Source organism: Pseudomonas sp. M1 (assembly GCF_022760135.1).
In the GTDB taxonomy this organism is placed as follows: domain Bacteria; phylum Pseudomonadota; class Gammaproteobacteria; order Pseudomonadales; family Pseudomonadaceae; genus Pseudomonas; species Pseudomonas citronellolis.
Genome location: NZ_CP094343.1, coordinates 4937371 through 4994732 on the forward strand (window position 1 = coordinate 4937371; position 57362 = coordinate 4994732).

Annotated in this window: 51 protein-coding genes and 5 tRNA genes (2 of these 56 only partly in view); 6 read left to right on the top strand and 50 right to left on the bottom strand. The window is 65.0% G+C overall.

Annotated elements, in window-relative coordinates:
* The 3 genes in view from PM1_RS21635 to leuC are tightly spaced (at most 34 nt apart) and all read right to left on the bottom strand, a layout consistent with a single transcriptional unit that may run on beyond the window.
* Positions 1-219, bottom strand: the beginning of a protein-coding gene (locus tag PM1_RS21635; protein WP_009621044.1) for a class I SAM-dependent methyltransferase. It extends 546 nt beyond the left edge of the window; only the first 219 of its 765 coding nucleotides appear in the window; the start codon lies at positions 217-219; its stop codon lies off the left edge, out of view.
* 34 nt (positions 220-253) lie between these two features.
* Entirely contained in the window at positions 254-898 is a 645-nt protein-coding gene (gene leuD, locus PM1_RS21640; RefSeq protein WP_009621043.1) for a 3-isopropylmalate dehydratase small subunit, read from the bottom strand.
* An 11-nt stretch (positions 899-909) separates the two neighbouring features.
* Positions 910-2337, bottom strand: coding sequence for a 3-isopropylmalate dehydratase large subunit (gene leuC, locus PM1_RS21645; RefSeq protein WP_009621042.1), 1428 nt, complete (start codon positions 2335-2337; stop codon positions 910-912).
* Positions 2338-2544: 207 nt separating this feature from the next.
* Here leuC and PM1_RS21650 point away from each other — a divergent pair, with 207 nt between their 5' ends.
* A complete protein-coding gene (locus PM1_RS21650) occupies positions 2545-3438 on the top strand; it encodes a LysR family transcriptional regulator (RefSeq protein WP_009621041.1) in 894 nt (297 codons plus the stop codon).
* 52 nt (positions 3439-3490) lie between these two features.
* Here the strand turns inward: PM1_RS21650 and PM1_RS21655 are convergent, their stop codons facing one another.
* Positions 3491-3937 (bottom strand): Hsp20 family protein, encoded by a 447-nt coding sequence (locus PM1_RS21655; protein ID WP_009621040.1) that lies wholly within the window; start codon positions 3935-3937, stop codon positions 3491-3493.
* Positions 3938-4082: 145 nt separating this feature from the next.
* On the opposite strand from PM1_RS21655, the gene PM1_RS21660 reads away from it, so the two are divergent.
* A complete protein-coding gene (locus PM1_RS21660; protein ID WP_009621039.1) occupies positions 4083-4820 on the top strand; it encodes an SDR family oxidoreductase in 738 nt (245 codons plus the stop codon).
* A gap of 622 nt (positions 4821-5442) precedes the next feature.
* Here PM1_RS21660 and PM1_RS21665 read toward each other — a convergent pair.
* The 10 genes from PM1_RS21665 to PM1_RS21710 form a co-directional block, all read right to left on the bottom strand.
* Positions 5443-6402 carry a tRNA dihydrouridine synthase gene (locus PM1_RS21665; protein WP_009621038.1) on the bottom strand — a complete coding sequence of 320 codons (960 nt, stop codon included), beginning with the start codon at positions 6400-6402 and terminating at the stop codon, positions 5443-5445.
* A gap of 66 nt (positions 6403-6468) precedes the next feature.
* Positions 6469-6912: an acyl-CoA thioesterase gene (locus tag PM1_RS21670; RefSeq protein WP_009621037.1), complete on the bottom strand. Its 444-nt coding sequence runs from the start codon at positions 6910-6912 to the stop codon at positions 6469-6471.
* Between the two features lie 98 nt (positions 6913-7010).
* Complete coding sequence (locus PM1_RS21675) at positions 7011-7856, bottom strand: alpha/beta fold hydrolase (RefSeq protein ID WP_009621036.1); 846 nt, start codon at positions 7854-7856, stop codon at positions 7011-7013.
* Positions 7857-7878: 22 nt separating this feature from the next.
* Positions 7879-8418: a TetR/AcrR family transcriptional regulator gene (locus PM1_RS21680; protein WP_024128265.1), complete on the bottom strand. Its 540-nt coding sequence runs from the start codon at positions 8416-8418 to the stop codon at positions 7879-7881.
* 194 nt (positions 8419-8612) lie between these two features.
* Positions 8613-8688: transfer RNA gene (locus PM1_RS21685), tRNA-Glu, on the bottom strand.
* A 42-nt stretch (positions 8689-8730) separates the two neighbouring features.
* Positions 8731-8806: transfer RNA gene (locus PM1_RS21690), tRNA-Ala, on the bottom strand.
* 45 nt (positions 8807-8851) lie between these two features.
* Positions 8852-8927: transfer RNA gene (locus PM1_RS21695), tRNA-Glu, on the bottom strand.
* Positions 8928-8980: 53 nt separating this feature from the next.
* A tRNA-Ala gene (locus PM1_RS21700) sits at positions 8981-9056 on the bottom strand.
* A gap of 276 nt (positions 9057-9332) precedes the next feature.
* A complete protein-coding gene (gene gltX, locus PM1_RS21705) occupies positions 9333-10817 on the bottom strand; it encodes a glutamate--tRNA ligase (protein WP_009621034.1) in 1485 nt (494 codons plus the stop codon).
* Between the two features lie 49 nt (positions 10818-10866).
* Positions 10867-11787 carry a LysR family transcriptional regulator gene (locus PM1_RS21710; protein ID WP_009621033.1) on the bottom strand — a complete coding sequence of 307 codons (921 nt, stop codon included), beginning with the start codon at positions 11785-11787 and terminating at the stop codon, positions 10867-10869.
* Positions 11788-11895: 108 nt separating this feature from the next.
* On the opposite strand from PM1_RS21710, the gene PM1_RS21715 reads away from it, so the two are divergent.
* Both PM1_RS21715 and PM1_RS21720 read left to right on the top strand, forming a co-directional pair.
* Positions 11896-12930 carry an HlyD family secretion protein gene (locus PM1_RS21715; RefSeq protein WP_009621032.1) on the top strand — a complete coding sequence of 345 codons (1035 nt, stop codon included), beginning with the start codon at positions 11896-11898 and terminating at the stop codon, positions 12928-12930.
* 49 nt (positions 12931-12979) lie between these two features.
* Entirely contained in the window at positions 12980-14485 is a 1506-nt protein-coding gene (locus PM1_RS21720; RefSeq protein WP_152604499.1) for an MDR family MFS transporter, read from the top strand.
* A gap of 15 nt (positions 14486-14500) precedes the next feature.
* Here PM1_RS21720 and uvrB read toward each other — a convergent pair whose 3' ends face one another.
* Positions 14501-16516, bottom strand: coding sequence for an excinuclease ABC subunit UvrB (uvrB, locus tag PM1_RS21725; RefSeq protein WP_009621030.1), 2016 nt, complete (start codon positions 16514-16516; stop codon positions 14501-14503).
* Between the two features lie 184 nt (positions 16517-16700).
* Between uvrB and PM1_RS21730 the strand changes: the two genes are divergently transcribed.
* Together PM1_RS21730 and PM1_RS21735 are read left to right on the top strand one after the other, a co-directional pair.
* Positions 16701-17897, top strand: coding sequence for an amino acid aminotransferase (locus tag PM1_RS21730; protein WP_009621029.1), 1197 nt, complete (start codon positions 16701-16703; stop codon positions 17895-17897).
* A gap of 69 nt (positions 17898-17966) precedes the next feature.
* A tRNA-Asn gene (locus tag PM1_RS21735) sits at positions 17967-18042 on the top strand.
* 582 nt (positions 18043-18624) lie between these two features.
* Here the strand turns inward: PM1_RS21735 and PM1_RS21740 are convergent.
* The 35 genes from PM1_RS21740 to hisC form a co-directional block, all read right to left on the bottom strand.
* Positions 18625-18984 (bottom strand): helix-turn-helix domain-containing protein, encoded by a 360-nt coding sequence (locus PM1_RS21740; protein WP_009621028.1) that lies wholly within the window; start codon positions 18982-18984, stop codon positions 18625-18627.
* Entirely contained in the window at positions 18974-19282 is a 309-nt protein-coding gene (locus tag PM1_RS21745) for a type II toxin-antitoxin system HigB family toxin (RefSeq protein WP_009621025.1), read from the bottom strand. The genes PM1_RS21740 and PM1_RS21745 overlap by 11 nt, the downstream gene beginning before the upstream one ends.
* Positions 19283-19585: 303 nt before the next feature.
* On the bottom strand, positions 19586-19909 hold the full coding sequence (locus tag PM1_RS21750; RefSeq protein ID WP_009621023.1) for a ComEA family DNA-binding protein: 324 nt from the start codon (positions 19907-19909) through the stop codon (positions 19586-19588).
* Positions 19910-20098: 189 nt separating this feature from the next.
* Complete coding sequence (locus tag PM1_RS21755) at positions 20099-22087, bottom strand: polysaccharide biosynthesis protein (RefSeq protein ID WP_009621021.1); 1989 nt, start codon at positions 22085-22087, stop codon at positions 20099-20101.
* 67 nt (positions 22088-22154) lie between these two features.
* Complete coding sequence (locus tag PM1_RS21760; RefSeq protein WP_009621019.1) at positions 22155-23177, bottom strand: MraY family glycosyltransferase; 1023 nt, start codon at positions 23175-23177, stop codon at positions 22155-22157.
* Positions 23174-24133, bottom strand: a complete 960-nt coding sequence (locus PM1_RS21765) for a UDP-glucose 4-epimerase family protein (RefSeq protein ID WP_009621017.1) — start codon at positions 24131-24133, stop codon at positions 23174-23176. The genes PM1_RS21760 and PM1_RS21765 overlap by 4 nt, the downstream gene beginning before the upstream one ends.
* A gap of 57 nt (positions 24134-24190) precedes the next feature.
* Positions 24191-25327, bottom strand: coding sequence for a tetratricopeptide repeat protein (locus PM1_RS21770; protein ID WP_242935534.1), 1137 nt, complete (start codon positions 25325-25327; stop codon positions 24191-24193).
* 25 nt (positions 25328-25352) lie between these two features.
* Positions 25353-25655: a LapA family protein gene (locus PM1_RS21775; RefSeq protein WP_009621013.1), complete on the bottom strand. Its 303-nt coding sequence runs from the start codon at positions 25653-25655 to the stop codon at positions 25353-25355.
* Positions 25656-25683: 28 nt separating this feature from the next.
* Positions 25684-25968 carry an integration host factor subunit beta gene (gene ihfB / locus PM1_RS21780; RefSeq protein WP_009621012.1) on the bottom strand — a complete coding sequence of 95 codons (285 nt, stop codon included), beginning with the start codon at positions 25966-25968 and terminating at the stop codon, positions 25684-25686.
* Between the two features lie 135 nt (positions 25969-26103).
* Complete coding sequence (gene rpsA / locus PM1_RS21785; protein WP_009621010.1) at positions 26104-27786, bottom strand: 30S ribosomal protein S1; 1683 nt, start codon at positions 27784-27786, stop codon at positions 26104-26106.
* 229 nt (positions 27787-28015) lie between these two features.
* Positions 28016-29275: a sulfotransferase gene (locus PM1_RS21790; RefSeq protein WP_024128262.1), complete on the bottom strand. Its 1260-nt coding sequence runs from the start codon at positions 29273-29275 to the stop codon at positions 28016-28018.
* Positions 29272-31089 (bottom strand): glycosyltransferase family 4 protein, encoded by a 1818-nt coding sequence (locus PM1_RS21795; protein ID WP_009621006.1) that lies wholly within the window; start codon positions 31087-31089, stop codon positions 29272-29274. Before PM1_RS21795 ends, PM1_RS21790 begins: the two co-directional genes overlap by 4 nt.
* Positions 31086-32303: a glycosyltransferase family 2 protein gene (locus tag PM1_RS21800; RefSeq protein ID WP_009621004.1), complete on the bottom strand. Its 1218-nt coding sequence runs from the start codon at positions 32301-32303 to the stop codon at positions 31086-31088. The genes PM1_RS21795 and PM1_RS21800 overlap by 4 nt, the downstream gene beginning before the upstream one ends.
* A 4-nt stretch (positions 32304-32307) precedes the next feature.
* A complete protein-coding gene (locus tag PM1_RS21805) occupies positions 32308-33774 on the bottom strand; it encodes a glycosyltransferase family 4 protein (protein WP_009621002.1) in 1467 nt (488 codons plus the stop codon).
* A gap of 87 nt (positions 33775-33861) precedes the next feature.
* A complete protein-coding gene (locus tag PM1_RS21810; RefSeq protein WP_009621000.1) occupies positions 33862-34590 on the bottom strand; it encodes a glycosyltransferase family 2 protein in 729 nt (242 codons plus the stop codon).
* 78 nt (positions 34591-34668) lie between these two features.
* Positions 34669-36336, bottom strand: a complete 1668-nt coding sequence (locus PM1_RS21815; protein ID WP_009620998.1) for a sulfotransferase — start codon at positions 36334-36336, stop codon at positions 34669-34671.
* Between the two features lie 25 nt (positions 36337-36361).
* The gene (locus tag PM1_RS21820) at positions 36362-37588 is read right to left on the bottom strand and encodes an ABC transporter ATP-binding protein (protein ID WP_009620996.1); all 1227 of its coding nucleotides are present in this window, start codon (positions 37586-37588) and stop codon (positions 36362-36364) included.
* 42 nt (positions 37589-37630) lie between these two features.
* Positions 37631-38788 carry a glycosyltransferase family 4 protein gene (locus PM1_RS21825; RefSeq protein ID WP_238603217.1) on the bottom strand — a complete coding sequence of 386 codons (1158 nt, stop codon included), beginning with the start codon at positions 38786-38788 and terminating at the stop codon, positions 37631-37633.
* Positions 38785-39792: a UDP-glucose 4-epimerase GalE gene (gene galE, locus PM1_RS21830; RefSeq protein ID WP_009620991.1), complete on the bottom strand. Its 1008-nt coding sequence runs from the start codon at positions 39790-39792 to the stop codon at positions 38785-38787. Before galE ends, PM1_RS21825 begins: the two co-directional genes overlap by 4 nt.
* A 92-nt stretch (positions 39793-39884) precedes the next feature.
* Complete coding sequence (locus PM1_RS21835; protein WP_009620990.1) at positions 39885-41702, bottom strand: hypothetical protein; 1818 nt, start codon at positions 41700-41702, stop codon at positions 39885-39887.
* A gap of 703 nt (positions 41703-42405) precedes the next feature.
* On the bottom strand, positions 42406-44718 hold the full coding sequence (locus PM1_RS21840; protein WP_009620989.1) for a type II secretion system protein GspD: 2313 nt from the start codon (positions 44716-44718) through the stop codon (positions 42406-42408).
* A complete protein-coding gene (locus tag PM1_RS21845) occupies positions 44702-45190 on the bottom strand; it encodes a hypothetical protein (protein WP_009620988.1) in 489 nt (162 codons plus the stop codon). The genes PM1_RS21840 and PM1_RS21845 overlap by 17 nt, the downstream gene beginning before the upstream one ends.
* 193 nt (positions 45191-45383) lie before the next feature.
* A complete protein-coding gene (locus PM1_RS21850; RefSeq protein WP_009620987.1) occupies positions 45384-45977 on the bottom strand; it encodes a hypothetical protein in 594 nt (197 codons plus the stop codon).
* Positions 45978-46940 (bottom strand): hypothetical protein, encoded by a 963-nt coding sequence (locus tag PM1_RS21855; protein WP_024128255.1) that lies wholly within the window; start codon positions 46938-46940, stop codon positions 45978-45980.
* 55 nt (positions 46941-46995) lie between these two features.
* Positions 46996-47985: a hypothetical protein gene (locus PM1_RS21860; RefSeq protein ID WP_009620984.1), complete on the bottom strand. Its 990-nt coding sequence runs from the start codon at positions 47983-47985 to the stop codon at positions 46996-46998.
* Positions 47975-48577, bottom strand: a complete 603-nt coding sequence (locus PM1_RS21865; RefSeq protein ID WP_009620982.1) for a prepilin-type N-terminal cleavage/methylation domain-containing protein — start codon at positions 48575-48577, stop codon at positions 47975-47977. The genes PM1_RS21860 and PM1_RS21865 overlap by 11 nt, the downstream gene beginning before the upstream one ends.
* Positions 48574-49005, bottom strand: coding sequence for a PulJ/GspJ family protein (locus PM1_RS21870; protein ID WP_009620979.1), 432 nt, complete (start codon positions 49003-49005; stop codon positions 48574-48576). The genes PM1_RS21865 and PM1_RS21870 overlap by 4 nt, the downstream gene beginning before the upstream one ends.
* On the bottom strand, positions 49002-49415 hold the full coding sequence (locus PM1_RS21875; protein ID WP_009620977.1) for a prepilin-type N-terminal cleavage/methylation domain-containing protein: 414 nt from the start codon (positions 49413-49415) through the stop codon (positions 49002-49004). The genes PM1_RS21870 and PM1_RS21875 overlap by 4 nt, the downstream gene beginning before the upstream one ends.
* A complete protein-coding gene (gene gspG, locus PM1_RS21880; protein ID WP_009620975.1) occupies positions 49384-49869 on the bottom strand; it encodes a type II secretion system major pseudopilin GspG in 486 nt (161 codons plus the stop codon). Before gspG ends, PM1_RS21875 begins: the two co-directional genes overlap by 32 nt.
* Before the next feature lie 14 nt (positions 49870-49883).
* Positions 49884-51074: a type II secretion system F family protein gene (locus tag PM1_RS21885; protein ID WP_009620972.1), complete on the bottom strand. Its 1191-nt coding sequence runs from the start codon at positions 51072-51074 to the stop codon at positions 49884-49886.
* A gap of 4 nt (positions 51075-51078) precedes the next feature.
* Positions 51079-52815 carry a GspE/PulE family protein gene (locus PM1_RS21890; RefSeq protein ID WP_009620970.1) on the bottom strand — a complete coding sequence of 579 codons (1737 nt, stop codon included), beginning with the start codon at positions 52813-52815 and terminating at the stop codon, positions 51079-51081.
* Complete coding sequence (locus PM1_RS21895; RefSeq protein WP_009620968.1) at positions 52805-53617, bottom strand: ABC transporter permease; 813 nt, start codon at positions 53615-53617, stop codon at positions 52805-52807. The genes PM1_RS21890 and PM1_RS21895 overlap by 11 nt, the downstream gene beginning before the upstream one ends.
* A 183-nt stretch (positions 53618-53800) precedes the next feature.
* A complete protein-coding gene (cmk, locus tag PM1_RS21900; RefSeq protein ID WP_009620966.1) occupies positions 53801-54505 on the bottom strand; it encodes a (d)CMP kinase in 705 nt (234 codons plus the stop codon).
* Positions 54505-56730 carry a bifunctional prephenate dehydrogenase/3-phosphoshikimate 1-carboxyvinyltransferase gene (locus tag PM1_RS21905; protein WP_009620964.1) on the bottom strand — a complete coding sequence of 742 codons (2226 nt, stop codon included), beginning with the start codon at positions 56728-56730 and terminating at the stop codon, positions 54505-54507. The genes cmk and PM1_RS21905 overlap by 1 nt, the downstream gene beginning before the upstream one ends.
* Positions 56723-57362: the 3' portion of a histidinol-phosphate transaminase gene (hisC, locus tag PM1_RS21910; protein WP_009620962.1), read on the bottom strand. Its footprint extends 473 nt past the window's final position; only the last 640 of its 1113 coding nucleotides appear in the window; its start codon lies off the right edge, out of view — the gene reads right to left on this strand; it ends in the stop codon at positions 56723-56725. The genes PM1_RS21905 and hisC overlap by 8 nt, the downstream gene beginning before the upstream one ends.

The window sequence follows — 57362 nt, forward strand, 5'->3', positions numbered from 1 at the left end:
GTCGTAGGCCACCACTTCGCCGGCCAGCGGCGCGACCTGGAAGCTGACGTGCCCCGCCCCGCAACCCAGGTCCAGCACGCGGGCGCCGCTGCTCGCCGACAGTCGCTCGCGCAGCTGGGCGAACTCTTCGCCCTGGGCATGCACGGTGCTGTTCAGGTAAGCGTTGGCCTGGGCGCCGAACTGGCGCTCGACCACGGCTTCGTGGCGACTCTGGGTCATGACTTTCTCCTCGCGGGGTGATGATGCGACACCGTCAGGCGTCGCGGAACAACCAGGGCTGGCGCTGCCTGTAGCCGGCCTCGAAGTCGCGGATGGCGTCCGCGTCCTGCAGCGTCAGGCCGATGTCGTCCAGGCCGTTGAGCAGGCAGTGCTTGCGGAAGGCGTCCACTTCGAAGCTGTACTGCTTGCCGTCCGGGCGGGTCACGGTCTGCGCGGCGAGGTCGACGGTCAGTTGGTAACCCTCGGTGGCCTCGCACTGCTGGAAGAGTTCGTCGACTTCCTCGTCCTTCAGGATGATCGGCAGCAGGCCGTTCTTGAAGCTGTTGTTGAAGAAGATGTCGGCGAAGCTCGGCGCGATCACCGTGCGGAAGCCATACTCGTCCAGCGCCCAGGGCGCGTGCTCGCGAGACGAACCGCAACCGAAGTTCTCGCGGGCCAGGAGCACGCTGGCGCCCTGGTAGCGCGGGAAGTTGAGGACGAAGTCCTTGTTGATCGGGCGCTTGGAGTTGTCCTGGTTCGGCTGGCCGACGTCCAGGTAGCGCCACTCGTCGAACAGGTTGGGGCCGAAGCCGGTGCGCTTGATCGACTTGAGGAATTGCTTGGGAATGATCTGGTCGGTGTCGACGTTGGCGCGATCGAGCGGCGCGACGAGACCGGTGTGCTGGGTAAAGGCTTTCATGTTCGGTCTCCTCAGGCCTGCATCAATTCACGGACGTCGATGAAGCGGCCGGTCACCGCGGCGGCGGCGGCCATGGCCGGGCTCACCAGGTGGGTGCGGCCACCGGCGCCCTGGCGGCCCTCGAAGTTGCGGTTGGAGGTGGACGCACAGTGCTCGCCGCTCTCCAGGCGGTCCGGGTTCATCGCCAGGCACATGGAGCAGCCCGGTTCACGCCACTCGAAGCCGGCCTCGATGAAAATCTTGTCCAGCCCTTCCCGCTCGGCCTGCGCCTTGACCAGGCCCGAGCCCGGCACCACCAGCGCCTGCTTGACGCTGGAGGCGACCTTGCGGCCCTTGGCCACGGCGGCGGCGGCGCGCAGGTCTTCGATCCGCGAGTTGGTGCAGGAGCCGATGAACACGCGGTCCAGCTGGATGTCGGTGATCGCCTGGTTGGCGTTCAGGCCCATGTACTTGAGGGCGCGGACGATGGAGTCGCGCTTGACCGGGTCGGCCTCGACGGCCGGGTCCGGCACGTTCTGGTCGACGGCCAGGACCATTTCCGGCGAGGTGCCCCAGCTGACCTGCGGCTTGATGTCCTCGGCGCGCAGCTCGACGATGGTGTCGAAGTGGGCGTCTTCATCGGAAACCAGGTCGCTCCAGGCTTCCACGGCCTTGGCCCAGTCGGCGCCCTGCGGGGCGAACGGACGGCCCTTGACGTACTCGATGGTCTTCTCGTCCACCGCCACCATGCCCACGCGGGCACCGGCCTCGATGGACATGTTGCAGATGGTCATGCGGCCTTCCATGGACAGGTCGCGGATGGCGCTGCCGGCGAACTCCAGGGCATGGCCGTTGCCGCCGGCGGTGCCGATCTTGCCGATCACCGCGAGGACGATGTCCTTGGCGGTCACGCCAAAGGGCAGCTTGCCCTCCACGCGCACCTGCATGTTCTTCATCTTCTTGGCCACCAGGCACTGGGTGGCGAGCACGTGCTCGACCTCGGAGGTGCCGATGCCGTGGGCCAGCGCGCCGAAGGCGCCGTGGGTGGAGGTGTGCGAGTCGCCGCAGACCACGGTCATGCCCGGCAGGGTCGCGCCCTGCTCCGGGCCGACCACGTGGACGATGCCCTGGCGCACGTCGTTCATCTTGAATTCGAGGATGCCGAAGTCGTCGCAGTTCTCGTCCAGGGTCTTGACCTGGATGCGCGAGACTTCGTCGGCGATGGCTTCGAGGCCGCCCTGGCGTTCGGCGCGGGTGGTCGGCACGTTGTGGTCCGGGGTGGCGATGTTGGCGTCGATGCGCCACGGCTTGCGGCCGGCCAGGCGCAGGCCTTCGAAGGCTTGCGGCGAGGTCACTTCGTGGAGGATGTGGCGGTCGATGTAGATCAGCGACGAGCCATCATCGCGGCGCTTCACCTCGTGCAGTTCCCAGAGTTTGTCGTAGAGCGTCTTGCCGGCCATCAGAGATTCCTCATCAGCGTATTTCTATGCCCCTTGGGCTTGTGGGGATGATGCTATGGTCTGTCGACGAATAACTCAAATTCATATTTTTTATTCAAAGGATTCCCAAATGGAATCCACCAGCTATAAGCTTCAAGCCACAAGCTGCAAGCGAACGCCGCAGCTTTTTTCTTGAAGCTTGCGGCTTGCCGCTTGGAGCTCCAAAAAATGGACCTGACCAGCCTCAATACCTTCCTCGCCATCGCCGAGTCCGGCAGCTTTTCCGAAGCCGGCGAGCGCCTGCACCTGACCCAGCCGGCGGTGAGCAAGCGCATCGCCGCCCTGGAAAGCCAGCTCGGCGTGCGCCTGTTCGACCGCGTCGGCCGCGAAGTGAGCCTGACCGAAGCCGGCCGCGCCCTGCTGCCGCGCGCCTACCAGATCCTCAATGTGCTGGACGATACGCGCCGCGCGCTGACCAACCTCAGCGGCGAGGTCAGCGGCCGCCTGGTGCTCGCCACCAGCCACCACATCGGTCTGCACCGCCTGCCGCCGCTGCTGCGCGCCTTCACCCGGGCGCACCCGCAGGTGGCGCTGGACATCCAGTTCTGTGACTCGGAAGTGGCCTACGAGGAAATCCTCCACGGCCGCGCCGAACTGGCGGTCATCACCCTGGCCCCGGAAACCGCCGAGCCGGTGCGCGCGGTGCCGGTGTGGGACGACCCGCTGGACTTCGTCGCCGCCCCCGAGCACCCGCTGGCCATGCAGGGCCCGGTGTTCCTCGCCGACGTGGCGCGGCACCCGGCGGTGTTCCCCGGCGGCAATACCTTCACCCATCACATCGTGCGGCGCATGTTCGAGGCCGAGGGGCTGACGCCGAACATCGGCATGAGCACCAACTATATGGAGACCATCAAGATGATGGTCTCCATCGGCCTGGCCTGGAGCGTGCTGCCGCGCACCATGCTCGACGAGACCGTCGTGCGCCTGCCGCTGCAGGACATCCAGCTCAGCCGCCAACTGGGCTACATCCTGCACACCGAGCGCACCCTGTCCAACGCCGCGCGGGCCTTCATGGCCCTGCTCGACGCCCAGGCGGTGGCGCCCATGGCCTGCGTGGTCTGAAACGGCGGGAAAGAAAAAGGCGCCTTTCGGCGCCTTTTTCATGGCTGGGTCATCAACCCTCCAGCGCCGGGCGCTGGCCGTTGATGGCGATCCGCTTGGGCTTGGCCTCTTCCGGAACGATGCGCACCAGTTCGATGCTCAGCAGGCCGTTCTTCAGCGATGCGCCGCGGACCTCGATGTGGTCGGCGAGGCGGAAGGACAGCTTGAAGGCGCGCTGGGCGATGCCCTGGTGCAGGTAGGTGACGTCGCTGGCAGCCTTCTCGCGCTTGCCGCCGCTAACGGTCAGCACATCGCGCTCCACTTGCAGCTCCAGGTCTTCTTCCTGCAGGCCGGCGGCGGCGACGACGATGCGGTACTGGTCGTCACCGTGCTTCTCGACGTTGTAGGGCGGGTAGGAACTGCCGTTCTCACTGCGCAACGCCGATTCGAAGAGGTCGTTGAAACGATCGAAGCCGATCGACTGGCGGAACAGCGGGGCAAGAGAAAGTACGTTGCTCATGGCGAATCTCCTGAATAATCAGCAAGGTCATTGGTGGAGCCTGTCTGCAGGACTCCGGAAGCGGGACCCGGTTTCGGCCTCCCGCACGGATACAGATAGGGTCGCCTCGCAGCCTTTCAAGACCACTCGTCGAAGGAACAGCCACATGCGCAAAGTCACCGGCGCCAGCCGCGGCATAGGGGCCGCCACCGCGCTGCTCGCCGCCGAACGCGGCTATGCCGTCGCCATTAACTACCACCGCCAGCGCGAAGCCGCCGACGGGCTGGTACGGCGCATCCGCGACGCCGGTGGCCAGGCCGAGACCTTCGCCGCGGACGTCGCCTGCGAAGAGGAAGTGGTGAAGCTGTTCCGGGAACTGGACCGGGCCTTCGGCCGCCTCGACGTGCTGGTGAACAACGCCGGCATGCTGGAGCGCCAGATGCGCCTGGAAGACATGGACGCGGCGCGCCTGCAGCGGGTGTTCGCGGTCAACGTCACTGGCAGCTTCCTCTGCGCCCGCGAGGCGGTGCGGCGCATGGCGAAATCCCATGGCGGCGCGGGCGGCAGCATCGTCAATGTGTCGTCCATGGCCTCGCGCCTGGGTTCGCCCAACGAATACATCGACTACGCCGCGGCCAAGGGCGCCATCGACAGCATGACCATCGGCCTGGCCAAGGAAGTCGCCGCCGAAGGCATCCGCGTCAACGCCGTGCGGCCGGGGCTGATCGACACGGAAATCCACGCCAGCGGCGGCGAGCCGGGGCGCGTGGAGCGGCTGAAGAGCGCCATTCCGCTGGGCCGCGGCGGGGAACCGGAGGAAGTGGCGCGGGCGATCCTGTTCCTGGCCGGGGAGGAGTCGAGCTACAGCACCGGGACATTCATCGATGTCAGTGGCGGGCGGTAGGGCGGGGAAACGTCATGCCTCACGGCGAACTGTGCGGGCCCTGCCCGCGATTCGCGCGCAGGGCGCGCTCCTACAGGGGGGATGACATCGGCGCTCGGGCTTTCCCCTCACCCCAGCCCTCTCCCGGAGGGAGAGGGGGCTAGTCCGTGCCGAGAGGAGGCCTGGTTTCAGCCGGCGATCCCTGTGCTAGCCAGCCAATGCCGAAACACCAATGCACTCCGAACACTCCCACTCCCCCGGGAGAGAGAGACAGTCCGTGCCGAGAGAAGCCCTGGTTTCAGCCGGCGGTCCCTGTGCTAGCCGGCTAACGCTGAAACACCAACGTACTCCGAACGGCCCCCTCTCCCTCCGGGAGAGGGCTGGGGTGAGGGGGCCGCAGGCCTGCTCGCTCGATTCCGTGCCCCTACGCGCTCCGTGAGACACCGCATTTCCCCCGCACCTACATGGGAATGACGTGGACGGGGCGGCGTAGCGGACCTTGTCCGCGATAGCCGGAACCACCGGCACGATTCGCGGATAGGATCTCCTACGCCGCCCCACCCGCACCATTCCATGTAGGAGCGCGCCCTGCGCGCGAAATCGCGGGCAGGGCCCGCTACGAAGAGCACCGGCGCAATCCATCCTACGCGGCTTCTTCCACCTCGACCTGCAGCAACCGGTCGATCAGCTCGCAGTCGCTCTCGCGGCGGATCTGCGCGAACAGCTCTACCGCCTCGGGGTAGCTGCGGGTGAGCATGCCCAGCCACTGCTTCAGGCGCCCCGGCGCGTAGCGCGGCGCCAGCTTGCGCCGGGCCTGGCGCCAGAAGTCGTCGAGCAGCACGCGCACTTCGTGCCAGGGCATCGGCTGCACTTCCCGGCCCTCGCGCCAGGCGGCTATCTGCCGGGCCAGATCGGGGCGCGAGACCAGGCCGCGGCCCAGCATGATGTCTTCGACGCCGCTGATGGCGCGGCAGCGCAGGTAGTCGTCGAGGGTCCAGACTTCGCCATTGGCGAACACCGGCACCTTCACTGCGTCCGCCACCTTCGCCACCCACTCCCAGTGCACCGGCGGCTTGTAGCCGTCGGTCTTGGTCCGCGCGTGGACCACCACGTGGGCGGAACCGCCGTCGGCCAGGGCTCGGGCGCAGTCCAGCGCGCCATCCGGGGACTCGTAGCCCAGGCGCATCTTCGAGGTCACCGGGATCTGCGCCGGCACCGCACGACGCACGGCTTCGACGATGGCGAACATCAGCTCCGGCTCCTTGAGCAGCACGGCCCCGCCGCGGGACTTGTTCACCGTCTTCGCCGGGCAGCCGAAGTTCAGGTCGATCACCGGGGCGCCCAGTTCGCAGGCGTAGGCGGCGTTTTCCGCCAGGCACTGCGGGTCGGAACCGAGGAACTGCACGCGCATCGGCGTGCCGGCGCGGGTGCGGCTGCCGTGCAGCAGCTCCGGCGCCAGCTTCTCGTAGGTGGCCAGTGGATGCAGGCGGTCGGTGACGCGGATGAACTCGGTGACGCACCAGTCGATGCCGCCGACGCGGGTCAGTACGTCGCGGAGGATTTCGTCGACCAGCCCCTCCATCGGGGCCAGGGCAATTTGCACGGCGGGGAACCTTTACTGTCGAAGGCGGCGAATTCTAGGGGGACTCGCCGCCCGCGCAAAGTGCCGTCAGGCCGGCGCGGCGCCAAGCAGCGCGCGGCCGTAGCCTTCGATGAACTCCACCGGCATGCGCCTGGGCCGGCCGCTGGACAGTTCGATGCAGACGAAGGTGGTGCGGGCGCGCAGCAGGGTCACGCCGTCGGCCGGGCGCACCAGCTGGAAGCGGCGGTCCATGCGCAGCTTCTGGTCGGACTCGACGATCCAGGTGGCCATCTGCAGTTCCTCGCCCTCGTAGGCGGCGGCGAGGTAGTCGATTTCGTGGCGCACCACCGCCATGGCACGGTCGAGCCGGCGGTATTCGGCCAGGTCCAGGCCCAGGCGCTGCGAATGGCGCCAGGCGCAGCGCTCCAGCCAGCTCACGTAGACGGCGTTGTTGGCGTGGCCGAGGCCGTCGATGTCCTCGGCGTTCACGCTGATGTCGATGACGAAGGGGTCGGGCAGGTCCCAGGCCATGCGCTTGCTCCAGTCCGGGGCCGGGTCCGGAGGACCCGGCCGCATGATCGAAGCCGGCAGTTTACAGGGCTCGGCGGCGTCCCGCCCCTCCCCTGTCGTCAGGAGGCCAGCGCCATGGGCAGCAGATACCGCTCTTCCTGGCCTTCCAGCAGCGCCAGCACGGCGTCGCTCAGGCGCGGATCGGCCAGCACGCGCTGGTGGCCGCCGCCTTCCAGGCGCAACAGGCGGCTGCGCGGCCAGGCCGCATGGATGTCCTGCGCATCCGCCACGGGCACTTGCGGGTCGTCCTCGGCGTGCACCACCAGCCCGGGCATACCCAGCGTGTAGCGGCTGACGTCCAGTTGCGCCGCCGGCATGCCGGTGTAGGCCTCGACCTGACGGATGAAGCGGTGCCTCGCCTCGGCCGGCAGCCCCATGAAGCCGGCGAAGCGGCGCAGCACGGAGAGGACCCGGCTCGGCGCGGCAATGCTGACCAGCGCCTCGGTGCGCAGCCCCATCTGCGTCGCCAGCAGGGCGCTGGCGCCGCCCATGGAATGGCCGATCACCGCGCGCAGCGGCGGCAACTCGCTGGCCGCTTCCAGCAAGGCACGGGCGAACAACAGCGGATGGGCCTCGCGCCCCGGCGAACGGCCATGGGCCGGGCCATCCAGCGCCACCACGGCGTAGCCGGCGCCGACCAGTTCGCGGATCAGGTGGGCGAACTGCGTCGGCCGCCCTTCCCAACCGTGCATCAGCAGTACCGCCGGCCCTTCGCCCCAGCGCAGCGCGGAGAGACCGAAGCGCAGGGTGATGCGCTCGGAACTGGCCAGCAGCGGCAACTCCCAGTCGCGCGGCTGCAGCGCCCGAGGCGTCATGAAGACTTCACGCGTGCGGCGCGCCGCCCATTCCGGCGCCACACGCCCCAGGGTGGCGTTGACGCCACGGATCCAGGTCAAGCTGCTCATTGCCAGGCCCTCCTTCGAGGTCTCAATCCACCGCTTTCTTGGCGGCACGCAGGACACGGTCGGACAGGTCGCTCGGGCCCAGGGCCCGCGCCAATGCCAGTCCGCCCACCATCAGGGCGATGTCGGCGAGCACGGTGTCGGCGTCCTCGGGACGCTCGGCCAGCTCGGCGACCATGAGTTCGAGGTGTTCGGCCAGGGCTTCGTGGAAGCTCTCCGGCAGTTGCGCCATGTCGCCCAGGGAACTGGGGATGGGGCAGCCTGGCTCCTCGCTGTCGCGGTGCCTGCGCGACAGGTAGAAGGCCGCGACCAGTTGCCGGCGCTCGCTGAACGGCATGTCCGCATCGAAGTGCTTGAGCTTGGCCCGGCGCGAAGACAGCAGGTGGCGGAAGGCTTCCAGCATCAGCGCATCCTTGCTCTGGAAATGCGCGTAGAAGCCGCCGACGGTCAGCCCGGCGGCGCCCATCACCTCGGCCACGCTCGGCTCCAGCGGCCCGCGGCGGACCAGGGCATCGGCGGCCGCGCAAAGAATGCGCTCACGGGTCTGGGCCTTCTTCTCACCCAGGCCTTTTTCGTTGCTGCCGGTCTTCGGATTCATGGCGCGCTCCAAAATATTATGAGTGAAATATTATGCTCATAATAAAAATCGGCAAGCGACGATGGCGACCGCTGGTCGGGCGAGAAGATTTTCGAAAGGGGAAAAAACAAAAGGCCACTCGAAAAGTGAGTGGCCCTATAGGCCCCGCAGAGCGGGAAAATTGGCGTCCCCTAGGGGACTCGAACCCCTGTTACCGCCGTGAAAGGGCGGTGTCCTAGGCCACTAGACGAAGGGGACGTATCCTTCGAGGAAATCCGCGCCTGGCGGACTCTGGCGATTTGGTGGAGCTAGACGGGATCGAACCGTCGACCTCTTGCATGCCATGCAAGCGCTCTCCCAGCTGAGCTATAGCCCCATATGACTCTGGCGGACGACGCGAACGCATCGTCGCTGGAATAAGTGGCGTCCCCTAGGGGACTCGAACCCCTGTTACCGCCGTGAAAGGGCGGTGTCCTAGGCCACTAGACGAAGGGGACGCAAACCTTCGATTTTCGGCTCCGCCCCGAAGCGGCGAAACCTACTGGTAATTTGGTGGAGCTAGACGGGATCGAACCGTCGACCTCTTGCATGCCATGCAAGCGCTCTCCCAGCTGAGCTATAGCCCCAAAGTACCGCTACATCTACCGTTCCGCTTCGCTCTGTCGTTCAGTTCGTCGCTGGAACGGGGCGCATCTTAGGGGCGGGAGGTAACCCTGTCAACAAGAATTTTCGACTTTTTTAAATTTTTTCTCCCAAAGAACAATCACTTAGCAAAGGAGCCCAGCTTCCCCTCCCCTGCGCCGCACCTTCGGCCCCTTAAGCCGCGGCCCGGCCCCAGGGATTATGGACATGAAAAAGGCCGGGCGCCCGGAGGCGGCCGGCCTTTTGTCAGGCGGGATCCGTCAGCCGGCGATGGCGTCGCGGATCTTCTCCCACTCCTTGGCTTCCTTCTTCGACGCCCCGCCCAGCAGTTCCAGGGCCTGGCGCAGGCGATAGCGCGACAGGTCGGCGCCGAGGATTTCCATGGCGTCGAGCACCGACACCGAGCTGGCGTGGCCGGTGATGGCCGGGAACATCAGCGGCATGACGTCGCGCAGCTTCAGGCCCAGGTGTTCGGCGACGGCCTGGATGGTCGCGGTGATGCGCTCCTTCTCCCACTGGCGCAACGCTTCCAGCTTCCACAGCACCAGTTGCAGGACCTGGCGCACCTGGGTGGCGTCGAGCTTCTTGTGCTCGAACAGCTTGGCGTCCAGCGGTACGCCGCCGCTGAAGAAGAAGCCGGCCAGCGGGGCGATCTGGCTGAAGTTCTCCACCCGGCCCTGCACGTGGGGGGCGATCTTCATCAGGTACTCGGGGTTGAGCGCCCACTTCTGTACTTCGCGGGCGAACTCCTCCACCGACTGCTCGCGGATCCACTGGCCGTTCAGCCAGGACAGCTTCTCCATGTCGAAGATCGGCCCGCCGAGGGACACGCGGGACAGATCGAAGTTGTCGATCATCTCCTGCAGGCTGAACTTCTCGCGCTCGTCGGGCATCGACCAGCCCATGCGGCCCAGGTAGTTCAGCAGCGCCTGGGGCAGGAAGCCCATGCGCTCGTAGAAGGTGATGGAGGTGGGGTTCTTGCGCTTGGACAGCTTGCTCTTGTCCGGGTTGCGCAGCAGCGGCATGTAGCACAGCACCGGCTGCTCCCAGCCGAAGTACTCGTACAGCTTGATCAGCTTGGGCGCCGAGGGCAGCCACTCTTCGCCGCGCAGCACATGGGTGATGCCCATCAGGTGGTCGTCGACCACGTTGGCCAGGAAGTAGGTGGGCAGGCCGTCGGCCTTCATCAGCACCTGCATGTCCATGCGGTCCCACGGGATCTCGACGTCGCCGCGGAGCATGTCCGGGACCACGCAGACGCCCTCGGTCGGCACCTTCATGCGCACCACGTGGGATTCGCCGGCGGCGATGCGGCGCTGCGACTCCTCTTTGGGCAGGTGCATGCAGTGGCCGTCGTAGCGCGGGGTTTCCTTGCGCGCCTGCTGTTCGGCGCGGATGGCGTCCAGGCGCTCGGCGGAGCAGAAGCAGGGGAAGGCATGGCCCTTCTCCACCAGCTCGTCGCTGTACCGCTTGTAGATGGCGCCGCGCTCGCTCTGCCGGTACGGGCCGTGCGGGCCGCCGACGTCCGGGCCTTCGTCCCACTCGATGCCCAGCCAGCGCAGGGCGTCGAAGATCTGCTGTTCCGACTCGCGGGTGGACCGCACCTGGTCGGTGTCCTCGATGCGCAGGATGAACTTGCCGCCGTGCTGGCGGGCGAAGCACAGGTTGAACAGCGCGATGTAGGCGGTGCCGACGTGCGGGTCGCCGGTGGGGGACGGCGCGATGCGGGTGCGGACAGTGGTCATGAAAGCTCTCGTGAAAACCGGAATGAAAGATGCGGACCGCGGCCCGCATTCATGGGTGCGATGTTATCAGGCGCGCCGCCCCCGGCTCCAGCCGATGGGCTTCGTCGATGGGCAGGCGGTGGATCAAGTAGTCGAGGAAGGTCTTCACCTTCATCGCCTGGAAGCGCCGCGAGGGGTACACCGCATAGAGCTCGCCGATGGGCAGCTGCACCTCCGGCAGCAGGCGCTCCAGGCGGCCGCTTTCCAGCGCCACGTCGACGATCAGCTCCGGCAGCGAGGCGATGCCCGCCCCGGCCAGCACCGCCTCGCGGGCGAAAGAGATGTTGTTGCAGGACAGCACGCGCTGGCAGGGCACGCTCTCGTTCAACAGCGGCCAGTAGCGTTGCGAGTCCTGCGCCAGCAGCACCGCGCGGTGCCGCGCCAGGTCCTCGACGTGCAGCGGCCGCCCGTGCTGCTGCAGGTAGCCGGGGCTGGCGCACAGGCAGCGGCTGGTCACCAGCAGGCGGCGGGCGATCAGCGTCGAGTCCTCCGGCTGGCCGACGGTGATGGCGATGTCCACGCCCTCCTCCAGCGGATCGACGGTGCGCGAGCTGAGCTCCACTTCCGCGGTGATCTGCGGATAAAGACGCATGAAATCGCCGAGCACTTCAGCCAGGTACAGCTGGCCGAACTCGATGGGCGCGGTGATCCGCAGCAGGCCCGAAGGCTCCTGCTGCAATTGCATCACCGCCTGCTCGGCCTCGGCGAAATCGAGCATGATCTGCCGGCAGCGGTCGTAGTAGGCCTGCCCCACCTCGGTCAGGCGCAGCTTGCGCGTGGTGCGGTTGAGCAGACGCACGCCCAGGCGCTCTTCCAGCAGCGCGATGCGCCGGCTGACCGTGGACTTCTGCATGCCCAGGCTGTGGGCGGCCTGGGTGAAACTGTGGAATTCCACGACGCGGGTGAAGATCAGCGCATCATCCAGCCCCATTATTGTTCCTTATAAACAACAAAGTTTCCGAATTGTAGCGACTGCGCCCCGGCCGGGAACACTGTTACATTGCCGGGAAAAATTCTGCCAAACAAACGCTCGTTTATCATGCCCGCACAATTGAAACGCCGCCTGAGCATCTTCTTCGTCATTTTCTGCCTGGTCGCCCTGGCGTTCCTGGGCCGCTGGTACTTCATCGGCCGCTTCCAGGAAACCACCGACAACGCCTACGTCCAGGGCGAGATCACCCGCATCGCCAGCCAGTTGGGCGCGCGCATCGACCAGGTGCTGGTCACCGACAACCAGCACGTGAAAAAAGGCCAGTTGCTGGTCAAGCTGGAGGATGCCGACTTCCGCCTGGCCCTGGACCGCGCCAAGGCCGCCCTCGCCACCCACGAGGCGGAGTTGGCCCAGGCGCGCAGCAAGCTCAAGGGCCAGGGCAGCATGATCGCCGCCAGCGAGGCCGACCTGAACGCCACCCAGGCCACCTTCGGCCGTACCCAGATCGACCTCAACCGCGCCCAGACCCTGCGCAAGCCCGGCTACGTTTCCGAGGAGCGCGTCACCACCCTGACCGCCGACTCCCACGTGGCCCGCTCGCAGGTGGCCAAGGCCCAGGCCGACCTGCAGGCCCAGCGCATCCAGATCGACGCCCTGAACGCCGACATCAAGCGCCTGCAGGCGCAGATCGACGCCTCCCGGGCGGAAATCGCCCAGGCCGAGATCAACCTGGCGCGCACCGAACTGCGCGCCCCCGTCGCCGGCCTGGTCGGCCAGCGCAGCGCGCGGGTGGGCCAGTACGTGCAGGTCGGCAGCCAGCTGCTGGCGCTGGTGCCCGACGAAGGCATCTGGGTGCAGGCCAACTTCAAGGAGACCCAGGTCGGCCACATGCGCCCCGGGCAGAAGGCCCGGCTGGTCCTCGACAGCTTCCCCGACACCCCCATCGAAGGCTGCGTGGACAGCCTCTTCGCCGCCTCCGGCGCCCAGTTCAGCCTGCTGCCGCCGGACAACGCCACCGGCAACTTCACCAAGGTGGTGCAACGCATCCCGGTGAAGATCACCTTCGCCGCCGACAACCCCCTCAAGGGCCTGATCCGCCCGGGCATGTCGGTCGAGGCCGAGGTGCAGCTCGGTGAGCGCTGACGTCCTCGTCCGCCCCGCCGGGGAGCCCACCCGGCGCGACTGGATCGCCGTGCTCTCGGCGATGCTCGGCGCCTTCATGGCGGTGCTGGACATCCAGATCACCAACTCCTCGTTGAAAGACATCCAGGGCGCGCTGGCCGCGACCCTGGAGGAAGGCTCGTGGATCTCCACCTCCTACCTGGTGGCCGAGATCATCATGATCCCGCTCACCGCCTGGCTGGTGCAGCTGCTGTCGGCGCGGCGCCTGGCGGTGATGGTGTCGATCGGTTTCCTGTTCTCCTCGCTGCTGTGTTCCTTCGCCTGGAACCTGGAGAGCATGATCGTGTTCCGCGCCATGCAAGGTTTCACCGGCGGCGCGCTCATCCCCCTGGCCTTCACCCTGAGCCTGCTCAAGCTGCCGGAGCACCACCGGCCCAAGGGCATGGCGCTGTTCGCCATCACCGCCACCTTCGCGCCGTCCATCGGCCCCACCCTGGGCGGCTGGCTGACCGAGAACTTCGGCTGGGAATACATCTTCTACATCAACATCCCGCCGGGGCTGCTGATGATCGCCGGGCTGCTCTACGGCCTGGAGAAGAAGGCGCCGCACTGGGAACTGCTCAAGAGCACCGACTACGCCGGCATCGTCACCATGGCCATCGGCCTGGGCTGCCTGCAGGTGTTCCTCGAGGAAGGCCACCGCAAGGATTGGCTGGAGTCGAACCTGATCGTCGCCCTGGGCAGCATCGCCCTGGTCAGCCTGATCCTCTTCGTCATCCTGCAGACCTCGCGGCCGAACCCGCTGATCAACCTGGGCATCCTGCGCAACCGCAACTTCGGCCTGGCGAGCATCTCCAGCATCGGCCTGGGCATGGGGCTGTACGGTTCGATCTACGTGCTGCCGCTGTACCTGGCGCAGATCCAGGGCTACAACGCCATGCAGATCGGCGAGGTGATCATGTGGATGGGCGTGCCGCAGCTGTTCCTCATCCCGCTGATCCCCAAGCTGATGAAGATCATCGAGCCGCGCCTGCTGTGCGCCCTGGGCTTCGGCCTGTTCGGTCTGGCCAGCTTCAGCTCCGGGGTGCTCAACCCGGACTTCGCCGGCCCGCAGTTCAACCAGATCCAGCTGCTGCGCGCCCTCGGCCAGCCGATGGTGATGGTGACCATCTCGCTGATCGCCACCGCCTACCTGCAGCCGCAGGACGCCGGCTCCGCCTCCAGCCTGTTCAACATCCTGCGCAACCTCGGCGGCGCCATCGGCATCGCCCTGCTGGCGACGCTGCTGGATAGCCGCGCCAAGGTCTATTACGACTACCTGCGCGAAGCGGTGGTGCCGATGAATGGCGCGGTGGAAGAGCGCCTGGCCCAACTGGCCGCGCAACTGGGCAGCCAGCAGGCGGCGCTGGGCGAAGTGAGCGTGATCGTCCACCAGCAGGCGGCGATCATGGCCTACAACGACGCCTTCCACGCCATCGGCATCGTCCTTGCCGTGAGCATGCTGGCCGCCTTGCTGACCCGCCCCCTGCCCGCGGGCCTGGGCGCCCAGGCTGGAGCCGGAGCCGGCGCGCACTGAGCACTGCGGTGGAGGTCAGCCGACCTCCACCAGGCGTTCGCGCAGCTTGTGGATTTCGTCGCGCACCGCGGCGGCGGCTTCGAACTCCAGGTCCCGGGCCAGCTGGTACATCTTCTCTTCGAGCTGGCGGATGCGCTTGCCGATCTCGTTCGGCGAGCGCAGTTCGCCCTCGTAGCGCCCGCTCTCCTCCGCCACCTTGGCCACGCCGCGACGCTTGCCTTTAGCGCCCGGCACGCTGGCGCCCTCGAGGATGTCCTTGATGTCCTTCTTCACGCCCTTGGGCACGATGCCGTGCTGCTCGTTGAAGGCGATCTGCTTGTTGCGCCGCCGCTCGGTCTCGTCCATGGCGCGCTGCATCGAGCCGGTGACGTTGTCGGCGTAGAGGATCGCCTTGCCGTTGAGGTTGCGCGCGGCGCGGCCGATGGTCTGGATCAGCGAGCGCTCGGAGCGCAGGAAGCCTTCCTTGTCGGCGTCGAGGATGGCCACCAGGGACACCTCGGGCATGTCCAGGCCCTCGCGCAGCAGGTTGATGCCCACCAGCACGTCGAAGGCGCCAGTGCGCAGGTCGCGGATGATCTCCATGCGCTCGACGGTGTCGATGTCCGAGTGCAGGTAGCGCACGCGCACGTCGTGGTCGCCCAGGTAGTCGGTGAGGTCCTCGGCCATGCGCTTGGTCAGGGTGGTGACCAGCACGCGCTCCTCGCTGGCCACGCGCAGGCGGATTTCCGAGAGCAGGTCGTCCACCTGGGTGGAGGCCGGGCGCACCTCGATCTGCGGGTCGACCAGGCCGGTGGGCCGCACCACCTGCTCGATCACCCGCCCGGCGTGTTGCTCTTCGTAAGGGCCGGGGGTGGCGGAGACGAAGATGGTCTGCGGGCTGATCGCCTCCCACTCCTCGAAGCGCAGCGGCCGGTTGTCCAGCGCCGAGGGCAGGCGGAAGCCGTATTCCACCAGGGTTTCCTTGCGCGAACGGTCGCCCTTGTACATGGCGCCAACCTGGGGAACGCTGACGTGGGATTCGTCGATCACCAGCAGCGAGTTGGCCGGCAGGTAGTCGTAGAGGGTCGGCGGCGGCTCGCCGGGGCCGCGCCCGGAGAGGTAGCGCGAGTAGTTCTCGATGCCGTTGCAGTAGCCCAGTTCGAGGATCATCTCCAGGTCGAAGCGGGTGCGCTGCTCCAGGCGCTGGGCCTCCACCAGCTTGTTGTTGGTGCGCAGGTAGTCCAGGCGCACCTTGAGCTCTTCCTTGATCTGCTCCACCGCCTGCATCAGGGTTTCCCGCGGCGTCACGTAGTGGCTCTTGGGGTAGAAAGTGAAGCGCGGCAGCTTGCGGATCACCTCGCCGGTCAGCGGGTCGAAGGCGGAGATGCTCTCCACCTCGTCGTCGAACAGTTCGACACGGATGGCCTCCAGCTCGGATTCCGCCGGGAAGATGTCGATCACGTCGCCGCGCACGCGGAAGCTGGCGCGGGCGAAATCCATGTCGTTGCGGGTGTACTGCAGGCTGGTCAGGCGGCGCAGCAGCTCGCGCTGGTCCATGCGGTCGCCGCGGTCCAGGTGCAGGACCATCTTCAGGTAGGACGCCGGGTCGCCCAGGCCGTAGATGGACGACACGGTGCAGACGATGATGGCGTCCTCGCGCTCGAGCAGGGCCTTGGTCGCGGAGAGGCGCATCTGCTCGATGTGGTCGTTGATCGACGAGTCCTTCTCGATATAGGTGTCGGAGGACGGGACGTAGGCTTCGGGCTGGTAGTAGTCGTAGTAGGAGACGAAGTATTCCACCGCGTTGTGCGGGAAGAAGGTCTTGAATTCGCCGTAGAGCTGCGCGGCCAGGGTCTTGTTCGGCGCCAGGACCATGGTCGGGCGCTGCACCTGGGCGATGACGTTGGCGATGCTGAAGGTCTTGCCGGAGCCGGTCACCCCCAGCAGCGTCTGGTGCGAAAGGCCCGCTTCCAGGCCCTCGACCATCTGTCGGATCGCCTCGGGCTGGTCGCCCGCCGGCTTGAAGCGCGAATCCAGTTGGAATGTCGACATGGGAACCTCGCTGTGGGGTGTGACGCGGGCGCGGCTGCGGCGTCAAACCAGGCGAAAGCATGCGCGATCAACTCGCCGCCTGCCATAGAGGCCTATATAATACCGGCCCGTCGACGCATCCCCCAGCGCCGTGCGCGGGGGGTTGCAATTGCATCTTCACTCCCGCCTTAGAGCTGCTGCCAAAATGAGTCTGTTCTCCGCTGTCGAAATGGCCCCCCGCGACCCCATCCTGGGCCTGAACGAAGCTTTCAACGCCGATACCCGCCCGGGCAAGATCAACCTGGGCGTTGGCGTGTACTACAACGAAGAGGGTCGCCTCCCGTTGCTGCGCGCGGTACAGGCCGCGGAGAAAGCCCGCATCGAAGCACACGCTCCGCGCGGCTACCTGCCGATCGAAGGCATCGCCGCCTATGACCAGGGCGTGCAGAAGCTGCTGTTCGGCGCCGACTCCGAGCTGCTGGCCGAAGGCCGCGTGGTCACCACCCAGGCCGTGGGCGGCACCGGCGCGCTGAAGACCGGCGCCGACTTCCTCAAGCGTCTGCTGCCCAACGCCACCGTGGCCATCAGCGATCCGAGCTGGGAAAACCACCGCGCGCTGTTCGAGGCCGCCGGCTTCCCGGTGCAGAACTACCGCTACTACGACGCCGCCAGCCACGGCGTGAACCGCGCCGGCCTGCTGGAAGACCTCAACGCCCTGCCTTCGCAGTCCATCGTGGTCCTGCACGCCTGCTGCCACAACCCGACCGGCGTCGACCTGAGCCTGGACGACTGGAAACAGGTGCTGGACGTGCTCAAGGCCAAGGGCCACGTGCCCTTCCTCGACATCGCCTACCAGGGCTTCGGCGACGGCATCGACGAAGACGCCGCCGCGGTGCGCCTGTTCGCCCAATCCGGCCTGAACTTCTTCGTTTCCAGCTCCTTCTCCAAGTCGTTCTCGCTGTACGGCGAGCGCGTCGGCGCGCTGTCGGTGGTCACCAACAGCCGCGAGGAATCCGCCCGCGTCCTGTCCCAGGTCAAGCGCGTGATCCGCACCAACTACTCCAACCCACCGACCCACGGCGCCAGCGTCGTCTCCACCGTGCTCAACAGCCCGGAACTGCGCGCCCTGTGGGAAGAGGAACTGGGCGAAATGCGCAGCCGCATCCGCAACATGCGCGTCGCCATGGTCGAGCAACTGGCCGCCCTGGGCGCCAAGCGCGACTTCGGCTTCGTCGCCCAGCAGCGCGGCATGTTCTCCTACTCCGGCCTGACCGCCGAGCAGGTGGAACGCCTGAAGAACGAGTTCGGCATCTACGCCGTCGGCACCGGCCGCATCTGCGTCGCCGCGCTGAACAACGGCAACCTGGAAACCGTCACCCGCGCCATCGTCCAGGTGCTCTGAAAAAAATCGGGGAAGTCATCGGCAGAATGTTGACTTCCCCTTTTTAATCAGTAAGATACGCCCCGTTGTTCCGCGATAGCTCAGTCGGTAGAGCAAATGACTGTTAATCATTGGGTCCCTGGTTCGAGTCCAGGTCGCGGAGCCAAAATTCAAAAGCCCTCGGCATATGCCGGGGGCTTTTTCTTTGCGGGGGGCTCCCTGGACTCTCGCCAGGGACTACGTCCCAGGTGATACCCCCTTCGGGGCCGCGCTGAAGCGCGTTCGGCTCACGCCGTCGAGTCCAGGTCGCGGAGCCAAATTCAAAAAAGCCCTCGGCATATGCCGGGGCTTTTTCTTTGTGGGGGCTCCCTGGACTCTCGCCAGGGACTGCGTCCCAGGTGATACCCCCTTCGGGGCCGCGCTGAAGCGCGTTCGGCTCACGCCGTCGAGTCCAGGTCGCGGAGCCAAAATTCAAAAGCCCTCGGCACATGCCGGGGGCTTTTTCTTTGTGGGGGCTCCCCGGACTCTCGCCAGGGACTGCGTCCCAGGTGATACCCCCTTCGGGGCCGCGCTGAAGCGCGTTCGGCTCACGCCGTCGAGTCCAGGTCGCGGAGCCAAATTCAAAAAAGCCCTCGGCATATGCCGGGGGCTTTTTCTTTGTGGGTGTCCCGTCCTTCGGGGCCTCCTAACCGCAACGCGCCTAGAAAGCAGCCCTCGACAGAGCCGATGACGGAACGCCGGGACCGGCCTAGGCCGCCCCGGCCAGCAGGCTCTCATAGGGAATATTCAAGCCATCATGCAGGCGCTTGATCATCGCCAGGCTGAGGCCACGCTTGCGATTCAGCACCTCCGAGACACGGCCGCTGCTGCCGATGAAAGGTTCCAGGTCGCGCGGCGTCAGTCCTCGCTGCTCCATGCTGAACTTGATGGCCTCGACGGGATCGGCCGGGCCTATCGGGTAGTGCTTGTTCTCATACGCCTCGATCAGCGTCACCAGCACTTCCATTTCGTCGGCCTCAGCCGTGCCCTCCTCCGCCTGGAAGATGGATTCCAGGCGCTGGAAAGCCGCGCGCAGGTCCTCGTCGTTTCGGATGGGCCTAATATTCATTCACCGTCTCCACGTCTATCTGGTCGTACCGGGCATGAGTGCCGATGAACTTCACCCAGGCGATGCCGCAGCGGTACTGCATCTCCACAACCAGGCGATACTTGTTGCCGCCGATGTTGAACACCACGCGGTTGTTGCCGCAGATGCTCGCGCTGCCGAATTGATTCTTCACGTCCTGCGGAGTCTTCCATTCAGCATTGATCGCCGCGTCGTACCAACTCTCCAAAGGGGCCTTGGTATCTTCCTGGCCAGGAACCCCCCAGAACTTCACCAGCGTGCTCTTTGCAATAACTCGCATCTGCCTCACTTCTCCCATATCGGGAGATTCTAGATCGAGAGCCGGCCATCTGCCAAGAGCGGCCTCTCCCGTCCCATCTCTCCCGCAGACATCAACCCCGAGCCCGCCGGTGCAGGCTCTCTGCTTGCCCTGAGAACAGCACTGGTTCGTCGCCTGGACGCCTCCAGCGCCAGACACCCTCGGCCTGTCCCTGCAGGGTGATCGCCCCATGTCCACTGCTGACCAGGGTCAAGCGTCATCCCGCCTGCGCAACGAAAAAAGGCCGGCCCCCCCCCCGGACCGGCCTTTCCATCGCATAGTGCCTCAGTCGAGGCTGATCGCCTCCCGGTTGCTCTCCAGGATCGCCTTGCCGATGCCCTTCACTTCCAGCAACTGATCCAGGCTGGTGAAGGGGCCATTGGCCTGCCGATAGGCCACTATGGCTTCGGCCTTGGCCTTGCCGATCCCCTTGAGCCGCTTTTGCAGCGTCTCTGCGTCCGCCGTGTTGAGGCTGACCAGCCCTTCCTGCTCGTCGTGCACGGTGACCGTCGCCGGCGTCAGCTTCTCCGGCGCGGGAGCGGCGGCAGCCATGCCCGACAGGGAAAGGGAGGAAAGCACGACCAGCAGTAGCGCGAATGCCTTATGCATGAATAACTCCTTTTAGTCACTGGGTATGGCGAGCCAGAACGGGCTCGCCATTCACCTTTAGCGACAGGAGCGGGGCAAGGGGAAGAAGGGAAAATCACACTTTGAATGAATCAGGGGCTTCCTCGCCGATTGGACGAAGAGCCCCTCCTGCAACAAGGCAGCGTCCGACCGAGCACCGGCCTTGATCTGTCAGGGCTCCATACGGCGCTGCTGGTGGACCAGGTCGACGATATCGCCATCCGGGCAGTAGCCGTTGACCGTCTCGCGCAGCAGCATGCGCACCTGGGCGTAGTCGCCCCGCTCCACCGCCTTCAGCAGCGAGACCAGCACCGTCTTGAACGCCTCCCAGGGCAGCATTTCCTCGTTCGCCTTCATGATCATCGGGTGCTCGGTGGCGCCTACCTCGTCGCCGATCAGCAGCTCCTCGTAGAGTTTCTCGCCGGGACGCAAGCCACTGAACTCGATGGCGATGTCGCCGTGGGGCGAACTCTCCGAGCGCACGCTGAGCCCGGAAAGGTGGATCATCCGCTGGGCCAGCTCGAGGATCTTCACCGGCTGGCCCATGTCGAGCACGAAGACGTCGCCGCCGCGCCCCATGGAGCCCGCCTGGATCACCAACTGCGCGGCCTCGGGAATGGTCATGAAGTAGCGGGTGATCGCCGGATGGGTGACGGTCACCGGGCCGCCACGCTTGATCTGCTCGCGGAACAGCGGGATGACCGAGCCGGACGAGCCCAGCACGTTGCCGAAACGCACCATGGTGAAGCGGGTCTTGTTCACATGGTGGACCCCGGTCTTGTCGCCGAAGAGCACCGGCGCGGGCTCCAGACTGAGCGCCTGGAGGATCATCTCGGCCAGGCGCTTGGTCCCGCCCATGACGTTGGTCGGTCGCACGGCCTTGTCGGTGGAGATCAGCACGAAGTTCTGCACGCCGGCCTGGATCGAGGCCTGGGCCGCATACAGCGTCCCCAGGACGTTGTTCAGCACCCCTTCGGAAATATTGTGCTCGACGATGGGCACATGCTTGTAGGCAGCCGCGTGGTAGACGGTGTTGATCTTCCAGCTACCCAGCACCTCCAGCAGCCGCTCGGCGCTGCGTACCGAGCCCAGGATGGGCACGAGCTGCACCGGCAGGGATTGCCGCCGGACGCGCTGCTCCAGTTCCTGGTGGATGCGGTAGAGATTGAACTCGCAGTGTTCGAACAGCACCATCACCGTGGGCCCGCAAGGCAGGATCTGGCGGCACAGTTCCGAACCGATGGAGCCGCCCGCCCCGGTGACCATCACCGCCTGGCCGCGGATGCAGTGCTCCAGCAGCTCCTTGCGCGGCGCCACCGGGTCGCGCCCCAGCAGGTCGGCGATGTCCACTTCCTGGATGTCGTCCACCTTCACCCGGCCGTTGGCCAGGTCGATGATGCCGGGCACGCTGCGCACGTGCAGCGGATAGGGTTCCAGCAGACCGAGGATTTCGCGACGGCGCGCCCGCGAGGCGGAAGGAATCGCCAGGAGTATTTCCTGGGCCCCGGTCTCTTCGATCATCTGCTGGATATGCTTGGGCTTGAACACCCGCAGGCCGGCGATCACCCGGTTGGCGATCTCGTCGTCGTCGTCGATGAAGGCCACCGGCCGCATCACCCGCCCCATGCGCAGCGCGGCGACCAGTTGGTTACCCGCGGTGCCGGCGCCGTACACCGCGACCTTGATCAGGCCGTCATCCTGCTTGAGGAAGGGCACGACCTGGATCGCGCTGTACCAGTCGCCCATGAAGTACTGGCGCATGGCCAGGCGCAGCCCGCCGACCATCAGCAGGCTCAGCCACCAATAGTTGAGCACCAGGGAACGCGGCACCGCCTCGACGACCGAGCGGTTCCAGTAGACCACCAGCGAAAGCACCAGGGCCGAAATGGTCACCGCCTTCCAGATGGCGATCAGCGCATCGTTGCCCAGGTAGCGCATGACCGCCCGGTACATGCCGAAGCGGATGAACAGCGGTATCGCGATCAAGGGCGCGGCGATGAACAGCCAGGCATGCACACGGAAGGGATAGGTCAGGTCATCCGTGCCCAGGCGCACCACGAAAGAAAGCCACAGGGCCAGCCAGACCAGGAACACGTCCGTGACGACCTGCAGCATTCGCTTGTAACGTCGGGGCAACCTCAGCAGGCGCTCTCGCAGCATATCCTTTCATCCTTCCCAGTCCGGGAGCGCAGTCTCCCGTTACATTGACCACCATTTCCCATGGAGTTCACTTCGGTTGGCCGTTTTCAGGCCCACCGGCGCCCAGCGATGCCACGACCAGCACCAATGGAGCATAGGCAAGAAACAGACCGGCGACGCCGTCGATTCGGCCCAGCGCCACGAAAACGGCGATCGGCGACAGCCATATCAGATTGATCGCAGCCACCGACAAACTGATGGCGCGATGCTGGCCAAGACGCCGCGAAGCCCGCTGATAGGCATGGCTGCGGTGCGCTTCGTGAACCCGCTCGCCGCGCAGCAAGCGCCGCGCCAGGGTCCAGGTGGCATCGACGACGAAGGCGCCCAGCAGGATCAGCCACGACCAGAACAACTGCGGCGCCTGCCAGGCCGCCTGCAGCGAGAGCCCGCCCAGCATGATGCCGAGGAAGCCGCTGCCGGCATCGCCCATGAATATCCGCGCGGGCGGGTAGTTCCAGGCCAGGAACCCAGCAGTGGCCGCGGCGAGCAACAGCGGCAGCCAGGCGGCCGCCCCCGCCCCCGCCAACCAGCAGCAGAGCGCCGCGCCGCCGCAGACGGTAATCGCCTCCAGGCTGGCGATGCCGTCGATGCCGTCCATGAAGTTGTAGAGGTTCAGCAGCCACACCAGGTAGAACAACGCCAGCAGCGAGCCGAAGAGCCCCAGGTCCCAACGAGCGCCGGCGAACGACAGGGCCGGCAGCCCCCCCAGCATGTAGAGCAGGAAGGCCGCGCCGAGGAAATGACCGAGCAGGCGCCAGCGCGCCGGTACGTGACGGTGATCGTCGATGAAACCCACCAGGGCTATCCAGCCCCCCGACAGCAGCAGAGCAAGCATGGCGCGCGTATCGGTCAGGCCCATCTCCCAGGACAGCAGCAGCGCCAGCAGGAAGCTCAGGACTATCGCCACCCCGCCGCCCCTCGGCGTCGGCACACTGTGGGAGCTGCGCTCGTTGGGCACGTCCATCACGCTACGCGCCAGAGCGTAGTGGCGAACCCCGGCGGTACCGGCCCAGGCCAGCATCAGTGCAAGAAACAGCAGCAGGAAGGTCATGCGCGGGTCTCCCGGTACCAGCGCGCCGTCGTCGCGAGCGCCTGGTCGATGCTCACCGGCGGCTGCCAGCCCAGCAGCTCGCGGGTCTTGCCGATATCGACCTGCAACGAGCCCAGCACGCGCTGCGCCTGGGCCCCTCGCCCGAATAGCGCGGCCAGCCCCTGCAGCAAGACCACCGGCACCGGCAGCAGCCGCGGGCGTACGCCGAGCGCCACGGCCAGGCGACGGCACAGCTCGGCGCTGGAAAGATCGTGATCGTCACTGACCAGGAAGACCTGGTTGGCGGCACGTTCATGCCCCAGGCAGACACGCAGCAGATCGACCAGGTTGTCCCTGGCCACCAGGCTCCGCCGGTTGCGCACCCGAGCGAACGGCAGGGGCAACTGCCGCTGCACCACGCGCATCAGGCTGGCGAAGTTGGCCCCCACGCCCGGGCCGTAGATGAGCGGAGGGCGGATGACCACCCACTCCATCGCGCACTCTACGGCCAGGCGCGACAACGCCCTTTCCGCCTCCAGCTTCGACTGGCCGTAGGGATCGGCCGGCGCCGGCCGATCCTCGGCACGGAACGGCCGGCCGGGCGGCGTCGACTCGCCGTTCACCTTGATCGAACTGATGAAGATGAAACGCCGCACCCCCGCCGCCGCAGCCTGGCGCGCCAGGTTGAGGGTGCCCTCGACGTTGACCGCGCGGAACTCGGCCAGGGGATCGCCCGCGGTTTCGTGCATGACATGCACCCGGGCCGCGGCGTGGACCACGACGTCCACACCGGCCAGAGCGCTGGTCCAGTCCTGGGTCGCGCTCAAGCCGTCGATGGAGTGGACCTCCACGCCGGGAAATTCGCCAGACAGACGGGAACGCACCGCCACCGCCAAGTGCAATTCCGGTATCGCGGCAAAGGCTTCGAGAACGCCCCGCCCGACAAAACCGGTGGCACCGGTCAGAAGTACTTTCAACACCACTCCTAGAGATTCAAGGCGCCGGGGCACCATCCATGATTCCGGGCATCGGCATCACTGCTGGGGAGCAGCGATCGGCCTGAGCGTATTCCACCCGTGGCAGCCCGGACATTGCCAGTGCAGTTCACGCCCGGCGAAACCGCAATTGCCGCAGCGATAGTGCGGCATCGATCGATACAGGCCGAGGATGATCGGCTGCATGTGGGTGAACAGCTCCTGGTCCGCCCGTCCACCGCCCAGAGTGCCGAGCATGTCCAGCAAGCCTCGCCAGGAAGGTTGCTGCTGGACCTTAGCCAGCAAGCGGCCTCGCCAGCCCTGCCCATCCGCATCGAGCTGGGCCAGGATCGCCAGCAGCGCCGGCGATGCATCCGGCACCTCGGCAAGACGGCGCAGGCAGGCGAGGATTTCCGGCTCGGCACAACACTCGCGGCGCCGCAGCATGGGCAGCAGCTCGCCGAGAAAACCGGCATCGGCCGCACAGAGCTCGGTGATAGAAGCGTCGGCAGCCTGGAGGTTGCGCTGCCACAGCTCACAGTCCAGGCGCATCAGCAAGGCGCGCACGCATTGGGGATCGACCCGCCGGGCTTCCTTGAGAAGCTCGCGGGCACCGTCGCGGTCACCCGCGCGAATGCGCTCCTGAGCCTGCTCGCAATAATAGTTGGCCAACACCGTCTTCAGCTGAGGGCGCCGCCCCACCAGGCGTGCAGCGAGCTCCACGGCACGCGCCCAATCCTTCTCGCGCTCGGCGATGCGACGCAACTCGTCCAGCGCCTCCAGCGAGATGGCCTGGCCATCTCGCTGCATCAGCTCATCCAGCAGTTGCTCGGCGCTGCCAAGCAACCCGCCGGCGATGTAATCACGGGCGAGTTCGAGACTGATCTGCGCGGACAGCTCGGCGTTGGCCGATGCCTTGTCCAGCAGTTCCTGGTGGATCTGGATGGCCTTCTCGATATCCCCACGGCGACGGAACAGATTGCCGACATGAACGTGGCTTTCGAGTGTTTCCTCGTTCAGCGAAAGCCCCTGGGAAAGGCGCTCCAGCGCGTCGTCGGAATGCCGGTCGAGCAGGTTGTGCATGTTGCGCACCCGCTCGCGCAACGCCTCGTCAGCCGAAGATGGTCGGGAGCCTGGGTGTAATGAGCGTCGTCCCAGCCACCAACCGACGGCCAGGGCCAAAACGAACAGCAGCATTGCTACAACGCTGGACATCCCGGTGTCACTGGGTCTTCAGCGACTGGTCGCGCAGGGCCTGGTTTTCCTTGCGGAAGCGCGACACTTCGGAACGCAGCCCCGAGAGATGCAGGCGCGTGCGCGCCCGGAATGGAATGCTCAGCAGCAGGCCGATGACACCACCCAGGACGAAGGACAGGGTAATGAAGACCACCAGCGGCCACTCCGGCGTCTGCCAGCCCAGGAAGGCCAGCTGAACCCGCTGAAGGTTCTCCAGGACGAAGACGACCACGACTGCGCAGAGCAGGATGGCAGCCAGGAAGGCCAGAAAGCGTTTGAGCCGAAGCATGAAAAATCCTCGATCGTTCTCTAGCCGGCTACACGGGCTCGTTCACCCGATCGCGCAATTCCTTGCCCGGCTTGAAGTGCGGAACGAATTTACCATCCAGACGCACCGATTCGCCGGTCTTTGGATTCCGGCCGACGCGCGGTGCGCGGTAATGCAGAGAGAAACTGCCGAACCCACGGATCTCGATGCGATCGCCGGTAGCCAGAGCCTGGGACATCTGCTCAAGCATCGTCTTGATCGCCAGCTCCACATCCTTTGCGGAAAGCTGCCCCTGATGGGTGACGATTCTCTCGATCAACTCCGACTTGGTCATGGTTTTCCCTTCTTTTTCAAGCGGCTAGATCAGCTCTAGGTTCTTTTAGCACGCAGCTCAAGCTTTGAACAGCCTAAAGAAGGGAAAACGAAAAAGGGCGACCGAGGTCGCCCTTTTTCTTAGAGGAATCAGGACTTAGCCCTGATTCTCCATTTGCGCACGGATCAGATCACCAATGGTGGTCGGACCGGTGTTTTCTACTTCTTGCTTGCTACGCAGCTCTTTCATCGCATCCTTCTCGTCATCGACGTCCTTGGACTTGATGGAGAGGCTGATAACGCGGCTCTTGCGGTCGATGCTGATGATCTTGGCTTCGACTTCTTCGCCTTCCTTCAGCACGTTGCGGGCATCTTCGACGCGGTCGCGGCTGATTTCGGAAGCCTTCAGAACGCCTTCGATCTCGTCGCCCAGGCTGATGACGGCGCCTTTGGCGTCAACTTCCTTGACGATGCCGCGAACAATGCTGCCCTTCTCGTGCTGGCCGGCGTAGCTGGAGAACGGATCGTCTTCCAGTTGCTTGATGCCCAGGGAGATGCGCTCGCGCTCCGGATCGACGGAGAGGATGACGGTTTCCAGCTCGTCGCCCTTCTTGAAGCGACGTACGGCTTCTTCACCGGCTTCGTTCCAGGAGATGTCGGACAGGTGAACCAGGCCGTCGATGCCGCCTTCCAGACCGATGAAGATACCGAAGTCGGTGATCGACTTGATGGTGCCGGAGATCTTGTCGCCCTTGTTGAAGCGGCCGGAGAAGTCTTCCCACGGGTTGGATTTGCACTGCTTGATGCCCAGGGAGATACGACGACGCTCTTCGTCGATGTCCAGAACCTGAACTTCCACTTCGTCGCCAACCTGAACGACTTTCGACGGGTGGATGTTCTTGTTGGTCCAGTCCATTTCGGAGACGTGTACCAGGCCTTCCACGCCCTCTTCCAACTCGGCGAAGCAGCCGTAGTCGGTGAGGTTGGTGACGCGGGCTATGACGCGGGTGCCTTCCGGGTAACGAGCCTTGATGGCAACCCACGGGTCTTCGCCCAGTTGCTTCAGGCCCAGGGAGACGCGGTTGCGCTCGCGGTCGAACTTCAGAACCTTGACATCGATCTCGTCGCCGACGTTGACGATTTCCGACGGGTGCTTGATGCGCTTCCAAGCCATGTCGGTGATGTGCAGCAGGCCGTCCACGCCGCCCAGGTCCACGAATGCGCCGTAGTCGGTGAGGTTCTTGACGATACCCTTGACTTGCTGGCCTTCCTGCAGGGATTCCAGCAGGGCTTCGCGCTCGGCGCTGTTCTCGGCTTCCAGGACGCTACGACGGGAAACGACAACGTTGTTGCGCTTCTGGTCCAGCTTGATGACCTTGAACTCGAGCTCTTTGCCTTCCAGGTGAGTGGTATCACGCACCGGACGGACATCGACCAGGGAACCCGGCAGGAACGCGCGGATGCCGCTGACGTCGACGGTGAAGCCGCCCTTGACCTTGCCGTTGATTACACCCTTGACCACTTCATCAGCGTTGAAGGCAGCTTCCAGAACCAGCCAGGATTCGGCACGCTTGGCTTTCTCGCGGGACAGCTTGGTTTCACCGAAGCCATCTTCAACCGCGTCCAGCGCAACGTGGACTTCGTCACCCACCTTGATGGTCAGCTCGCCCTGTTCGTTGTAGAACTGCTCGACCGGGATGACGCCCTCGGACTTCAGGCCGGCATGCACGGTGACCCAGTCACCGTCGATGTCGACCACGATGCCGGTGATGATAGCACCCGGCTGCATGTCGAGGGATTTCAGACTTTCTTCAAAGAGTTCTGCGAAGCTTTCGCTCATGTTTATACCTGTAGTCAAAGGCCTGTAGGCCCGGCTCCGCGCCACCAGCGAACGCGGTCAAGTGATGAAAAAGAAGCCAGCAGGATCGAGACTGGTATCCTGCCGGCCCCTGGCCGCGCCAGGCCGAAGCCGGGCACTCCACATTCAATTTTTACGGGTTGCTCCGCCAACTATGGACGAAAGCCTCCCAATACAAGGTCTGGAATGTTAGCAATCGCTGTCACAGGCGTCAATCGAACAGCATGCGCCGATGGCGCTCGAACAGGCGTCGCGCCCAACGCAGAGGCGCTGTGACGCGCCAGGAAGAACTGCCGTACAGCGCCTGCAACTCCCGATGGACGGCCATGTTTTCCTGTCTCGCCATCTCAACTTGTTGTCGCGCCGAAGCGGCCTGGCGGTATGCCTCGGAAAGCTCGTCGGTCGTCGACGCCAAGCGGCCTTCCAATAGCTGGGCATGGCCTTGCCATTCATCCAGTTGCTGTCTGAACCAGCCCTGTTCCTTGAGGCGTAACGACTCACCAGTCTGCACGGTGGACTCCAGGCTGGCTATCCACCCGACCAATTCGGCCTCGCGCGCGACGAAATAACTCTTTTCCCGCCGGAGATACTCTCCTCCTTCCCACATCTCGACATCCTGCTTCCCGCAATGGCGCATCAAAGGCCAGAGTCCGGAGAAGTCACGTTCCACAGCCTGCAACAGAGACTCGAACCGTCCGTCGCCAGGCCGGACTTCATCCCGCGCCAGCCTGTCCAGCAGGTCATGCAAGCCAAGCAGCGCCGGAAAGCACCCCTCATGGACACGCAGGGCTGCCTCATCGAACTGGCTATGGCGCAACTCATCAGCGAGTATCCGCTCGCTGAACCTGGCATAGGCCTGCTCGTCAAAACCCAGCCCCAGCCGCTCCGCTATCCGCAGCAGAGCATCACGCGGCCTGTCCATGAAGCCGTCGTAATCGACAACCAGCATGCGCCGGGAACAGGCAAAGCGCAGGGCCCGATAGCTGTGCTCGTACCAGAGCAGCAGACTCTTGATCACCGGAAAGGCATCCCGTCGCGATAACGACGCGGCCACACTGAGTGGGTTACGCAGAGGCAGAACGAATGCGGTCTCCACACCAAGCTCCTCCAGTACCGGCAACCACACATCCATCAGGCGTGACATGCGTGGATCCTTGATACCGAACCGGGCATGGCTGCCCAGACGGGCTTCCAGCAGTTCAGCGAGTTCCTGCCGTACGCAAGGGTACTCCGACGCGTCCAGCAGGCACTCCACGTCAAAGCCAAGCGAAGAGGACAGGCTGCCCGCCAGAGCATGTAAGCGCTCGTTCAATTCGACGACATCCCGGTCCTCCCAGAAGCCCTTGGGGTTATCGTCCCTGGGGCCCAGCAGGAAGTCGCCGAACTCCACCCCCAGGCACTCCAACGCCGCAGACAGGACACTGGTCCCTGAGCGATGCATGCCCAGAACGACGATGACACGCTTTTTCATTCGATACTTCCCCATTTCCGCCGTCCTCTCTCGCGCAACCAGGCCGAACCATGAACGCCGACGTACAGCGATACCTTGACGAACAGAACCAGCAGGCGCCGGAAGCGGGAATGGCCCCAACCTCCCCAGCGCTCCAGCAGGCGCCGGCAGCGCCACTGCCAATACAGGCGAGCGACCGCCTCGTTGCGCTGCTTTACAGGCTGAGAGACGGGCAGCGGCACAGGCAAGCGGACAACCTCTTCCAGCAAACCGAGCAATCGCTGGCTGAAAGTCGCCGAATCGAATTTCCGGAGAATGCGTTCCCGGGCGCGGGCCCCCATGCCACGCAGCAGCACCGGATCCTTCAGCAAGCGGCTCAAGGCCGAGGCGTAGTCGCTGGCCGGATCCCTGTTCTCCGGTTCGACCAGATAGCCACAGGTATCGTCCACCAACTCAGCCTGCCCCCCCACATTCGATGCCACCACGGGCAGCGCACAGGCCATGGCCTCGTACAGCACCAAGGCTATGCCCTCCGCCTCCGATGGCAAGAAGAACAGGTCCGCGGCCTGCAAGGCTCGTCGGAAGGCTTCCTCATCGAGCCACCCCAGCAAGCGGACCCGTTCGTCCAAGCGCACGCGCTGCAGGTCGCGTCGCAAGTCTCCAGCCAATTCCCCATCGCCAATGACCAAGGCGATGAAGTCCTGATGGGTGTCGGCCAACTTACGCAGACTTGTGACGAACAGGTCCGGTCGTTTCTGCCGGCAAAGCCGACCGGCATAGACGATCACTGGCGTCTGCTGGCCTATTCCCAGTGCCTGACGGAACTGCCGCCTGATGTCCGCATCGGGGCGCCAGCGCTGCACATCGGCGAACCAGTGCAGCACCTCGACGCGATGCGCAGCGATGCCGTGCGCCAGTAGCCACTGTCGAAGGTGTCGCGAAACCACCCAGTGCTGAACCACGTCGGCATCATGGCGCACCGCCAGCCTCGGGTATCCGCCGCCGCCCCACCCCTCTTCCATATGGTTCAGGTCGATCACTGGCAACTTCGGGCAATGCATACGCAATGCCTGGAGGAGGTCGTAGGCGACGCGACAGTTGGACAGCAGCACCAGACCCGGCTTGCGGCTGTCGAGCAGGCAGAGGAGGAACTCCTCTATGGACTCGGCAGCGATAAAGCGCGGCAACACCATCACGTCGTCACTCAGTTCGCGGAAGCGCGGCGCCCAGGCATGGGCAGCCTCCAGCGTGGCGATGACAGTCAGCGTCCAGCCTTGCCCGACCAGGCAGCGGGCGATATCGAGGTTACAACGGTCGGCGCCCCCCGGTTCCAACCAGGGCAACAGCATCAGCAAACACCGGTCGCCATTGTTAGCGATTATCGACGGGGGTCCGGCGACGGCCGCTCCGCGCGCCCAGTGCGCTTGCCGCGACGGCGTGTTGCGGAGGGCGAACAGGCGAGCATCTGCTCCGGGATGCCCGGCATAGGCAGCGAACGCCGCGCCAGGATGACTTCGCAGGAACCACCAGAGCTGTTCGAAGGCTCGAGGAAAGAGCCAGGGCATAGCGGGTTCATCCAGGTCCATCCAGGCCACGCAGGCGGAGCTATCGGTCCAGAGCCGTATTTCCTCATCGCCCGTCACGAAGCTGATGCGCTCATCCTGCATCAGGTCAGAAGGCAACTGTACGCCACGAACCAGCCAGCGCCAGGCAGTAAGCGACTGCCCATGGAGCAGTTCCGCCATGCGTTCCAGAGTGGACTCGCTGCACGGTGTGCGGGTGACGATCACCAATAGTGGATCGCACCTCCCCGATACGGCCACGCCATCGCTCATGACACCGGCTCCGGCAGTACCGCGGCGATGCTGCGAGTTCTATGGAAATTCTCGACGAAGGCAGGCCATTGGCAGGGCTCCAGCAGAGCGGGCAGGCGATAGATGATTTCCGCCTGCCGCTGCAGCCAAAGCGGCAGCGGAGCTTCATGTTCGACGATCAGTTGCAGCGATGCTGCTCCCTGTTGCAGGCCCGCTCTGCAACGCTCGGCGTCGTCGGGGCGACGCAGATGGACCAGGGTCACGGCCGGGAAAGCGTGGTATTGCCCAGGGCGGGCAAGATTGCGCAATGGGTCGAAGACGACTCGCTTGCGGTAGCCATCGACCAGCCGACGGCGCCTGTCGGAAGCCTCGAAAAAGGCCGGATGCGCCTGGCGCAATGCACGATAGGCGCGCAACGCCCGACGGTTGATCCAGGCGAGACGGCTACCCGCATGTCGGCGGTAGAAGAACAGCGGCTCGGCGATAACCCGGCCACGAACACCCGCACAGGCAAGGCGCACCCAGTAGTCCCAATCCTCATGCTGGTTGCGCTCTAGAGTGAAGCCCCCCACCGCGAGCCAGTCCTCGCGATGGAAGACCGCAGAGACCCCGAGATGATTGACGTAACGAAGCAGTTCGGGGTCCAGATCGAGCGTTCTGGCCAGGCGCTCTTCCTCACCGAACAGTTGCATCCAACTGTGCGCCACACGGGTTCCAGCATCCGCCTCCAGTAGGATGACGCACTTTTCCAGGTAATCGGGCGCCAGCCAGTCATCGGCGTCCAGGCAGCACACATAGCGCCCCCTGGCTTTCGCCGCACCGGCGTTGCGTGCAGCCCCGGGTCCGGCATTGTCTTGCCGGAGCAGCGTCAGGGTCGTCCAGCGCTGCAAGCGGGCCAGCAGACGGAGCGTCCTCCGCTCGTCGGAACCGTCATCGACGATGATCACTTCGATATCCTGCAGCGTCTGCCCTTTCACGCTGCGCAACGCCTGGAGCAGGTAAGCGCCATAGTTGAAGCAAGGAATTACCACGCTGAGCAGCGGCTGCTGCGGGTTCCAGGGCTGCGCCTGGCAGGCCTCGCGCGTGAGCTCCTCGTTTCGACGATGCCGCCCAAGGAGCGAGCGGAGGGTCTGTCGGCCTGGGTCCCCTGCCAGGCGAGCCAACAACGGCCCCAGGAGGAAAACCGAATAGTCGGCGGCATGACGCAACCGCCGAACGAACATACTTGCGACCATGCGTTCAAACCGTAGCGGCGGTGGTGGCGGGCACAGGCAGGTAGCCCGGCAGTGCGGCTACCCCACGCTCGAACGCTGCCCAGCTGTGGCGGTCACGAATGCGTGCCTGGGCGTTTTCCACCCTGCCGGCGGCTTCGACAGAATCCCCCAGCGCCGCCCGTATGGCTTCGACATACGCCAGGGCACCCGCCCCCGGCTGCAGCGGATAACCACTGCGCTCGTCCAGCAGTTCGGAGATTCCCCCCACCGTCTCGGCGACGATCGGCAAGCCGGCTGCGCTTGCCTCCAGCAGGACGTTCGGCAAACCGTCATATAGAGAGGTATAGAGGAACAGGTCGTACGACCCACCACTGGCCAGTTCGGCAAAGCTATCGAATCGACCGCCCATGTAGAGGTTCGGCAACGTTGCCAGGCCATGGAGTACCTTTGCGGAACAACTGAGGTCAGCCTCGCCATAGACCTCGAACGACACATCGGGCATGGCCTTGGCTATTTCCAGAAGCATTTCGGGACGCTTCTGCAAAACGATGCGGCTGGCCCACAGTACGCGCCGCCCGCCCGTTACCACAGGATCCCGCATCTCCGGCAGGACACAGGGAAAATACAAGGTATGCATCCGCTCGGCGGGCAGGCCGTCGCGTCGATGGATTTCCTCGAGGAAGGTCCGGTTGTCCGACAGAATGCCGCTCAGGGCGCTCCAGGCCCTGGGCAGATAGTCCGTGGAATAGCTGCACCGGACCCCATAGCGGTCGCGGTCGTCGCAATAGACGCTGGCGAATATTCGCTTGCCGAGCGCTACCAGCGGCTTGCCGAAACGCTCGACGACCTGCCAACCAAGCTCCGAGTTGATCAGATGGATAGTGCGGGCCGGGGTCTGGAGCAACAGGCGCAACAAGATCAGACGTCGATCCTCGTCACCGGCACGGCGGGCCAGTTGACCGAACTCGATCACCCTGGCCTGTTCCGGTATGAGCCTGACCCAGGGAGACGATACGTCGCGGGTAAGCACCACAACCACCCGCAGCCCACGCTGCGTGCACAGGCGGACGTGGTGCAACAGGCCAAGGTCCGCACCGCCACGCATGAGGTGGGGAGCCAGAAAGACGATCTGCGGCGCCCAGGCAACGAGATCGTCGAACATTTCCCGATACAGCATGGCCGGATAGGGATCGACTGGTGGTTGCCAATGCCGGTACCCCGCCAACAGTTCAGCACGGGGATACAGTGCCGGTTCAATCGACGACAGCGCCTGCATCTCGTCGACGATCCAGTCCGGTAGCACGTTACTGTTCTGCGCCGTCGACATCTCGGTGGGCATGACCAGGTAACGATGCTTTAACCTATCGCCCAGGCGAACGATCCGCTGCAACTGATGCTCGCTGATGCGCCCCCGAAGCAAGAACATGCATTGGTGATAGCTCCTGCGCGCACAACGCAGGAGCAGGGATTTGAACCTCGCCTTCACACTCATTGCCACCTCGTAGCGCCAGACCACATAAGCGCTTGCCACCCTATCGCCGCGGGTTCCCGCATAGCCGTCATCCGCCTTTCCCCGGTCTCAGATCTCGAAACGACAGTTCTCGAAGAATCGGCTTGGACGCAGCACTGCCTGCCTGGCATTCATGTCCACCAACATCGAGTCGTGCTTGCGCCGATAGAAAAAGGCCGTCTTCTCCGCCACCGTATGGATGCGACCGGAAGCGATGACCTCGAGTCCCCAATGCCAATCTTCGTAACCGAACCCCGTTTCGCGAACCCGGGTAGGCTGGTAGGGAATGGCCTGGAACACCGACTTTCTGGCGAATACCGCCGAGCCCCAGGGATGGAACTTGAAGCAATTGGCAATGCTGTAGTCATCGCGCAACTGGTCGACGACCCGCCCCAGAGCCTGGATCGCGCCATGACTGACGATGTATTCCGGATGTACCACCGCTCGATCGCCGCTCGCACGGGCGACCGCCAACGCCTCAGTCAGCCAGTTGCCACTGCAGTAATCGTCGCCATCCAGGAAACCAACATAATTCGCGGTGGCGCATTCCATTCCGGAATTGCGCGAAAGGCCGAGATCCCCGTGTTCGACTTCATGCACCTGATCACTCGCGCAAAGCGCGGGATGGTCGTGGACGATTCGCCGAGTGTCATCGTCCGCACAGTCGAGCACCGCTACCAGTTGCACATTTATGCCGGCACTTTCCGCATGCCGCCGCATACGCTGGAATCCCCACAGGCTCCACTGGGCCAAAACCCCTTCGGCATGAAAGTTCATCACCAGACTCAAGTCATGCATGGCGTTCATTCCCCCATATGGCAGCCGCAACAAAGCGCCCTGCATCCATTCAGGCATCCCGCGGCAGTCGGACCAGTTCTACAGGACATATTGGAATTGCTCCGCGACTTCACCAGCCACTCCGGCGATGAGGTCGCGCTCCTCCTGATCCATCTCTACACGCCACCCCATGGGGGCCAACGTCGGTAACGCCCCCTCGTCCACAAGGCGCTTGGCCATCTCCTGGGGAGCGGCCAGCAGATCTTCATAGCGCAACCAGCGCAGCGCATCGCCGGCATCCAGCAACAGTTGGGCGAGATAGCGCCACCACAGCGCCCGGCGCAACGGCAGGTACTCCGTTCGGGCGATCTCGAGCAACGCCTTGCGCTGCCAGCCAGTCAGCCCCGGGTCATCCGGATGGCCTAGCGGCTGCTCCTGCACAGCGGCATTGCGTAGATGCTCGAAAGTCCGAGCCCAGGAATTCAGGCAGTCGTAGGGATGACGAACCAGGGCGACACAGCGGACCTGGGGCATCACTCGACGTATCGCCGGGAGGCACGAGAGATACGCCAGGGTATTCTTGGTACCGAGCGTGAACGCAGGAGTACGCACGTTCGCGTGATATGCAGTGGCCTGGTCATATCCCCGTGCGGTGTCATCGATCAAGCGGCCGCCCTGATGCTTGTTCGGCACCGGCCTACCGGCCAGCAGCTCACGCCGCAGCTCGGCATAAAGCCTTGGGATCCCCCACGGACGGGGCCCCTCCACCAGTGCCGGGAATACCTCTGCGGGCTCGTTGATGATCACTGTGTCGTCACGCTCGGAAAGCAGGCGACAGAAATAACTGGTGCCGCTACGCGGCAATCCGGTGATGAGCAGATCCACGCCGGATCGTGCCAGCTCGCTCCGCGACCTGTTTTCCAATAGCCGTGCCCAGTACGAGTCCCGGCACAGAACCTCGCCCAGCAATGGCCAGTTCTGCAGCAGCCCGTGCAGGTCATCCAGCAGGGCCGGCTCGCGGAGGAAGGAAGCCAGTTCGTGATAATGGCAGAGTAGCGGTTTGTACTCCGCCGGCCAGGGCTTCAGATGCAAAGGGAAGTTGTATCGCTCGGTCAACGCACGGGTGCGATAGCCCAGCTCCCGAAGCGCCAGCGGCAAGGCCAGTTGATCGAGCCACGGCCATTTGTGAGCGATCTCCGGCGCCGTCCGTATCCGTTCAGCAAGACTCAGCCAGCGGGAGGCGAAACGCGGAGCGTTGCGCACCCAGATGAACCCGGCGTTGTAATAAGGTGGGATGCTCTCTTCGGTGCAACTGGTCAGCACCCTCGCCACTGGCAACTCGAGCTCCGCCAGATCGTACAAGGACTGCCAATAGCCCGAGTCGGTCGGCACCAGAGCCATGTCGGCAGGCTTGAGCGCAGCGTCGAAGCGGCCCAGTTCATTGAAGTCCAGCGCCTCCAGGCAATACATGTCGCTGTCGAGGAACAAGGTATGCCCCTGCTCCTCGCCCAATGCCAGGGCGGCAAACTTATTGCCGATGGGATAAGAAGTGCCAAACGGATTGTTGATTTCCTGCAACTCGACATTCAGTTGGCGGTACAGGCGATACGACTCCGAACTCAACTCTCCCCACTGCGCGACCGGGCGAGCTAGCGCGGCAACGAGCCTGGCCTGCGAACCAAGCCTGGCACGCAAGGATGCCGCCAGCATGGCTGCCTTGAACTCCAACTCGCCGCCATGCACGACGAAAACCACAGTGAAAGGCATCTCAGGCCTCACCGGAGAATGCCTATCAGTCATGAACGGACAGTGCCTCGAAATGGCCGCGCAGGTTGACTACCGCATCGAAACACTTGCGGGAACTGAGAATACGTAGAGTGGCGGCGTTTACCTGTTTGTCGAGCAACTCGCAGAGGTTGTCCGAGCAGGCATCGTCCAGCCGTAGGGTCAGTGAGTAATCGCCGGCCTGGAGGTCGCCGGTAAAACTGATGCAGGCGCGTAGCCTTCCATCCTCATGAACCGGCAGTTCGATTCCCTGATGCGAGTTATTGAAGGCATAGAGGTTGTAACCCCGCAAATCACGCAGAATCAGGGTGAGCCTGGGACGCGCCACCGGCTGGAACAACTGCGCCGACACCTCGACAACGATGCGCTCTCCGCTTTCGAAGCAATGCCCCGCCTCTCCCGCCCCATTGAGCCGTAGACTCAGGATTCGCCCCTTGCCATTGCTGAACGCCAACCCACCGTCACCGAGTGCATGGGCCGCCCGTTGCCCGCCCCCATCTCCCACTCCCGAAGCAATCAAGCCGTCACGCTGGTAGAGTTCGCAGGCCGTCTCGCAGTCTCCATCGAATGCGGCCCCACCATCCTTCAGGTAGATCGCTCGAGTGCAATAGTTCTTGATCAACTGCACATCATGGGACACCAGCAATATCGTGACGCCCTTGGCTAACAATGTATCCAGCCTGTCAAGGCACTTGAACTGGAAAGCGGCATCGCCGACGGCAAGGGCCTCGTCGATGATCAGCACGTCGGCATCGACATGGGCATTGAGTGCGAAGGCCAGGCGGACATACATGCCGCTCGAGTATGTCTTGACCGGCTGATCGATGAATTCGCCTATGTCCGCGAAAGCGATGATCGCCTCCAGTTTCCCGGCTATTTCGTCCTTCGTCATGCCCAGCAACATGGCATTGAAGATTACGTTGTTCCTTCCGGTTTCTTCCGGATCGAACCCCATCCCCAACTCCAGCAAGGCGGCCACCCGGCCATGGACCTGCGCCCTGCCCCGGGATGGACGCAAGGTCCCTGCGATGATCTGCAGCAAGGTCGACTTTCCGGAACCATTGCGACCGATGATGCCAACGACCTCTCCCGCCGCTATTTGTAGTGATAGGTCGCGCAAGGCCCAGAACTCGCGATGAAAACTGAAGCGGTTGCCCAAAAGCGCCTGCAAGAAACGCTTGCCGGGACTGTCGAACAGATGGAAACATTTCCCAAGTCCGGAAACCTGGATCATGGGGCGTGGCTCAACACTCATCTCGCTACCATTGGCCGGCCATTACATGCTCGCCAGCACTTTCCTGTTGATTTCACGAACGTCATAACGTGCTTCGGCGATACGCCGGCTCTCCCTTCCCATCCGCAAGATGAGCTGGGGATCATGGATGAAACGAGCCATCGCCTGCGTCAGGGCCGTGGGGCTGCGGATCGGCACCAGAAAGCCGTTGACGCCATCGACGATGCTTTCCCGGCAGCCCACCCAGTCCGTGGTGATCACCGGTCGCCCCAGCGCCATTGCCTCCTGGATGCAGCGGGGAATGCCTTCGCGGTAATAGGAAGGCAGCACCAGGACGCTGGACTCGTTCAGCCAACCCCGCACATCCCTCACCCACCCAACCCAGCGCACCGAGCCTTCCTCGCTCCAGCCGAGGATCTCCTCTCTCCGAATGGAGTCCGGGTTGACGTCCGTGTCGCCAAGAACGATGCATTCGATCTCGGGGTGCTCAGCCTTCAGCGAACGGGCGGCCTCGACGAAATCCTGGATACCTTTCTGCTGCAGAAGGCGACCGACGAAGATGAAAACGACCGGGCTCACCGGCGGCCGCGAGGGTAGGAAATGCGTCAGATCCAGACCGATGCCCGGCAACAGCACGACCTTCTCCGCCGCCACCAGGCCGCCATGCACGAAGAGTGCGTAGTCATCGCCATTGAGCAGGAAAACCCGCCGGGATGACTTCAGGGTGAGGCGATAGAGCCCGCGCACGAGGCCACGTAACAACCCTCTGGCAGGGCTCGATGCGCCCACTTCAGAGAAGACGTAGCCCGCGCCCTCGATCATCGAGTAGATGATGCGAACCCCGGCCAACCTGGCGGCCAGCCCGCCAAGGATCACAGGCATGGGGAAGTAGCTGAAGACGGCATCTACCCTGAAGGAACGGAGCCGCCAGGCGGTTTTCACGATCGCCCATAAGGCGACGAAAGGGTTCATGCCGCTGCGCCCGATGTAACCCTCGACCGGCGTTGCACCCAACTGGCGAATCTGCTTTCTGCTGTGCTCGTCATGATCGGGAGCGAAGGCATAGACCTCCACGCCCCTGGCAACCATGTCGCGAATCAGTTCGCCGCGAAAATTGACGATCGAGAAAGCCTGGTTGGAAACCAGCGCCAGCCGCCGGAAACCAAGGTTGCACACACCGGGCCGGCCTGAAAGCATCATGCGTCCACACCCGACGTCTGCCAACGCCAGACATCGGCCACTATCTGCCCGATGTCCTTGCGGGACTTCCAGCCCAGCTCTCGCTCGACCTTGGCGACATCTGCCCAGCTTTCTGCGATATCTCCCGGGCGACGGTCAAGAACCTCATAGGGAACCGGCTTGCCGCATGCCGCTTCGAACGCCCTCAGGACCTCCAGAACCGAATATCCCCGGCCCACCCCCATGTTCCAGACGCGGACGCCGGCATGCCGGAGGAGGAAATCCAGGGCCTGCACATGTCCCTGGGCCAGGTCGCAGACATGCACATAGTCGCGTACTCCCGTACCATCTGCCGTGGGGTAGTCATTTCCATATATCCCCACGGCCGGCTGCAGGCCCACGGCGACACGGCCGACGATGGGCAACAGGTTGTTCGGCTGGCCTTTGGGGTTTTCGCCGATCAGGCCGCTGGCGTGCGCACCGGCCGGGTTGAAATAGCGCAGTATCGCCACCGCCCAGCGCGGATCGGTGGAGGCGAAGTCCCTGATCACTTCCTCGGCGAAGAACTTGCTTCGGCCATAAGGGTTGACCGCACGCCCCGCCGGATGCGTTTCGGCAACAGGGGCGCTTTCGGGGTCGCCATACACAGTGGCGGACGAACTGAAAACCAGGCGATGAATTCCCGCCTCCGCCATCGCCTCCAGCAACGTCAGGATGCCGCCGACATTGGTGGAGTAATAATCCAGCGGCAGCCTTACGCTTTCCGCCACGGATTTCAGCCCCGCCAGATGGATAACGGCATCGATGGCATGCTCGGCGAAAAGCTCCCGAAGCAAGGAGATATCCCGAACGTCCCCCTTCACGAAACACAGGGGCTTGCCGGCCAGGGCTTCCATTCTGTCGAGCATGGCCAGGGAACTGTTAGCCAGGTTGTCCAGGACAACGACATCGCTCCCCCACTCCAGCAAGTGAACGACCACGTGGGAGCCAATGAAACCTGCCCCGCCTGTCACCAACACTTTCATCGCAACACCAGTGAAAACGTCATGCCTCGAAAAGCAAAAGTGAAGAGGCGGTTCACACCGCCTCTCCACGACCTCATGACCTGGGCCAGAGATCAGTTGCGGTTGTTGCCACCGCGATGGTTGACAGTAGAGGACGGACCGGAGTCGCCATTGAAGTTGCCCTGGGTGGTGGAGGTCATGTTCACCAGGGTGCCGTTCGGCGTACGGATCAGACCGAGCGCCTCACAGGTGGGGAACTCGCCTTCCAGCACCAGGCGGGCACGGCCACCTGCACCGTTCCAGTCGGCACCGTTGACACCGAAGGCGGAAGCGACCTGCTCCACGCTGTAAACACCGGTTTCGTGGGCCTGGAGAACCTCCTTGCCGCTCTGGTCGACGATGTAGGCGCTGCCGACTTCCGGATAACGCTTGCCGTTCTGGTCGAACAGCACGCCACGGACCTTGCCGGCACGACCGCTGTCGCTGGTGTTGGTCAGGCGGATGAAGAACGCATCGGCGTTGTTGGCGGCCGGCAGGTTGAACAGGCTGGCAACGCAGCTGCTCTTCCAGAAGTGGTCGATCTCGCCACCGTTGATCACTCGGTCGACATAGCGGACGTTACCGAAGTCGATACTCAGCGGACCTACGACGAAGCTCTGCTGGGCGACCATGGAGTCCGCGCCATTGGACTTCACGCAGATGTTGTAGGTCTGGTTGACGTCGCCATTCACCAGTTCCAGCGACAGCTTGGTCGTGCCATTGGATCCCGGCTTGGGCTTGAGGGCCTCACCGGTCCAGGAGTGGGCGATCTGGTCGGCAGCGGCAGTGCCGTTGGCGTAAGCCTGGCAGTTGGCGGTGGTCAGAGCTACGGACTCGAGGCCGCTGAAATTGCCGCTGATGTAGCTGTGCAGCTTGTCACTGCCGTTGAAGCCGAACACGTTGCGACCGTCTTCGTTGAGCACGTCCTGGTTGACGCCAAGACGCACGCTGCCCAGACGGGCGTAGTTGGCGCCGTAGTTGTTCGGATCGGTCACATCCGGCTGCACGGAGACGGAAGTGTCGAAGCTCTTGTCCTGGTTGGCCAGGTCCAGCGAGTGGAGAACCTGGTACTGTCCCCAGACGTTTGTATTAAGGACATCCCAATAGACTGCCGGCAGGGAGGTGAATACCATCAGCGGCGGAGCGGAGTCGTTGTTCTTCGCGTCGCCGCCGTTCGGGCCGGTCGTGGTGTCCAGCTGGGCGGAAACGGTCACGTTGAAGCGGCGCTCGTTCAGCGGGTCGTCCATCATGCTGACGTTGGACTGACTCAGGAAGGTCGCGTCACCTTGCAGAGCGGCGCGCAGGCGATCGATCCGCCCCGGCTGCAGGCCGGCGGTGCTGTTGGTGCGGAAGTTGAAGTGAACGATGGAGTTATCGGCTGCCGCTTTCTTGATTTCCTCAGCACCGGCGGTGTCCAGCGTGAGGCTCAGGGTATTGACGCCGGTACCACTGGTGATGGTGAAGCCTTCACCGGCGGGCAACGTACCGATCTGGATCTGGTTGGGGCTGATCGTGTTGGCGAACTGCGCCACGGTACGATCCAGGGTCAGCTTGATGGTGTGACCAGGTGCAACATTGACGGCCTTGACCAGGTCGATGGCGTACTTGAGGTCGGGAAGGTCGAACTGGGTGGTTTCGGAGAGGTTGCCGAAGACTTCCTGGGCGATGGTGATGTTGGCGGCGCGGCTGGTGTAGTTCGCGCCGGTCTCGATACTTACGCCTTCCTTATAGTTCGACTGGCCCGGAGCATATTGATCTTCGGCCCCCGGAGAGTTCTGAAGAACGGTCCCGTTGGAACTCGGACCGACAACGATGCTGACCACGCCGGCATTGGCCGCGCCCGCGAACATGGCAGAGACAATAGCCGCGCTCAGCAGTGTTCTTTTCAACATTTTTCAAGCTCCTAACTTTTCTAGTATTTCCATCCAGTCGAACGACTGGTTTGCCGACGGCAATTACATACGGGCCATATATACCCAAAGCGGAAGGCCGCATCGGGCCCCACTCCAGGAACGGTTCGCCGCTCCCTGGCCAGCCGCTCCGGGCCAGTCAGAACTGGGAAAACTGCCTATAGCCATATGACTTACTTCGCACCACTCCACTACTTACAGCCATATCTGACCGAATATTGGAACAGTGCAAGCCAACACAAAATTCAGCATCAGCTTCAGGCAGCGTTATATATTCGGAACTTCCTCAAAACAACGGGCCACACCTCGCAAACCCCCAAATAGCAAAAATATGGAAAACGCCTACAGACCAGGAAACTAAAATCCTAAGAAAATTCGAAACTTTATATTCAGCAATTTCAACAACCCTCTCCGCTGACCGAAACAGCGCCGAAGTTGCAACCTTTGTGCGACGCAATGGAAGCAGTCCTCTCCCCGCGCTGTAGGAAGAGGGTTATGGAAGAAGGACGAGACCAATTGCCAATTGGCGGTGGGGGGTGAGAATGCGATGCGGGGTCTGCAGCCCGAATCGAAGCATCGCGGCAAAAGGGGTCCCGCCCCTGCGGAGTCCCCTCGGAATGTCAAATGAGAGGGAGGGCAAGCGCTCATGGATGACCAGCTCTGCCCGTCCGAAGATGCCGCCTGGCTACAGGCGGCGGCATTCAGCCAAAGACTTCTCGCAACCGAGCGCCGGTTCGATCATCCGACGAAGTTTCTCAGTGACCTCTCTGGCCTCTTCCGCTCCGTCGATGACGTAGGGCTGGATAAGCATCACCACCTCATCCTTGGAGGTGTTCCGGGTCTGTTTGCCGAACAGATATCCCAGAACCGGCAGGTTCTTGAGCCACGGGACACCGTCATTGCTGTCCGCTTCATTCTCGTTGATCAACCCCCCCATGAAAATGGAGCCGCCACTCTGCAGGGTCAGCGAAGTTTCCAACGAGGTACGCTTGATCGGGGGAGAGGAAATATCGCCACCTTCGCTACCAGAAGACCCAGCTCCACCGCCATCGCTGACTTCCTGGCTGACAGTCAGGTCCACCCGGTTGTTCGAATAGACGACAGGAGAGACGTTGAGGATGACGCCGGTCGAACGATAAGAGATGGACTGCAGGAGGTTGGAGTTCCCGCCGGTATTGCTGCCGTCGGTTTGCCGCCCGGTCACGACCGGAATGTCGGTACCGACATTGATGTTGGCCTGTTCTCCGCTTTTCACCAGAATCCGTGGGGTGGCAAGGATCCGAGTCCGCTTGTCACTTGCCAGCGCGGTCAGTGTCGCCTTCGTGCCACCGGCCGTATTGATCAGGTATTTGAAACCCTCTTTCCCTGCCGATATTTCACGAGAGAACTTGGAGCCGGAATTCGCCGCCCCACTCAGCAAGGACCATTCCAGGCCCGCCTCTTGGTTGTCGCTCAGCGTCACACTGGCGACCGTCACCTCGATCAACACCTGGCGCGCCGGCTTGTCCAGTTGCCGCAGCAGCGGCTGCATCTGCTGCCAGACCCTGGCCGGGCCACGGAACAGGATAGCGTTACGGTTCTCGTCCTCGACTATGGTGCCGCTGCCCGACACACCAGCCGCCAGGCTATCCATCAGGCTGCTACTGCCGCCCGACAACAAGGCCTGGGCCCCGGCAAGGCGGACGAGCGGAGCGACACCGGACTGGCCGCCACCCATGTCGCCGCCGCCACGTCCCGACGCCGAGCGTGGCGGTACGGCATTGTTACCAGAGGCCGCCGCGGCCCGGCTCGAAGCGCTGCTGCCCAAGCCCGGCGTCAACCCGTAGGCACCACTGCCCGCCGGACCGGAAACCAGCGCCCGCAGCGAGCGAGCCACTTCGGTGGCGCGGGTGTTACGCACTTCGTAGAAGAACAATCCCTCGCTTTCCGCCCCAGCCCCGGCGGAATCCACAGCGCTGGCCAGGGGGACGCGATCCACCTGCCCGGCCCAGTCTCGGGCCAGGTCCAGCAGTGAACGCTGGTTGGAGAACACGATCAGGCCATTGGAGCTTTCCAGCGGCACCAGCACGACGCTGCCGGAGGCCTCACCGATGCCAACGCTGTAACCCTGGGCTTCGAGCAGAGTCTTCAGTTGTTTGGCCATCTCCGCAGATGTGATGAATGCCGGGTCGATGCGCAAGCTGTGCTGCCCCCGCATGAACGGCTGGTCGAGCAGCCGCACGGCCTGCGCCGCCTGCTTGACCAGGGATGCCATACCCTTGAGCATCAGGCCGCCGCGCGGATTGTCCGCGGAGGCCGACAGCCCGGATTTGTCGTAGGCATTGTTCAACCAGGGAATCACGTCCTTGGGATCGACGTTGTGCAAGGGTATGAACTGGAACACGGGCCGGTAGGCGTTGGGCACATCAGGAAGCGCTTCGCCGCTGACGAGGATCGGCGGCTCCTCAGGGCTCAGGCCGATCTGCTTGACCTGGAAGCGCAGGATGCCACCCTGCTTGACGATCTCTACGCCGTAATTGGCCATGACCTGCGAGGCGATGTCGTAGACCGTCTGCTGGGTCTGCGCCTGCTCCAGGCGCAGGGTGACCCGGTCGTTACGTTTCTTCAGGTTGTCGTCGATCTCGAACGACAACCCCAGCAGGTTGCCGAAGACTTCGTTGATGAAGCCCGGCAGGGCGACGTCCTCGATGTTCACCTGCAGGTCGGCGTTCTTGTCATCGAGCACCAGGCGATCGGCCTTGTCCACCAGCCCACCCACGGGCCCGGCGGGAGGTGCTGGCGTCGGGCTCACCTGCGGCCCCGCCGATTGCTGCGGGCGCTGCACCGTTCCCTCGGCCCCCTCCTGCGGCATGTTCTCCTCCATGGCCTGGCGAGGCTCCAGCAAGGGCGCGGGCAATTGCAGCTGCGTCGTACCACAGCCTCCCAGCAGTCCCAGACAGATCGCGAGCAACAGCGGGTGCCGGGGAAAGGCCGCAAGGGCATTATTCGAGGGGGGCATAGAGTTTCCTTTCAAAGTCCTGTGTTGCGCCATCCTCGGACAGCGAGAAACGAATGCCCTGCCCTTCGATCCGTTCGAGGCGTTCGCCTCCCGGTAGCTGGTCGCCCGGGGCATAGCGCAACAGCGGCGCGGCGGCATCCTTGGCGATCAGGGCGAAACGCTGTCCGCCCTCGGCGACCACACCGCGAAACAGCCATTGGACCTTGACCCGGGCCACGCCCTGCTCGTCCACGCTGATGCGCGCCGAGCGTGCTTTCTCGGCCTCCTCCCTGGCGCTGCCCCACCAGGCCATGCTGGCGATCTGCGCCGGAATGCTGGCATTGCGGGAGACAGGCCGGACCTCCGGTAGCCGCCACTGCGCAGTCTCAGCCGGAGCCTCGGGTATGGCTGCCCGTGGCTGCCAGAGCAGCGCCAGCAGGACGCCGCCGGCAAGCGCCGCCCAGGCCAATCGGAAGGGGAAGAAGGAAGTCATAGGAAACCGATGAATCGATACCGCTAGGGAAAGGTGCATTCGAAACAAGTTGAAGGCGGGATTCTGTCATTACAGAAATGCTGCCTTTGCCGCTTTCCATGAAGGAAGTTTCCCAACCTGGGACTGCGAACGATCGACAGTGCCTGAATGGCCTGAATGTCCGTCCGAATCAGGGCGTTCCGCGCTCATCCGCTCAAGGGGGCGTTGCGTTCGGACGAAAATGGAAGGTGAGTTGCAGGCTCACCGACGGCGAGCCGCGGTCGTTCAACTCGAGGGCGTCGATGCTCACCCAGTGCTCCGCCGTTTCCAGCGCATGCAGCAGCTGGCCGAAACTCTTCGGCTCGAAACGTCCGCGCACTTGTGCCTGGACCCGGGCGCCGACGCCCTCCTTGTCGAAGTCCAGGGGCGGCAACACCGAGATGCGGGCCTCCTGCAGGCCACTCTGCTTGGTCTGGACATCCAGCCAGGCCTGCACATCGGCCCTGGCCAACGAGGGGTTCTGCGCCTGCCACAAACGTATGCGCAATGCGCTGCGCACGTCTTCCGCCTGGACGGCGCGGTCCGGCCAGTGCTCCTGGGCGGCCAGCGCGCGCATCTGCGCCAGGCGCCTGGCCGACTCCTCGAACGCCTGACGGCGGGCTTCGCGCCAGTCGTTGCCCAGCAACAGCAGATGCACGACCAACAGCGCCAGGATCATCCATCCCGCCAGGCGCAGGCGGGGCTGTTCCCGCCACTGCTCGCGCAGCCGGGACCAGTGGGGCAGCATCTCTTGCAATCGAGCGTCCATCTATTCCCCCTGTCGAATGTTCATGGCCAGTTGCAGGCCATCGCCCCTGGGCGAGGGTTCGACCCGGACATCCTGGAACCTGCCGCCCTCCTGCAGCCGCTGGACGAAGAACCGCGGGTCCGCGCGACTGGTCTGGATGAGCAGTTCCAACGCGTTTTCCCGGAAGCGCCAGCTCAGCAGGCGGCTATCCTCCGGCAGCAGCCCCGCCACGGTGCGCAGCAGTTCGACCTGCGAAGGTGCATCCTGCAAGCGCAGCAGAGCCTGGATTTCGCTCTCGGCCTGCATGGCCCGAGTACGTGCCGCCAGCACCGGCTCGACCTGCTGGGCCAGCGCGACCTGCTGCCCCGCCAGGCCGCGCTCGGCCCACCACCATTGCGCCCCCTGCGTCAGGTTGAAAGCGCTGCCCGCCAGCAGGGTGGCCGCCAGGCCATAGGGCAACCAGCGCTCCCAGTCCCGTCCCACCAGACTGGCGCCGGAGGCCCAGGGACGCTCGAGGCAGGCCGGCACCTCTTCTTCCAGCCGCTCGGGCAGGCGCACGCCGGGAACCCCTCGCACTGCCTGCCAGGCCATCGCGGACAGCGGCAGGCCATCCTGGAAGACGCTCGCCCGCAGCACGCCGGCCCGCCAGACCTGCAGGTCCACACCGTCCTGGACGCTCACCAGGCGAACACTTGGCTCCGGCGTCGCCGCCGGCGGAGCCTGTAGCAGGGTTTCCGGCAGGCAGAGGCAGCCGGACGCAGCCTGTTGCGCTTCGGCGAGCCGCTGGCGCTGCTGTTCGTCCCAGAGCCACAGCTGCACCCAGCCGTCGCGCCAGACCGCGTAGTGCCCCGGCAAGCGGAACGGCGACAGGCCGGCAAGCTTCAGGGCAAGGGCCTGGGCCCTACCGCTGGCCGGCACATGGGACAGATCCAGGCAGCGGTACAGGCATTGCGAACGCTCGATGACCCATTGCGTGCGGAGCATCCGCCCCAGGCCACGGGGCTGGCGCCGCCACTCCAGGCAGGGCGAGCCATCCGCGTCATGGGCTTGCCACAAGCGGGGCGGAAAGCAGTCCAGGCGCCTCATGATGGATGGGCGCTGTGTCGGTGATGGGGACATTGCGCGGCAGGGACCTCCGTTGCAGAAATTGCCAGGGCGACCCTTGCAGGTCATCGCTCTCGAGTCGCAGTTGGTATTCGTAACGCGCCACGGCGTCCGCGGGGCGCAGGCGGATGAACAGGGTGGCGCTGGCCAGGCGCGACCAGTTCTCCGCGGGTAATTGCTGCAGATACATGCCCAACACGCCCTCGAGGTCGCCCACGCCTCGCAACGGCCGCTCATGGCGCGCCGCGAGCAACAGCGCCAGGCTGTCCTCCGGAAGCCGCCAGGCCAGGCGCAGGAGTTGGCCGCTGGCGGTGTTCACGTTCAGGGACGGCTCGCCGACCGTGACCAGTTCCTCCCAGCCGGCAGCCCGCAACGCGGCCTCCCAGGGGCGCCAGCTATCGAGGACGAAGACTTCCTGCGGGGCATGCAGGCTGCGCAGCGCGGCGCTACCCGGTGGGCCGCGCAAATGGCCGGCAAGCTCCGCCAGCATTGGCGCTATCCTCTCCGGCGCTATCCCCAGCCCTTCCAGCAACGAGGCCAAGGCCGCCGGCGGGGCCTGCTCCAGGCCAAGACGCGATGCGCGGTCGACGAAGGCGAAGCACCAGCCGTTGGCCAGGCAGTATTCGCGGCCATCCAGGGCCAGCTCGGCCCCTACCGGCAGGACCGACATATCCATGTCGGCAAGGCTCGGCGCCGGGCTGTCGGGTGTGGTCAATCCGGCCAGGGTCAAGCGCTGGGTCGATGCCAGCCAGGTCAGCCGGCTGAGCATGGAGCGCTCCGTCATGTCGCGCAGCAACCCCTGACGCTCCTTTTCGATACCGTCCAGCGAGCGTTCGATCCAGGTCACGGCCGAGGCCACCACCAAGGTCATGATGGCGAGAAACCAGATGACGCCGACCAGCACGAAGCCACGCTCAGTCCGCATCCGCATTCACCTGTCGAAGCGGCGTCGCGACCCTGGCCAGGCGGAACAGGCGCTCCTCGGGCGCGTTCAACGCCACCGCCGCAGGAAGGCTGTCGGCCAGCACCGGCAAGGGCGGCCAGTTGTCATGCCAGGCCCCCTGCTCGTCGCGATAGAGAAAATGCGCAGCCCCCTGCAATTCCAGCAGTGGCCAGCGGCTGGCCTGCAACCGGCGCACGTAGATCATCGCGGTCCGCTCCCGGCCCGGCTCGCCAAGCCGTTCCAGGCGAAAGGCAAAGGGCACCGGGACGCCTTCGATACGCTCGGCGCTGGCCAGGGAGACGGCTTCGAAGCTGAGCGGATCGCCGCGGAAACGAGCCGGCGCATCCCCCCTGGCCGGCGCAGCCAGCTGCGCTATCGCGTCGTCGAACCAGCCGAAGGCCAGCACCCGTAGTTGCCGTGACTCGCCCTGGCGCAGGAAGCTGTCGTTGGCCCGCGAGACATAGTCCATCCCCTGCATCAACAGGGTGGTGACCATCGCCGCCAACAACAGGACCACGATGAGTTCCAGCAGGGTGAAGCCCCGCTCCCGCCCCCGAGGAATGCGCCGGCTCATGGCGCATCCCCGCCGTCCGGCAGGCGAGCCATCCGGTACCCCGCCAGTTCCAGGCTCAAGGGCAGCGGCGGTAGGTCCTCGCCGGACAAGGTCGCCTGGACGCGATACAGGGCGCTGTCGAAGGGTCCGGGGTGGCCGCTGTAGCGGCTGACGACGGGGCGCGGAGCGGCGAGAAGCCGGCTCTCCCAGTCCAGCCGGTAGCTTCCAAGGGCGGCGCTGCCGCTCGGCTGGAGCATCGGGTTGAGCCCCTCGAGAAACGCCAGGCCGGTGCGGGTCGCATCGATGCGGCGCTGAACCTCGTTCATTCGCTCCAGGCTGCGGAAGCCCGTCCCCAGCCAGGCCAGCAGCGCGCTGCCCACCACGGCCAGCAACGTCAGGGCGACCACCGCTTCCAGCAGTGTGAAACCGGCTTGCCGCCCGCGCTTCACTGGACGAACTCCGGCAAGCATTGCGGCGGAACCAGTTGCAACTGCCGAGCGACATCCCCCTGCCGCAACTCCAGCGTCCCCCCCAGGCAGACGCCATTGGCCAGGTAGACGACGGGCGCGCTTGCGCTCAGCGTCCAGCCCTGGGGCAGCTTCAGCATCTGCGGCGGCTCGACGCCAGCCGGCCCGATGAGGGTCTGCCGGGCTTCCAGACGGGCCCGGTAGCCCAGCGTCTGCAACTGGTTGGCGATGTCCTGCAGGTCGATACGCCGACGCCAGGCCTCCTGCATGTTCAGCAGGTTGGGCATGACGACGGCGCCCACCGCGGCAACCAGGGCCAGTACCACCAGCAGTTCGAGCAGGGTGAAACCGCCGCAGCGCTCATTGCCGGGGCAGGAAGCCGATGTCCGCATTCTCCCCTTCCCCGCCAGGCTGCCCGTCGGCCCCCAGGCTGTACAGCGAGAACGGCTGTTCGGCACTGGGCGCGTTGCTATATATGTAGGCGCGGTTCCAGGGATCCAGCGGCACCCCACCGTCCAGATAGGGGCCTTTCCAGAAGGCCTTGATCCGCTCGTCCGCGGGCGCCGCATTGAGCAGGGCCAGCCCTTCCTGCTCGCTGGGCAGGCGGCCGATGTCCAGGCGCATGGTCATCAGCGCCCCCTTGAGCATCTTCACCTGGGTATCCGCGGTCTGCACCTTGGCCTTGTCGGCCTGGCTGAACAGACGTGGCCCGACCAGCCCCATGAGCAGCCCGATGATCACCAGCACCACTATCATTTCCAGCAGGGTGAAACCGCGCTCGCATCCCGGCGCCGGCACTTTCCTGCTCCCCTGCCGGGGCCCCCTTCCCTCATGCCCGTCGCGCATCCACTTCCCCTTTTTCAGAACACAATGTCGTTGGCGCTGGTGATGGCCAGCACCACGCCGGTGATGATCACGCCGAACAGCGCGCCGATCAGCAGGATCGCCAGCGGCTCGATCAGCGCCAGGACCTTGCGCATGCGCGAACGCCCCAGCCCCTCGTAGAGTTCGGCGAGGCTGTCGAGCATCTCGGCCAGGCGCCCGGACCTTTCGCCGACGCGCACCAGATTGCCGCCCGTAGCGGTGATCGCCCTGCGCAGTTCCAATGCCTCGGACAGGGAAGTCCCGCCCCTCACGTCCTGGGTGACCCTTTCCAGCAGCTCGCGTTGCAGACCGATGCGCACGCCCGCGCTGGCCAGGCGCAGGGCCTCGACCAGCGCCACGCGGTTGCCCAGCAGGGTGCCGAGGACCTTGGCCCACTGGGCGATCTCCGCCTGCAACAGCCAGTCGCCGAGCAATGGCAAACGCAACAAGCCGTTGAGGAAGCGGCCGCGAACCTTCTCGCTCCTGGCCAACGGCAGCCCCAGGGCACCCAGCAGCAGGCCGGCGAGCAGCAGCGGCAAGGCGTTGGCCTTGCTCCAGACGCCGGTGCTGAGCACTGCCCAGGCCAGCCAAGGCAGCTTGTCGGCGTGCTCCAGCAGGTTGGCGAACTTGGGCACGACGAAGACGAACATCACCATGACCGCCCCGATTCCGCTGAGCACCAGCACGCTCGGGTAGATCAGAGCGTTGCGCACTTCCTCGCGGGTGCGCCGCTCGTACTCCATCTGCGTCACGCAGTCCCGCAGCGCCGCCGCCAGGTTGCCGGTCATCTCGCCCGCCGCCACCAACTGGTAGGCGTAACGCGGCAGGGGCAAGCCAGCTGTCTCCAGCACCTGAGGGAAGGAACGTCCCTGGCGCAGGCCTTCGCTCATGCTCTGCAGCGCCGCGCAGAGACGTGGATGGCTGCTCGAGCGCTCCTGGGCGGAGACCGCGTCGGCCAGGGCAACGCCTGCCCCCAGCAGGGTCGCCAACTCGTGCAGGGCCATGTTCAATTCTTCCGCGCGCAGGCGCCGGCGCCCGGGTTGCAGCGCACGCTGGCCCGCCTCCAAGCTAAGGGGCGTCAGGCCCTGGGCCTCCAGTTGACGAAGCGCGTCGCTGCGAGAGCCGGCATCGAGGTCGCCACTGCAACGCCGGCCTTGCCGGTCCACTGCCTGGTATTCGAAGCGCATGCCGTTAACCGCTGGTGACCCGATGTACCTCGTCCAGCGAGGTCAGGCCCAGCCAGGCCTTGATGAAGCCGTCTTCGCGCATGCTGCGGAAACCCTGGCTGGCCGCCAGCCGGCGCATCTGTTCGACGGGCGCCTGTTGCAGGATGAGCGCCTGCAGTTCGGGGCCGACGTCCACCATCTCGTAGATTCCCAGCCGCCCGTGATAGCCCGTGCCCTGGCACTGCTCGCAGCCCTTCGCGCGGAGCCAGTTCGGTGCCTGCCCGGGGTAGAGGCGCTGGATCGCCGCGTCCAGCGCAGCCTTGTCCTCTGCCGCCAGGCCGGGCTCATAGGGCTCCGCGCAATGCCGGCACAGAGTGCGCACCAGACGCTGGGCCTGGACGCCGCGTACCGGCGAGGCGACCAGGAACGGCTCGATGCCCATGTCGATCAGGCGGGTGAAAGCGCTGAGCGAATCGTTGGTGTGCAGCGTGGAGAACACCAGGTGGCCGGTGAGGGACGACTGCACGGCGATCTCCGCCGTCTCCAGGTCGCGGATCTCGCCGATCATGATCACGTCCGGGTCCTGGCGCAGGATCGAGCGCAGGGCGGCGGCGAAGGTCAGGCCGATGTCGGCGTGGGCCTGGACCTGGGTGATGTTCGGCACCTGGTACTCGACCGGGTCCTCCACCGTGATGATCTTGCGGATGCCGTCGTTGATGGCCTCGAGCGTGCCGTAGAGGGTCGTCGACTTGCCGGAGCCGGTGGGCCCGGTGACCAGCACGATGCCGTGGGGCTCGGCGATCCAGGCGCGCATCAGTTCCAGGTGGTCCGCCAGCATTCCCAGGCGGTCCAGGCGCAGACCTTCGCGGGCCTTGGGCAACAGGCGCATCACCACCGACTCGCCATGCACCCCGGGCAGCGTGGAAACGCGGACGTCCATATCCTGCCCGCCCACTCTGGTGCTCATCCGCCCGTCCTGGGGCAGGCGCCGCTCGGCGATGTCGATGGCGGAGATCAGCTTGATCCGCGAGACCACCGCGGCGAAGCGCTCCCGCGGCAGGCTAAGCTGCGATTGCAGGACGCCATCGATGCGGAAGCGGATATGGAAATTGAATTCGCGCGGCTCGATGTGGATGTCCGAGGCGCGTTTCTCCACCGCCTGGCTCATGACGTTGTTGACCAGCTCGACGATGGGCGCCTCCTCCGCCATTTCCCGCAGTTGGCGGATGTCGTCGGAGGCGAAGCGCAGCCCCTCGCGGCTCTCCTGCTGCAGGCGCTCCTTGAGCAGTTCCAGCCAGGCGTCGAGATCCTGGGAGCGGCACAGCACCGTGCGCAATGGCTGCCCGGGATGGAAATAGCGCAGGACCTCCAGGACGAAGGACGCCATCGGGTCACGGGAAGCGACCAGCAGGCCGCCCTGGGCATCGCTCCAGACGACCACCTGTTCGGCGACGAACCATTCCACACCGATGGAGGTCGCTTCGAGGAAGGCCAGCAACTCGGCGTTGCCGGGGGCCTCCAGGTCCACGCCCACCAAAGGCAGGCGCAGTTGTTCGGCGAGCACTTCCAGCAGGGCCGCCTCCGAAACACCGCCCGAGCGCAGCAATAGCGCCCCAAGGCGCCCGCCGATCCTGGCCTGTAGTTCCAGCGCGCGTTCCAGCTCCTGGGCGTTGCACAGGCCGCGCTCGATGAGCATCTGCCCCAGCGGGCGGGCATCGGCAACGACCGCCGGCACGGTGTCGGCGAGCGGTTCAGAGGACATCGGCGAAACCGTCCTTCATACGCCGGAACCACAGCCAGCCCAGCACCGCCAACAGACAGGCGATGGCGGCATAAGCCAACTGGACGCCCATCGGCGGCATCGGCATGCCGAACAGGCAGGCCCTCACCGCTTCCACCGGAACGCTCAGCGGATTGAGCAACAGGTAGGGGCGCAAGGCTTCCGGCAAGGCGCTCACGGGGTAGAACACCGGGCTGAGGAACAGCAGCAATACGAGAAGAAACTGGATGAACTGGCTGGTATCGCGGAAATAGGCGCCGAACACGGCGATGATCCAGCTGAGGCCGCACACGCACAGCACGAAGGGCAGCAGGACCAACGGCAGGTAGAGGATGCTCCAGCCCAGCGGTTGCCCGAGCCAGGGCATCAGCAGGAGCAGTACGAGAAAGCCGATGACGGCGTTCGACAGGGCGGAGAGTGCCAGCGAAAGCGGCAGGAGTTCCAGCGGGAAGACCAGCTTCTTCACCTGGTTGCGGTGATTGTGCATCACCGTGACCGCGCGGGACAGGCTGTCCGCCAGCATGCCGTGGAGCAGCAGCCCGGCGAAGAGCGTCAAGGCGAAGGAGGCCGTGCTCTGCTCCGCCCCCCAGCGCGACTTGAGCACCTGGCCGAAAACGAAGGTGTAGACCGCCAGCAGCAGGAAGGGCGACAGCAGCAGCCACAGCCGCCCGAGCAGAGCGCCCTGGTAGCGTGCGAGGATTTCCCGCCGGGTCAGTGCGAGCAACAACTGGACCCACGCGCCCTGCGAAGAATGCAGTGCGGCGGGGACGGGACTGTCGGACAAGGGGCCTCCACGCTATTCACGGCCCGCTCGGGTCGAGCGGGCGCTATTGAACAGCGCGGAAGTTTGGCAGCCCGGGCAAGACGTCTCTAGAAGAAACGTCCTCAGCATCAAGAGGAATCATCCTCAGAAATATCTTCAAGCACGCGACGCCGAAAACTGCCGCAGCTGAAGGATTCCCAGGCCTCAGTCGGTCAGACCGAGCCTCTCGACCTCACCAAGAATGCTGTCCACCACCGCCTCGATGCTCATGCTGGTGGAGTCGACCACGATGGCGCCTTCGGCTGGTTTCAGCGGGGCCACGCTGCGCTGGCTGTCGCGTTCGTCGCGGGCGCGGATTTCCTCGGTGAGCGCGGCCATGTCGCAGTCCACGCCCTTGCCCTTGAGTTGCAGGTAGCGGCGGCGGGCGCGCTCTTCGGCCGAAGCGGTGAGGAAGATCTTCAGCGGCGCGCCGGGGAACACCACGGTGCCCATGTCGCGGCCGTCGGCCACCAGGCCCGGGGCTTCGAGGAAGGCGCGCTGGCGTTGCAGCAAGGCGTCGCGCACCGCCGGCAGCGCGGCGACCTGGGAGGCGCCGGCGCCGACCTGTTCGGTGCGGATGGTGTCGGTGACGTCTTCGCCTTCGAGGATGATGTGCTGGCCCTCGCCGCCCTTGGCGTGGGTGAACTGCACGTCCAGGTGCGCGGCCAGGACCTTGAGGGCTTCCTCGTTGGTCAGGTCGATGCCGTGGTTGCCGGCGGCGAAGGCCAGCAGGCGGTACAGCGCGCCGGAGTCCAGCAGGTTCCAGCCCAGGCGCTTGGCCAGGATGCCGGCCACGGTGCCCTTGCCGGAGCCGCTGGGGCCGTCGATGGCGACCACCGGCCAGGCCGCGGCGAAGTCGGAGGCGGCCATCAGTTGCCCTCCTCCGCCACGCGGATGCCGGCACCCGCGGCCAGGCCGAGGAAGTTCGGGAAGGAGGTGGCGACGTTGGCGCAGTCGTGGATGCGGATCGGCGCCGAGGCGCGCAGCGAGGCCACGCTGAAGGACATGGCGATGCGGTGGTCGCCGTGGCTCCAGACTTCGCCGCCGCCGTAGGGGCCGCCGTCGATGATGATGCCGTCCGGGGTCGGCTCGCACTTCACGCCCAGGGCCAGCAGGCCGTCGGCCATGACCTGGATGCGGTCGGATTCCTTCACCCGCAGTTCTTCGGCGCCGCGCAGCACGGTGCGGCCTTCGGCGTTGGCGGCGGCGACGAACAGCACGGGGAATTCGTCGATGGCCAGGGGCACCAGGTCCTCGGGGATGTCGATGCCTTTCAGCCTGGCCGAACGCACGCGCAGGTCGGCCACCGGCTCGCCGCCCACTTCACGCTGGTTCTCCAGGGTGATGTCGGCGCCCATCAGCTTGAGGATATCGATGACGCCGGTGCGGGTCGGGTTGATGCCGACGTGTTCGAGGACGATCTCCGAACCTTCGGCGATGCTCGCCGCGACCAGGAAGAAGGCCGCGGAGGAGATGTCCGCTGGTACCTCGATGTTGGTGGCGCTGAGCTTGTGGCCGCTTTCGACCTTGGCGGTGCTGCCTTCCACCTCCACCGGGTAGCCGAAGCCGCGCAGCATGCGCTCGGTGTGGTCGCGGGTCGGCGCCGGCTCGGTCACCGAGGTTTCACCGGCGGCATAGAGGCCGGCGAGCAGCAGGCAAGATTTCACCTGGGCGCTGGCCATGGGCATGTCGTAGTGCATGCCGGTCAGCTTCTGGCCGCCCTTGATGGTCAGCGGCGGGCGCCCTTCGGCGGCGGTCTCGATCACCGCGCCCATCTCGCGCAGCGGCTTGGCCACGCGGTTCATCGGGCGCTTGGTCAGCGAGGCGTCGCCGGTCAGGGTGCTGTCGAACGGCTGCGCCGCCAGCAGGCCGCTGAGCAGGCGCATGGAGGTGCCGGAGTTGCCCAGGTAGATGGGGCCCGGTGCCGGCTTCAGGCCATGCAGGCCGACGCCATGGACGGTCACGCGGCCGTGGTGCGGGCCTTCGATAACCACGCCCATGTCGCGGAACGCCTGAATGGTGGCCAGGGCGTCCTCGCCCTCGAGGAAGCCTTCCACCTCGGTGGTGCCTTCGGCCAGGGAGCCGAGCATGATCGAGCGGTGGGAGATGGACTTGTCGCCCGGAACGCGTACGCGCCCGGACAGGCGGCCACCCGGCTGGGCCAGGTAAATCAGGTCGTTGTTGTGCATGGCGTCCACATAGGCCCGGCGGGCCAGGATTTTGCTGAAATGTTCACGGGCGACGCGGGCGCGGGTGAAGACGCCCATCAGTTGCTGCCCGTCCCCTGCATCGACGGCCTCGCGCAGGGCATCGAGGTCGTCGCGGAAAACGTCGAGGATGCGCAGCACCGCCTTGCGGTTGGCAAGGAAGATGTCGTGCCACATCGTCGGGTCGCTGCCGGCGATCCGCGTGAAGTCGCGGAAGCCGCCGGCGGCATAACGGAAGATTTCCAGATTTTCGCTGCGCTTGGCCAGCGAGTCGACCAGCGTGAAGGCCAGCAGGTGCGGCAGGTGGCTGGTGGCGGCGAGCACTTCGTCATGGTGCTCGACTTCCATCAGCTCGACGTCCGCGCCCAGCTCGCGCCACAGTGCCTCGACGCACTGGACCGCGTCCGCGTCGGCATTATCCAGCGGCGTGAGGATGACTTTATGACGGCGGAACAGTTTGCCGTTGGCCGCTTCCACCCCGCTCTGCTCGGAGCCGGCGATGGGATGGCCGGGAACGAAGCGCGCCGGCATCTCGCCGAAGGCGACCCTGGCCGCGCGCACCACGTTGCCCTTGGCGCTACCGACGTCGGTGAGCACGGCGTGGCCGAGGTCGAAGGTGGCCAGTTCGGCCAGCACCTTCTCCATGGCCAGGATCGGCACGGCGAGCTGGATCACGTCGGCGTCGCGGCAGCCTTCGCGCAGGCTCTCCTCGCAACGGTCGACCACGCCCAGCTGCACTGCCAGGCGGCGCGTCTGCGGGTCGCGGTCGACGCCGACCACTTCTTCGAACAGGCCTTTCTCGCGCAGCCCCTTGGCGAAGGAGCCGCCGATCAGGCCCAGCCCCACCACCACCAGACGGCGGAGCTTGTGCGGCGTCACCTCAGGCACGGGCGAGCACCTTGGCCAGGGCTTCGAGGAAGCGTGCGTTCTCTTCCGCCAGGCCGATGGAGATGCGCAGGTGCTGCGGCATGCCGTAGCCGCCCACCGGGCGGACGATCACGCCTTCCGCCAGCAGGGCCTGGTAGACCGGGCCGGCGTCGCGCTGCAGGTCGACGGCGAGGAAGTTGCCCTTGGACGGAATCCAGGCCAGGCCCAGGGCGCGCAGGCCGTCCTGCAGCTGCTGCATGCCGGCGTCGTTGATGCGCTTGCCCTCGGCCAGGTAGTCGGCGTCGTCCAGCGCGGCGCAGGCGGCGGCCAGGGCCAGGCTGTTGACGTTGAACGGCTGGCGCACGCGGTTGAGCGCGTCGGCGATCTGCGCCGAGGAGATGGCGTAGCCGACGCGCAGCGAAGCCAGGCCGTAGGCCTTGGAGAAGGTGCGCGAGACCAGCAGGTTCGGGTAGCGGGCCAGGTAGGCCAGGCCGTCGGGCAGCTCGTCGCCCTCGGCGTACTCGATGTAGGCCTCGTCCAGCACCACCAGGACGTTTTCCGGTACGCGGGAGAGGAACTGCTCCAGCGCATCCGGGCCGAACCAGGTGCCGGTGGGGTTGTTCGGGTTGGCGATGAAGACCACGCGGGTGTTG

Excerpts from the sequence above, each read along its gene's own strand:
- leuD (WP_009621043.1), bottom strand. The coding sequence starts at position 898 with ATGAAAGCCTTTACCCAGCACACCGGTCTCGTCGCGCCGCTCGATCGC.
- leuC (WP_009621042.1), bottom strand. The coding sequence starts at position 2,337 with ATGGCCGGCAAGACGCTCTACGACAAACTCTGGGAACTGCACGAGGTG.
- PM1_RS21650 (WP_009621041.1), top strand. The coding sequence starts at position 2,545 with ATGGACCTGACCAGCCTCAATACCTTCCTCGCCATCGCCGAGTCCGGC.
- PM1_RS21655 (WP_009621040.1), bottom strand. The coding sequence starts at position 3,937 with ATGAGCAACGTACTTTCTCTTGCCCCGCTGTTCCGCCAGTCGATCGGC.
- PM1_RS21660 (WP_009621039.1), top strand. The coding sequence starts at position 4,083 with ATGCGCAAAGTCACCGGCGCCAGCCGCGGCATAGGGGCCGCCACCGCG.
- PM1_RS21670 (WP_009621037.1), bottom strand. The coding sequence starts at position 6,912 with ATGGCCTGGGACCTGCCCGACCCCTTCGTCATCGACATCAGCGTGAAC.
- PM1_RS21675 (WP_009621036.1), bottom strand. The coding sequence starts at position 7,856 with ATGAGCAGCTTGACCTGGATCCGTGGCGTCAACGCCACCCTGGGGCGT.
- gltX (WP_009621034.1), bottom strand. The coding sequence starts at position 10,817 with ATGACCACTGTCCGCACCCGCATCGCGCCGTCCCCCACCGGCGACCCG.
- PM1_RS21710 (WP_009621033.1), bottom strand. The coding sequence starts at position 11,787 with ATGGGGCTGGATGATGCGCTGATCTTCACCCGCGTCGTGGAATTCCAC.
- PM1_RS21715 (WP_009621032.1), top strand. The coding sequence starts at position 11,896 with ATGCCCGCACAATTGAAACGCCGCCTGAGCATCTTCTTCGTCATTTTC.
- uvrB (WP_009621030.1), bottom strand. The coding sequence starts at position 16,516 with ATGTCGACATTCCAACTGGATTCGCGCTTCAAGCCGGCGGGCGACCAG.
- PM1_RS21730 (WP_009621029.1), top strand. The coding sequence starts at position 16,701 with ATGAGTCTGTTCTCCGCTGTCGAAATGGCCCCCCGCGACCCCATCCTG.
- PM1_RS21740 (WP_009621028.1), bottom strand. The coding sequence starts at position 18,984 with ATGAATATTAGGCCCATCCGAAACGACGAGGACCTGCGCGCGGCTTTC.
- PM1_RS21745 (WP_009621025.1), bottom strand. The coding sequence starts at position 19,282 with ATGCGAGTTATTGCAAAGAGCACGCTGGTGAAGTTCTGGGGGGTTCCT.
- PM1_RS21750 (WP_009621023.1), bottom strand. The coding sequence starts at position 19,909 with ATGCATAAGGCATTCGCGCTACTGCTGGTCGTGCTTTCCTCCCTTTCC.
- PM1_RS21755 (WP_009621021.1), bottom strand. The coding sequence starts at position 22,087 with ATGCTGCGAGAGCGCCTGCTGAGGTTGCCCCGACGTTACAAGCGAATG.
- PM1_RS21760 (WP_009621019.1), bottom strand. The coding sequence starts at position 23,177 with ATGACCTTCCTGCTGCTGTTTCTTGCACTGATGCTGGCCTGGGCCGGT.
- PM1_RS21770 (WP_242935534.1), bottom strand. The coding sequence starts at position 25,327 with ATGCTGCTGTTCGTTTTGGCCCTGGCCGTCGGTTGGTGGCTGGGACGA.
- PM1_RS21775 (WP_009621013.1), bottom strand. The coding sequence starts at position 25,655 with ATGCTTCGGCTCAAACGCTTTCTGGCCTTCCTGGCTGCCATCCTGCTC.
- ihfB (WP_009621012.1), bottom strand. The coding sequence starts at position 25,968 with ATGACCAAGTCGGAGTTGATCGAGAGAATCGTCACCCATCAGGGGCAG.
- rpsA (WP_009621010.1), bottom strand. The coding sequence starts at position 27,786 with ATGAGCGAAAGCTTCGCAGAACTCTTTGAAGAAAGTCTGAAATCCCTC.
- PM1_RS21790 (WP_024128262.1), bottom strand. The coding sequence starts at position 29,275 with ATGAAAAAGCGTGTCATCGTCGTTCTGGGCATGCATCGCTCAGGGACC.
- PM1_RS21795 (WP_009621006.1), bottom strand. The coding sequence starts at position 31,089 with ATGAGCGATGGCGTGGCCGTATCGGGGAGGTGCGATCCACTATTGGTG.
- PM1_RS21800 (WP_009621004.1), bottom strand. The coding sequence starts at position 32,303 with ATGGTCGCAAGTATGTTCGTTCGGCGGTTGCGTCATGCCGCCGACTAT.
- PM1_RS21805 (WP_009621002.1), bottom strand. The coding sequence starts at position 33,774 with ATGAGTGTGAAGGCGAGGTTCAAATCCCTGCTCCTGCGTTGTGCGCGC.
- PM1_RS21810 (WP_009621000.1), bottom strand. The coding sequence starts at position 34,590 with ATGCATGACTTGAGTCTGGTGATGAACTTTCATGCCGAAGGGGTTTTG.
- PM1_RS21815 (WP_009620998.1), bottom strand. The coding sequence starts at position 36,336 with ATGCCTTTCACTGTGGTTTTCGTCGTGCATGGCGGCGAGTTGGAGTTC.
- PM1_RS21820 (WP_009620996.1), bottom strand. The coding sequence starts at position 37,588 with ATGATCCAGGTTTCCGGACTTGGGAAATGTTTCCATCTGTTCGACAGT.
- PM1_RS21825 (WP_238603217.1), bottom strand. The coding sequence starts at position 38,788 with ATGATGCTTTCAGGCCGGCCCGGTGTGTGCAACCTTGGTTTCCGGCGG.
- galE (WP_009620991.1), bottom strand. The coding sequence starts at position 39,792 with ATGAAAGTGTTGGTGACAGGCGGGGCAGGTTTCATTGGCTCCCACGTG.
- PM1_RS21835 (WP_009620990.1), bottom strand. The coding sequence starts at position 41,702 with ATGTTGAAAAGAACACTGCTGAGCGCGGCTATTGTCTCTGCCATGTTC.
- PM1_RS21840 (WP_009620989.1), bottom strand. The coding sequence starts at position 44,718 with ATGCCCCCCTCGAATAATGCCCTTGCGGCCTTTCCCCGGCACCCGCTG.
- PM1_RS21845 (WP_009620988.1), bottom strand. The coding sequence starts at position 45,190 with ATGACTTCCTTCTTCCCCTTCCGATTGGCCTGGGCGGCGCTTGCCGGC.
- PM1_RS21850 (WP_009620987.1), bottom strand. The coding sequence starts at position 45,977 with ATGGACGCTCGATTGCAAGAGATGCTGCCCCACTGGTCCCGGCTGCGC.
- PM1_RS21855 (WP_024128255.1), bottom strand. The coding sequence starts at position 46,940 with ATGCTCCGCACGCAATGGGTCATCGAGCGTTCGCAATGCCTGTACCGC.
- PM1_RS21860 (WP_009620984.1), bottom strand. The coding sequence starts at position 47,985 with ATGCGGACTGAGCGTGGCTTCGTGCTGGTCGGCGTCATCTGGTTTCTC.
- PM1_RS21865 (WP_009620982.1), bottom strand. The coding sequence starts at position 48,577 with ATGAGCCGGCGCATTCCTCGGGGGCGGGAGCGGGGCTTCACCCTGCTG.
- PM1_RS21875 (WP_009620977.1), bottom strand. The coding sequence starts at position 49,415 with ATGCGGACATCGGCTTCCTGCCCCGGCAATGAGCGCTGCGGCGGTTTC.
- gspG (WP_009620975.1), bottom strand. The coding sequence starts at position 49,869 with ATGCGCGACGGGCATGAGGGAAGGGGGCCCCGGCAGGGGAGCAGGAAA.
- PM1_RS21885 (WP_009620972.1), bottom strand. The coding sequence starts at position 51,074 with ATGCGCTTCGAATACCAGGCAGTGGACCGGCAAGGCCGGCGTTGCAGT.
- PM1_RS21890 (WP_009620970.1), bottom strand. The coding sequence starts at position 52,815 with ATGTCCTCTGAACCGCTCGCCGACACCGTGCCGGCGGTCGTTGCCGAT.
- cmk (WP_009620966.1), bottom strand. The coding sequence starts at position 54,505 with ATGGCCGCCTCCGACTTCGCCGCGGCCTGGCCGGTGGTCGCCATCGAC.